The sequence below is a fragment of the Marinobacterium halophilum genome, assembly GCF_003014615.1.
Classification (GTDB): domain Bacteria; phylum Pseudomonadota; class Gammaproteobacteria; order Pseudomonadales; family Balneatricaceae; genus Marinobacterium; species Marinobacterium halophilum.
This window is the reverse complement of record NZ_PYGI01000019.1, coordinates 1-57671: the sequence shown is the minus strand read 5'-3', so window position 1 is coordinate 57671 and position 57671 is coordinate 1. Positions and strand designations below refer to the sequence as shown.

Genomic DNA, 57671 nt, shown 5'->3' with positions numbered 1-57671 from the left:
GACTCGGCGGAAATACCGGCCCCGGTGAAAATGATCAGGCGCTTGTTCATGGGTGGTCCAACAGCGGATTCAGGATACAGGGGCAGTGTAGCCTTGCAGGTTACCGGCTGTCAGCCTCGCGGCTGCTATACTGCGCCGAACCGCCAGAGGAGGAAAACAGATGTGGCAGTTGAGCCCCGGTCCCCTGACCGCAGACACGCTGCTCGAACAGTTGGAAATGCTGGGGGGCAGGGCCGTGGTACAGGGCAAGGTGTTGCAGTATTCACGGCTTGAATATCATTTCGCCTTCTGCACGGTGGATCTGCCCGCCGGGCTGCGTCAGCGTCTGGATGATGCCGGTCAGGCGGCGCAGGAGATGAGAACATTGCATATCGATGCGGGCGTACCGGTGGCCGAGCAGGCTGACTGGGCCGGATATGCACTGGCGCGGGGTCTTGAATATCAATCCGTGGCCGATGCTGACGCTGCCTTTTCCGCCCATTTGGATGCGGTCGAGGGTGGGCTGCATGACCGTATTCTGGTCAGCCTGCGTTTGGCTGACAGTGCTGCAGCGGTGGTGAGCGATTATATCGTCTGATTCATCTTGTTTGTCCCGGGGCCAGGCAGAAGCCGACCCCGGGTGACGAAAACTCACATCTGTGACTGCAGGTAGTTCGGCAGACCGAGGCGGTTGATCAGGCCCAGCTGTTTTTCCAGCCAATAGGCGTGATCCTCTTCGGTGTCTTCCAGTTGCTGGCGCAGCATGGCGCGGGTTTGATAATCCTGTTCCTGTTCGCACAGGGCAATGACCTGCTTGAGGTTATGCGCCACCTGGTACTCGGTGTTCAGGTCATTCTGCAGCATTTCCGGTACAGTCTTGCCGATATGGATCGGGTCGCGGGTGACCATATCCGGTGTGCCTTCCAGAAACAGAATGCGCTCGATCATCAGCTTGGCGTGGCCCTTTTCGTCGTCAAACTCATGGGCGATACGCTCGTACAGCTTGCTCAGGCCCCAGTCGGCATACATCTCGGAGTGAATGAAATACTGGTCCATGGCCGCCAGCTCACCGGCCAGCAGTTTGTTCAGGGCGTCGATGACTTTGGTGTTGCCTTTCATTGCTTAATCCTCTTCGATAGCCGACTGCAGATAGTTCTGAATGCCGATTTCGTTGATCAGGTGCTGTTGAGCCTCGATCCAGTCGACATGCTCCTCTTCCTGCTCCAGAATTTCGACCAGCAACTGGCGGCTGACATAGTCCTTGCCGGCTTCGCACTGGGCGATCACGTCGCGCAGCAGGGCGAGCTGGTCCAGCTCCAGACTCATGTCACCCTGCAACATCTCTTCGGTATCTTCACCGATACGCAGCCGCTCCAGGTGTTGCAGGTTGGGCAGTCCTTCCAGAAACAGAATCCGTTCGATCAGCCGGTCGGCCTGTTTCATGTCCAGGATCGATTTCTTGTAAGCCTTGTGATTGAGCTTTTCCAGCCCCCAGTTCTTGAAGATGCGGGCATGCAGGAAATACTGGTTAATGGATGTCAGCTCGATGGTCAGCACCTTGTTGAGCAGCTGTACCAATGCCTGGTCGTGTTTCATGTTGTCCCCCTGTGCAGGCCGTCAGCGGGGCGGAGGCCGTCGCCGAATATGTGTTGCGCATGCAAATGTAACCAGTGTAGCCGCTGAAACCGGGGGCCGCACGTTAAATATAAGTTAAGCCATTGAAGTTAAAAGCAAAGCAGGTGTCGGCCGTATATCTGTTCTGGCTTGGCTAAGCGGTTGAAATCGCAAGGTTTGGATTGCAGGATATTTTAGCAAAGATATAGTTGCAAATAAGAATGATTCGCTTTACAGTTGTTCGTGTTCATTGACAGGTCTTTTCTCACCACAAGCATGACAGCCGTGTGCCCATGGTGATTGGTGCCATCCTCCCGCTCCCCGGGGGGGTGGCTTTTTTTTGTTCGGTCGCATTCATCTGCACTTGAACAGTCTCCGTTTGACCTCACTCCCGTGACTGCCTATCATCCGCGACTGCTTCCGGTGTGCTGCACAGCTGTTCAGCACTTAAACGGGAAGTCGGTGCGTGTCTGTTGGTATACAACAGACCAATGCCGACGCTGCCCCCGCAACGGTAGAGGCGTGAGACGATGACAACAGGCCACTGTATCCATGGATATGGGAAGGCGTCATCTCTCCTGGCTGCAACAGCCTGACGCCTGAGCCCGGAGACCGGCCCGAAGCAGATAGTTGGTATCGCGGTGGGCGATCATGACTGGCACGGCCACATCCTGTGAGCTGGCGTCCACTCATGTCTGCCTCGGCGTTACCCTTACTCCTATAACGTGTGCGGGTTGGCACGCGCAGATATTCAGGCAGATCATGAAAACATTTTCCCTTCCGGCAGCGTTGCTGCTGGGCACGACTACGTTGGCCGTTCAGGCTCAAAGCACTCCCGATACCCTGTTGGTCACCGCGACCCGCACCGCCCAGACCGCCGACCAGGCACTGGCCTCGGTGACCGTGATTGACCGTGAAGAGATCGAACGCAAACAGGCCCAGACCGTCACCGAACTGCTGCAGCAGACGCCGGGGGTAACGGTCATTAACAATGGTGGCCGTGGCAAGGCAACATCCATTTCCTTGCGCGGTACCTCATCCAAGCAGGTACTGGTGTTGGTTGATGGCATCAAGGTGGGTTCGGCCACGTTGGGCAGTACCTCGTTTGAGCATCTGGCGATTGACCAGATTGAGCGTATCGAAGTCGTGCGGGGCCCGCGTTCTTCGCTGTATGGCTCTGAAGCGATCGGCGGTGTTGTGCAGATTTTTACCCGCAAGGGTACGCAAGGGTTCAAACCGCGCTTCAGTGTAGGAGCCGGCAGCGATGATGCCCGCGAAGTGACGCTGGGCGCCTCTGGCGGCAACGACGATGGCTGGTACAACCTGGATATCAGTGACTTCACCACTGACGGTTTCAATGCCAAGGCGCCGGGTGCCTATGGTTACAATGCCGACGATGATGGCTATGACAACCGCTCCTATGCCTTGAGTGGTGGCTACCGTTTCAGTGACCGCATCGAAGCACAGCTGAACTGGTCGCAGAATCGGGGCGATAACGAATATGACGGCGGTGCTGCATTCGACGATTACAGCACCCAGGCGCGTTTGCAGACATTGGGTGCGGCGCTGAATCTGAAACCGACTGATAACTGGCACTTGAACCTGACCGCGGGTCAAAGCCAGGACAAGGCCACCGAGTACGGCGACGGTGTATATCAGAGTCATATCGAAACCCAGCGCAATGTGGCGGGTTTGCAGAGTGAGCACTTCTTTGCCCACAGCCAGCTGACCTGGGGTGTGGATTACCAGCAAGATGAAGTCACCAGTAGCAAGGCCTATGCGCTGAACGAGCGTGACAACGTGGGTGTATTCGGCTTGTACCAGCTGTTCCTGGGCCAGCATGATCTCGCGTTCAGCCTGCGCCGTGATGACAACGAACAGTTTGGCGTGGAAACAACGGGCTCTGTGGCCTGGGGTGTTGAGCTGCCACGTGATCTGCGGTTGACGGCCAGCTATGGCACGGCTTTCAACGCACCGACCTTCAATGATTTGTACTGGCCGGGCTCGGGTAATCCGGATTTGCAACCGGAAGAATCCGATTCATGGGAGCTGGGTCTGTCGGGTGACCATGCAGGTGTACAGTGGTCTGCCAATCTGTACCAGAATGACGTGGAAAACCTGATTGCCTGGGCACCGAACAGCAGTGGCAATTGGATTCCGATGAACGTCAATGAAGCCCGCGTCCGTGGTCTGGAGCTGGTCGCGGCCACCCGCTTGGCCAACTGGGATCTGAGCACCAGCCTGGATTTGATGGACCCGAAAGACCGCGACACTGATGAATTGCTTAACCGTCGTGCGCGCAAGGTGTTCAACCTGTCGGCGGATCGTGACTTCGGTGCCTATGCCGTGGGCGGCAATGTGCAGGCCGTTGGCAAGCGCAATGACGGCAGTGAACGTCTTTCCGGCTACACCACCGTTGACCTGCGTGGCAGCTATGCGCTGGGTAACGACTGGTCGCTGCGGGCCAAGATCGAGAACCTGCTCGACGAGGACTACCAAACCGCCAAGGATTACAACCAGCCGGATCGCACTTACTGGCTTTCATTGCACTACGCGCCTTAATCGGGCGCGTTGCTGACGGAGTATGATCATGATGAAACTGGCACAACGCGACCAACTGCTGGTCGGGCTCGGTCTGATTATTTTGCTGGCGCTGACACGCGGGCAGCATTTCGCCTCGGTTGACCATCTGCCCAGCGCCTCGTGGGCGGTGTTTTTCCTGGCGGGCGTATTTCTGCGTCCGCTGTGGAGCTTCCCGCTGCTGTTTCTGGAAGCGGTGCTGCTGGATGTGAGCTACTACGGCTGGAGCGGTGCGGCCGCGCACTGCATCACCCCGGCCTATGCGTTGCTGGTGCCGGCGTATGCGTCACTGTGGTATGCCGGTCGCGTCTATGCCGGTTTGCATCGTGATCATCTGTCAACGCTGGGGCCGTTGCTGCTGACGTTGCTGGCAGGCGCGTTTGTCTGCAACCTGTTTTCCAGCGGCGGCTACTATTTCTTCTCCGGCAACTTTGAAGCTACAAGTCTGGCGGGCCTGTGGGGGCGTATCGAGCAGTTCCTGCCGAGTAAACTTGTACCCTTGTTGGGCTATACCGGTTTGGCGGCCATGCTGTATACCCTGTCTCGCCAGTTCAAAACCTATCAGGAGCTAAATCGCACATGAGTGATGACCAGAGCCGTGACGAGCGCCACAAGGCGCGGATGGAACGCAAGAAAGCCGTCGTTGATCAGGCGATCGCCCGTGCCGATCGCGACCAGGGTGTGTTGCTGGTGCTGACCGGCAACGGCAAGGGCAAGAGCAGCTCCGCCTTCGGCATGCTGGCACGCGCGCTGGGCCATGGCATGCACGTCGGCGTGGTGCAGTTCATCAAGGGCAGCTTCAGTACCGGTGAAGAGGCGTTTTTCCGTCGCTTCCCCGAGGTGAGCTACCACGTGATGGGCGAAGGCTTCACCTGGGAGACTCAGGACCGCGAGCGCGACCTGCAATCGGCTGCCGCTGCCTGGGGCAAGGCATGTGCATTGCTGTCCAATCCCGATATCTCGCTGGTGGTACTCGATGAGCTCAATATTGCGCTCAAATACCAGTACATCGAGTTGGATGACGTACTGGAAGCACTGCGTAACCGTCCTGCCATGCAGCATGTAGTGGTCACCGGTCGCGGTGCCCCCCAGGCGCTGATCGATGTCGCTGATACAGTGACCGAAATGCAGGTGGTCAAGCATGCGTTCAAGGACGGTGTCCGTGCCCAGAAGGGCGTAGAGCTGTGAGCACGGACCTATCGACTGAGGCTGAAATCAGGCAGTGCCCGGCACTGCTGATATCGGCTCCGGCATCGGGACAGGGCAAGACCACGGTCACGGCAGCACTGGCACGCCTGCACCGCAATCAGGGGCGTAAGGTCCGTGTGTTCAAGACCGGCCCGGACTTCCTCGATCCGATGATTCTGAGCCATGCCTGCGGCTGTCAGGTCGAGCAGTTGGACCTGTTCATGGGCTCGCCTGAACTGTGCAAACAGCAGCTCTGGGAAGCTGCCGGTGAAGCGGATCTGATCCTGATTGAAGGCGTGATGGGGCTGTTTGACGGCACCCCCTCCAGCGCCGATCTGGCTGAACTGTTCGGTATTCCGGTATTGGCGGTGATCGACGCCGGTGGCATGGCGCAGACCTTCGCCGCACTGGCGCACGGGCTGGCCAGTTTCCGGCCACAGCTGCCGTTCAGCGGCGTGCTGGGCAACCGGGTCGGCAGCGTCGGCCATGGAGAGATGCTGGCCGAAGCGCTGCCCGAGCCCTTGCGCTGGTATGGTGCGCTGCCGCGTGATGAAGCGATCAGTCTGCCCAGCCGCCATCTGGGGCTGGTGCAGGGCGCTGAAATCGCGGATCTGGAACAGCGCATCGAGACCGCAGCCACGGCGCTGGAGCAAAGTGCGGGCAGCGAACTGCCTGCGGCGATCGCCTTTGCACCGCAACCGGTGGCGGCGATTGAGCCGCTGTTGAACGGGGTGCGCATCGGTGTTGCCCGTGATGCGGCATTCTCCTTTATCTACTCGGCCAACCTGCGCACGCTGCGACAACTGGGTGCGCAACTGGAGTTTTTCTCCCCGTTGGTTGATACCCGCTTGCCCGAGGTGGACGCGCTCTGGCTGCCGGGCGGCTACCCGGAATTGCACCTGCAGGCGCTGGCGGCCAACACGGCCTTGATGGATGAAGTCAAAACTCACTATCAGGCTGGCAAGCCAATGCTGGCCGAATGCGGTGGCATGCTCTGGCTGGGTGATGAGCTGACTACGCTGGACGGTGAGTCTGCCAAACTCGGTGGCCTGCTGCCTGCCCGTGCGCAGATGCAAAAACGCTTTGCGGCACTGGGTCTGCAGCGGCTGATGCTGGATGGCGAGGCACTGCGCGGACACACGTTTCATCACTCGGTTAGCGCAACCGAACTGGCACCGATCGCCCGTGGTGAATGCCCCAACGGCCGCCGTGCGGCGGAACCGGTTTACCGGATCAAACGCCTGACCGCGTCTTATATTCATCTCTACTTCCCCTCCAACCCGGCCGCTGTGGCCCAGCTGTTCAGGCCCTGAGCCGCATATGCTGGCGCTGCAACTGATCGCTGCCGTTCTGATCGACCGCTGGTTCGGCGAGCCGAACCGCTGGCATCCGCTGGTCGGGTTCGGCCGCTGTGCCGGTTGGCTGGAAGCCCGCTTCAACCGAGGTGACTCACGGCGGCTGAAAGGCCTGTTGATGGTGCTGTTACTGGTGTTGCCGCCGGTGTTGCTGGTGACAGCACTGGTGCAGATACCTGTTGTGGGCGATCTGCTTGCCGTTCTGGTGCTCTGGTTTACCCTGGGGCTGGAAAGCCTGAAACGGCATATCCGCCCGATTCTGCAGGCGTTGTTAAGCGGTAATGCTGATGAGGCGCGGCGGCTGACTTCCTATATCTGCAGCCGCGATGCCGCCGAACTGGACGTGGAGCGCACGGCGGTGGAGTCTGTGCTGGAGAACGGCAGCGATGCCGTATTCGGGGCGGTTTTCTGGTTCTGCATCGCCGGGGCGCCGGGTGCTCTGGCGTTTCGCCTGATCAATACGCTGGATGCGATGTGGGGCTACCGCAGCGAACGTTTTCTCCAGTTTGGATGGGCCGCCGCCCGGCTGGATGACCTCGTCGGGCTGATTCCGGCGCGGCTGACCGCGCTCAGTTATGCGCTCTGTGGCCATACCCGTCGGGCACTGCGCTGCTGGCGCACACAGGGACCGCTGCATGACAGTCCCAATGCCGGGCCGGTGATGGCGTCGGGTGCCGGTGCGCTGGGTATACAGCTGGGCGGGCCGACCTGCTATCGCGGTGTCTGGGCCGACAAGCCGGTGCTGGGCGAGGGGCCACCGGCACAACCGCGTGACCTGTCACGGGCACTGCGGCTGGTGGATCAGGCACTCGGGCTGTGGATACTTTTCATCAGCCTGTGGGTGTGGCTATGAAGGATGTTATCCACAGCGGCCCCTTGGCCGATGCGCCTGAGCACGATTTTAATAACTCGAAGTTATCCCCAGCCCCGTTGCACGGCGGCCGTCTGAACGCAGCCGCTGTGCACTATGGTATCCCGCGTGAGCAGTGGCTCGATCTCTCCACCGGCATCAATCCGCATGGCTGGCCGGTACCGCCGTTACCGGCTTCGGTGTTCAATCGACTGCCCGAAGCAGACGATGGTCTGGCGCAGGCCGCTGCCGAGTATTACGGCAGTGCCGATCTACTCTTGGTGGCAGGCTCTCAAGTGGCGATACAGGCGCTGCCGATACTGCGTTTTGCCCAATCGGGTTCGGCGCGGGCAGGCGTGCTGCATCCGGCCTACGCCGAACATGCCTTCCGCTGGCAGCAGGCAGGCCATCGAGTACAGCCCTTGAGCGTCGAGCAGATTGACGCCCAACTGGATGCGCTGGATGTGCTGGTGCTGATCAACCCCTGCAACCCCAGCGGTGTGCGCTTCCGTCCCGAGCAACTGCGCCAATGGCATGTACGTCTGGCACGGCGTGGCGGTTGGCTGCTGGTCGATGAAGCCTTTATCGACGCTACCCCCGAGCAGAGCCTGATCACCGACCCCATGCCGCACGGGCTGATCGTGTTGCGCTCGCTGGGCAAGTTCTTCGGCCTGGCCGGACTCCGTGTGGGCGCGGTCTGCGCAGAGGCGAGCGTGGGTGACGCGCTGGCGCACTCAATCGGTCCCTGGGCGATCAGCCATCCGGCGCGCTGGGTGGCTCGGCAGGCATTGGCCGATCGACGCTGGCAGCAACAGACGCGGGTACAGCTCAAGACAGAGCAGGCAAGACTGCACCGGTTGCTGGTGCAACGTGTGGCTGAGACTGTCAGCAGCACGGCCCTGTTTGCTACCGTGATGACGGAACAGGCGCAGCGGATTGAGCAGGCGTGTGCGCAAGCCGGTATCCTGGTCAGGCGGTTTGAACAACCGGCAGCGCTCAGGTTTGGCCTGCCCGGTAACGAAGACGAATGGCAGCGCCTTGAACAGACCCTCAGCGAGATCACGACATGACCCAGAAGACACTCATGGTGCAGGGCACCACTTCCGATGCCGGCAAAAGTACGCTGGTGGCCGGTCTGTGCCGGGTGCTGCAACGTCGCGGCGTTGCGGTGGCACCGTTCAAACCGCAGAACATGGCGCTGAACAGTGCCGTCACCGCCGAGGGCGGCGAGATTGGGCGCGCGCAGGCGGTACAGGCGCAGGCCTGTGGATTAACGCCCCATGTGGATATGAATCCGGTGCTGCTCAAGCCTTGCAGCGACACCGGCGCTCAGGTAATCATTCATGGCCGCGCTGTGGATAACATGGAAGCCAAGCGTTACCACGACTACAAGACGTTTGCCTGGCAGGCGGTGGCCGAGTCTCACCAGCGTCTGTGTGACCAGTATCAGGCGGTGATAGTGGAGGGCGCGGGTTCACCGGCAGAGATCAATCTGCGTGACCGTGACATCGCCAATATGGGCTTTGCCGAGCGGGTGGACTGCCCGGTGATCCTGATCGCCGATATCGACAAGGGCGGCGTATTCGCCCACCTGGTGGGTACGCTGGCGCTGCTGAGCGAGACCGAACAGGCACGGATCAAGGGCTTCGTCATCAACCGTTTCCGTGGTGATATTGCGTTGCTGCAGTCGGGTCTGGACTGGCTGGAAGACTATACCGGCAAACCGGTGCTGGGGGTGCTGCCCTATCTGCATGGCCTGCATCTGGAGGCTGAAGACGCCATCAGTGAAGAGCCTGATATCGAGCGTGCCGACAAGGTGCTCGATATCGTAGTGCCGGTACTGCCCCATATCAGCAACCATACCGATTTCGACCCGCTGCGCCTGCACCCACAGGTGCGGCTGCACTTCGTCGGCCCCGACCAGCCCAAGCCGTCCGCCGATCTGGTGATTCTGCCCGGCTCCAAGGCGGTACGGCCGGACTTGAACTGGCTGCGTGCTCAGGGCTGGGAAGACTATCTGCAACGCCACCTGCGCTACGGCGGCAAGCTGCTGGGCATCTGCGGCGGCTATCAGATGCTGGGTGAGTGTATCGCCGATCCGCAGGGGATCGAGGGTGCGGCAGGCGACAGCGAAGGTCTTGGCTGGCTGCCGACGCGTACCGTTTTGACCGCGGAGAAGGCGCTGCGTAATGTCCGTGGCCAGCTGACCTTGCTGAATGAAACGGTGCCGGTCAGCGGCTATGAGATTCACTGCGGCGTGACCGAAGTGGCCGAGGGCCGTCCTGCACTGGCCGCGTTGGAGCAGGGGCCGGATGGCGCCTGCTCTGAGGATGGTCAGATAGTGGGTACTTACCTGCACGGCCTGTTCGAAACGCCGGAAACGACCCGGCTGATCCTGCGCTGGGCGGGGCTGGAACAGGCTGAAACGCTGGATTATCACCAGCTGCGCGAAGACGGCATCAACCGCCTGGCAGATACGCTGGAGCAGCATCTGGACATGGCGGCGGTACTGGCTTTGCTGGACCTGTCGGCAGAGCATGCGGGCGCATGAAGCGACTGTACTGCGGGGGGCAGGCCATGGGCCGTTACCTGTTACTGATCGTAAGCCTGCTGACGCCGCCGTCCATGGCCGCAAGCGCCCCGCAGCGGGTGGTTTCGCTGGATCTGTGCATGGACCGCATGCTGGCGCTGCACGCCGACCGCGCACAGGTGGCGGCCCTGTCGCCAATGCACAAACGCTTTCCGCTGCCCTGGCCGCTGGAGGGCTGGGCGAGTCATGATGGTTCGCTGGAGCAGGTGTTCAGCCTGAAGCCGGATCTGATTCTGGTCGGTCAGCACAATGCATTGCTGCTGCGTAAGCGCTTGCAAACCCTGGGGCAGCCGGTAGAACTGGTCACCCTGCCCCGGTCACTGGATGCCATTGAAGTCTATGAACGCCGTGTGCTGGGTTTGATAGGACAATCGCCCGAGAAGGCACATCCCGCCCCTGAACCGCTGGAGCCGAAAGCCGATGCGCCACGCCTGTTGCTGCTGGGCCCCAACGGCATCGGTACCGGGCCAAACACCTTTGAAGACCAGATTATCCGTCAGGCGGGCTGGCGCAACTATCTGACCGGGGTACGCTATGAGCGCCTGGACCTGGAGCGGGTGGTGACCGATCCGCCTGATGCAATTCTCTGGAACAGCCCCGAAGCTCAGGCGCTGGCCACCCGCTTCGCCGACCACCCGGCCCTGCGCCACAGCCTGAGCGCCGAACACTGGTTGCCCAAGGAAAACTGGCGCTGGCAATGTCCCGGTCCCTGGACCTGGAAGTTGATCGAACAACTGCGACACGAGAGGATGAAATGAACCCCGCACTGACCCTGTTGCTGCTGTTGACTGCGCTGGTCTCGCTGCATGTCGGCTCCACCGATATTGCCGTGCTGGACGGTCTTTGGCAGTGGTTAAATGGCACCGACAGTGCTGCCGCCATTGTCATCGGCGAGATCCGCTTGCCACGCACGCTGTTGGCACTCACCGTGGGGGCGGCGCTGGGCATGAGTGGCGCAGCCCTGCAGGGTTTGCTGCGTAATCCGCTGGCCGATCCCGGCCTGACCGGTGCCAGCCAGGGCGCGGCGCTGGGTGCCGCCAGCGTGTTCTATTTTGGCCTGTTTCCGGCGGCGGGTGCGGCAGCTCCGGCCTTGGCCGGGCTGATCGGTGCCGGGATCGCCATGTCGCTGATGTTGCTGCTGGCCGGACCGTCGCGGCAGGCGATGGTGATCATGGCGGGGCTGGCGATCTCGACCCTCACGGGTTCACTGCTGGCGGCGGTACTCAACTTCGCCCCGAACCCTTTTGCCTTGTCGGAGCTGGTGTTCTGGTTGCTCGGCTCGGTCTCTGAACGCGGGCTGGATCATCTATGGATACTCGGGCCTGCATTGCTGATCGGCGGGGGGCTGATCTGGAGCCAGCGCCGGTTGCTGCTCGGGCTGAGTCTTGGCGAGCAGGTAGCGCAGAGCATGGGCCTGTCCTACACCCGGGGCAGTCGTCTGATCATTCTGGGGGCGGCCCTGCTGGTGGGCGCGTCGGTGGCGGTGGCCGGTGCCATCGGTTTTGTCGGTCTGCTGGTCCCGCACCTGGTGCGGCCGCTGGTGAAAAACCGGCCTGACCGCATTCTGATTCCGGCGGCACTGGTGGGTGCCATTCTGGTCTGTGTCGCCGATATCGTGGTGCGCTGGATGCCACCGGGGCGAGAACTCAAGCTCGGGGTGCTGACGTCACTGATCGGCGCGCCCCTGTTTATCTGGCTGGTCTGGCAGGAGCGCAAGCGATGGCTGTAATTCGAATCGAGCAACTGCAGCTGGACAGCCGCCTGGCTGGCGTCAGCCTGAATCTTAAACCGGGCGAGCTGTTTGGTGTCATCGGCCCCAACGGGTCCGGCAAATCATCGCTGCTGGAGTGCATCGCCGGTCTGCAGCGCTATACCGGCGACATTCATCTGGATGAACACAACCTGGCCCATATGCCGGGCCAGGCACGGGCGCGCCGGATTGCACTGTTGCCACAGCGGTGCCAGAGCGCCTGGGCGTTGAAGGTTGCTGACGTGATTGCGCTGGGGCGCTTGCCCTGGGGCGATGAAGATGCCGATATCATCGCCCGAGCGGCGCGCCAGACCGGCGTTTTTGAATGGTTCGACGCGCGGGTTGATCACCTGTCCGGGGGTGAACAGGCGCGGGTGTGGCTGGCGCGGGTACTGGCGGGGAGGCCCGAGGTGATTCTCGCCGATGAGCCCCTGGCCAGTCTCGACCTGCACTACCAGCAGCGGGTACTGGAACTGTTGCGCGATTATGCGCGGGCCGAGCGCAGCGTGCTGTTGTCGATTCACGACCTGACGCTGGCGGCGCAATGGTGTGATCGTCTGGTGCTGCTCGACAGCGGTCGCGTGCATGCCATCGGTACCCCGGAAACAGTGCTGACGCCCGACAACATTCGACACGTGTATGATGTGGAGGTTGAAGTCGATTTCAGTGCATCCCGTCCTTCGGTCAGGGTACTGCGCTGAGCTGCACAGGAGCCCTCCGATGAGCGACACCCCTTGGAAATTCAGTGCCCTTGAGCGTGAGGCCGTGTACCGCGCCATTCGTGAACGGCGTGACATGCGCCACTTCAGCGGTGACCCGCTCGACCCCGAGATTCTCACGCGGCTGCTGCAGGCGGCGCATCAAGCCCCCAGTGTGGGCCTGATGCAGCCATGGCGCTTTATCCGCATCACCGATACCGGTCTGCGTGGTCGTATTCGCACGCTGGTGGAGCAGGAACGTCAGGCGACCGCCGATGCGATGAACGCCCGTGAAGCCGAGTTTCTGCGCCTCAAGGTTGAAGGCATGGACCAGTGCGCCGAAGTGCTGGTGGTGGCGCTGATGGATCAGCGCGAAAAGCATATATTCGGCCGCCGGACCCTGCCGGAGATGGATCTGGCATCGGTGTCCTGCGCCATTCAGAACCTTTGGCTGGCGGCCCGTGCCGAAGGGATCGGTGTGGGCTGGGTGTCTCTGTTCGACCCTGACGCGCTGGGCGACCTGCTGCAGATGCCAACAGGCAGCAAGGCGATCGCCATCCTCTGCATCGGTCCGGTGGACAAATTCTATGCGCGGCCCATGCTGGAACAGGAGGGCTGGGCCGACGCGCAGCCGCTGGCGGACTTGATGGCGGAGAACTGCTGGCCGAACGGGCATGAACATGAGGAGTAAGAGAGTATGAATATCACGGTATTCTGTGGTTCGAGCAACGGCACCGACCCGATCTATCAACAGACGGCTCGCGAGCTGGGCGGTGTTTTCGCTGAGCAGGGGATTGAGCTGGTGTTTGGTGGCGGCCATGTCGGCTTGATGGGCACCATCGCCGATGCGGTGCTGGCAAACGGCGGGCATGTACATGGCGTCATCCCTGAATACCTGCAGTCCCGCGAGCTGGCGCACGAGGGGCTGACAGTGCTGGAGGTGGTGCCGGACATGCATGCGCGCAAGGCACGGATGGCCGAGCTGGCGGATGCCTTTGTTGCCCTGCCGGGAGGCATCGGTACGCTGGAAGAACTGTTCGAGGTTTGGACCTGGGGCCAGCTGGGTCACCATGAAAAACCGGTGGTGCTGTACAACGTCAACGGCTTTTATGACCCGCTGCTGGCATTTGTCGAGCGCATGCGTGACGAAGGTTTTATCCGGGCGGCGCACACGAAGATGCTGCAGGTTGTGGATACGCCGGATGCATTGCTGGCGGCACTGCAGGATTATCGTGCGCCAGAGCAGAAGTGGTAATAGGACACCCCATAATGATCCGATTGATTCTCGGCGGTGCCCGCTCCGGCAAAAGCCGGCAGGCGGAGCAGCTTGCCGACGCCTCCGGGCATGATGTTTTCTACATTGCTACCGCGCAAGCGTACGATGACGAGATGCGCGTGCGCATTCAGCGTCACCGTGACGAACGTCCCGGCCACTGGCACACGCTGGAAGAGCCGCTGCAGCTGGCGGCGACCATCCTGGCTCAGCAAGCCTCTGATCGCTGCCTGCTGATCGACTGCCTGACTCTCTGGACCACCAATCAACTGCTGGCCAATGCCGATATGCAGGCCGAGCGCGATGCGCTGTGCGCGGCGCTGGCCAATGCCCGTGGCGAGATCATTCTGGTCAGCAACGAGACCGGCATGGGAGTCGTGCCCATGGGTGAACTGAGTCGTCGGTTCAGTGATGAGGCCGGTTGGCTCAACCAGTCAATGGCGGCTCTGGCGGATCAGGTGGTACTGATGGTGGCGGGGATTCCACTGGTGGTCAAAGGCCCGGCATTGGGAGTAGGGCAATGAACTGGATTGAACAGGCGGTTAAGCCGCTGGACCCGCAAGCAGTTGCAGCCGCGACTGCACGGCAGCAGCAGCTGACCAAGCCTGCGGGCGCGCTGGGTGAGCTGGAAGTGTTGGCGATCCGGCTGGCGGGCATGCAGGGGCGCACCTGCCCCCAGCTGGATCGGGTCAGCATCGCGGTGTTTGCGGCGGATCACGGTGTCGCAGCCGAAGGCGTATCGGCTTATCCACAGGCCGTTACTGCCGAGATGGTACGCAATTTTGCCCAAGGCGGTGCGGCGATCAGTGTGGCGGCACATGCTTTGGGTGCCGAATTGCGGGTGTGGAATCTGGGTACGGTCGTCGAACTGGAGCCGTTACCGGGGGTTGAAAGCCGCGTGATCGCCGCGCAGAGCGGCAACTTGCTGCGTGCAGCGGCGATGACATCGGTCCAGTTACAGCAGGCGCTGGATGTTGGGCGCGAAGCGGTGCTGCACCTGCCAGCCGAGTTGTTTATCGGTGGCGAAATGGGTATTGGCAATACCACCGCCGCGACGGCACTGGCGGCGGCACTGCTGGCTGCGCCGGTGGCTGATCTGGTTGGACCGGGTACCGGTCTTGATGCCAAGGGTGTTGCGCACAAGTGCCGCATCATCGAACAGGCCCTGGCGCGTCATGGCGATGATCGTGCGCCGTTGGCGCTGTTGGCTTCGCTGGGCGGATTCGAGATAGCCGCATTGACCGGTGCGTATCTTGCCTGTGCCCAGCAGGGCACTCCGGTGCTGGTTGATGGCTTCATTTGTACGGTCGCGGCACTGCTGGCGTGCCGGATCAATGCCGGGGTGGCCGACTGGCTGATTTTTGCCCACCACTCGGCCGAGCCCGGCTATCAAAGGCTCTGTGCCATGCTGCCATCACGCCCGCTGCTGGATCTTGGATTACGCCTGGGTGAGGGCAGCGGGGCCGCCACGGCCGTGCCGCTGTTGCGCATGGCCTGCACACTGCACGCGGGCATGGCAACCTTTGCTGAAGCCGCCGTATCGGAGCAGGACGGATGACAGCCTTTACAATTGACCTGCTGCGCCATGGCGTGACCGAGAAGGGCAGCTGTTTTCTGGGCCATACCGATGCTGCGTTGACGGCGGAAGGCTGGCAGCAGATGCAACAGGGGGTGGCCGGGGTATCGCCGCAGGATTATGCCGCTATCTACAGCTCACCATTGCAGCGCTGTGCCGCCTTTAGCCACGACTGGGTTGGTGATGCCGTGCCGTTGCAGCTGGACGCCCGGCTGCGCGAGTATGATTTCGGTGACTGGGATGGCCACACGGCGGCCGAAATTCACGCCCGCGAACCGGATAATCTGGGCCGCTTCTGGGCAGACCCCTGGCACTACACCCCGCCAGGTGCGGAGCCGCTACCTGACTTTTTTGCCCGGTTGGAAGCGTGCATTGATGAGCTGCAGCAGTGCCGGCAAGGCCGGGTTCTGCTGATCTGTCATGGCGGTGTTATCCGAGCACTGCACTGTATTCTCAACCGCTTGCCGGTCAACGACATGTTCAGTTATCCGGTTGCCCACGGCAGTCTGCATACCTTCAAGGATGCGCGTTGATGCAGGCTCATTGGCAGGCGTTTTTGTGCGCGTTGCAGTTCCTCACCCTGATCCCCGTGCGGCTGGCAGGCATGCCGGATCAGGCTACGCAGGCGCGGGCATTTCTGTATTACCCGCTGGTGGGGCTGCTGCTGGGCGGACTGCTGCTCGGGCTGGTATGGCTGACCCAGGGATTGCCGGTTGCAGTGCAGGCCACGCTGGTGCTGGTGCTCTGGTGCGGTGTGACCGGTGGGCTGCACCTTGATGGTTTGGCCGACAGTGCCGATGGCTGGATGGGTGGGCTGGGTGACCGCGAGCGTACCTTGCGGATCATGAAAGACCCACATCTTGGTGGCACTGGGGCACTGGTGCTGATGCTGCAACTGCTGTTGAAGTGGAGCCTGCTACAGGCCCTTCTGGCCGAGTCGATGTGGCTGCCGATATTACTGGCCCCGTTAGTGGGGCGCAGCGCCGTCCAGTTCCTGTTGCTGGGCACACCCTACGCCCGTCCCGGCGGGATTGCACAAGGACTGCAGCAGCTGTCCCGCCTGCCGATCCTGGTCTGTGGCGTTATGCTGGCCGTGCTGCTGCTGTGGCTGCACCCGCTGGTGCCGGTTATGGTTATGGTGACGTTCTGGGGCTTGCGCCTGTTGATGCAGCGCCGCTTGCAGGGGTATACCGGTGATACCGCCGGTGCCGTGATTGAACTGCAGGAAAGTGTGGTTCTGATAACGGCACTGGTCGTGCTCTAGAAGGATGTCGTCGCTACGGGTATTGGGTAGAATAAATTCATCCCTCCATTTTGCAGTTGGCAGGAAGCTTATGAGTCTGCATGTATTATACCGGCCAGGATCATTGTTTTTCTGGTTAGTTGGTTTGCTGGCGTTGTTGTTGACCGTGGCGATAGCCGGACTGAATGCCTATCAGCAGTTGCAGCATGAGCAACGTCTGCAACAGCAGCAGCGCAGCTATTACTTGTCCCGTTTGCATCAGGAATTAAATGCCACTCTGGATGCGGTGCAGCTGGATGTCATGCGTTTGGCGACTTCGCCATTACTGACCCGGTATCTGCAGCAGCCGCAGCCTGCTGATCTTGAGCTGTTACAGCAAAGCTACCTGTCGCTGGCCCGGTTACAACCCGACTACGACCAGATTCGTTTTATCAACCGTGCCGGTCAGGAAGTCATTCGCATCAACCGGCTGGCCAGCGGTGACCCCTACATCGTGCCAGCTGCCGCGTTGCAAAATAAGGCAGACCGTTACTACATTCGCGAAGGCATGCGCCTTGGCGTCGGTGAACGTTATCTGTCGCCACTGGATTTGAATGTTGAACAGGGCGAGATCGAAGTTCCTTATAAACCGATGCTGCGCATGGTGATGCCGGTTGATCAACCGCAACGCGAAGGTCTGGTGGTGATCAATTACCGGGGGCATGACCTGCTGCAACAGATGGGCTCCGCTCTGCCATCGCCGCTGCAGCCGCTCTTGCTGAACGATGCCGGACAGTGGTTGCTGGGAGGGGGCAGCCGTGACTGGCAGTTCATGTTTACCCCGCAGACCGGGCTGGCGGTGGAGATGCCGGCTCAGTGGCAGCAGATTCAGCAACAGCCACGGGGAGCGGTCGCTGCAGGCACCGATTGTTATGTCTATGAGTGGATCCGTTACGGTGATGGCGAAATGAACGCGCCACGCTGGCTGTTGGGACTTAATGAACCGGGCCGCTCCTGCTCGGCGCTGCAAACGCATTACTTTCAGGCCGGTGTTAAGTGGACGCTGTACGGCAGTACGATAGTCATTATCCTGTTGCTGGTTTGGTATCGCACGCGTTTGCGCCAGTTCCACCTGTATCAGCGTATCCGTTCCAATGAGCAACAACTGCGCCTGATCACCGACGAAGTCGGTAGCGGACTGATCATGGTGGATCGCCACGGCTGCACTCAATGGATGAACCCGGAAGCCGAACGTTTGCTGGGATGGACGGAAGCTGAATTGCATGATCAGGTGTTGCACCCGCTGATTCATGTAACGCTTTCCGGCGAGGATGCGCATGCCGATGACTGCCCGATGCTGAAAGCGCTGAGCAGCGGCGAGCGTCAACAGGCAGACCGGGAGTTCTTTCGTACGCGTGATGGACGCAGTCTTCCGGTTCATACGACCGTAACGCCGTTGCCGAACGGTCAATATGCGGGGGGAGCCATCATCGCGTTCAACGATGACAGCGAACATCTGGCTGAGGAAACGCGGCTGCGTCGGCAGGCGATGACGGATGAGCTGACCGGCTGTCTCAACCGCCGCGCGGTGCTGCAGGTACTCGACCGTTTGCTGCTGGCACTGGATCGGCAGCCGGGCGTGGTCCTGATCGATATCGATTTCTTCAAACAGGTCAACGACCATTATGGGCATGCGGCCGGAGACCGGGTGCTGGCTTACTATGCCCAGGAAGTCCGTGATCTGCTGCGTGCCAACGACAGTTTCGGTCGTATCGGTGGCGAAGAGTTTCTGGTGGTACTGGAGACGGCACATGCAGAACACTTGCTGCAGTTGGCAGAGCGGATCCGCAGTCATTTTGACGCCATACGCTGCCCGGTGGATGAACATCGATTGCATGTGACGGCCAGTTTTGGGGTCGCTATCCACCAGCCCGGAGAGTCGGCACATGCCTTGTTGGCTCGAGCCGATGCTGCGCTGTACTTGGCCAAGGCCAATGGTCGCAATCGGGTTGAATTGGCTGTGGCCGAGGAGGCCGTTGCCGCCGGCTGACACTCGGGTGCTGCACCTCGTTGAGAGTCTTCTATACTGGAAGCATCAACGGGGGTATGCCATGTCCGCTTTCATCCGCGTGTTACTGAGCCTGTTGTTGTGCCTGCTCCCCCCGGTCGGTGCAACAGCGCTTGAGCCTTCTACCGATGCCAGGCCAGCGTCGGCCAGCGTCTGGCTGTTGCAGTTGAACGGTGTTGTTGGTCCGGCCAGCAGTGATTATCTGGTCCGCGGGCTGGAGCAGGCTGCGGCCAGTGGGGCACAAGCGGTCGTATTGCAGATCGATACCCCGGGCGGGCTGGATCTGTCGATGCGGCGGATGATCACCGCCATTCTGGGCTCGCCGATACCGGTCATTGGTTATGTTTCTCCCAGCGGTGCCCGTGCGGCCAGCGCCGGTACCTACCTCCTGTACAGTTGTCACATTGCCGCCATGGCACCCGCGACCAATCTGGGCGCCGCGACGCCGGTATCACTGGGCGGCGTACCCGCCATTGAGCCTGAATCCGGCGACGATCAGACCTCCCCGCCGTCCTCTGGCAGTGCCATGGAACGCAAGATCACCAACGATGCCGTGGCTTACATTCGCAGTCTGGCCGAATTGCGTGGGCGCAATGCTGACTGGGCCGAGCAGGCGGTGCGTGACGGCAGCAGTCTGAGTGCAGAAGCGGCGCTGGAGCGGCAGGTCATCGACCTGATTGCAGACGATCTGGACCAGCTGCTGGTACAGCTGGATGGGCGTGTGATCGACCTCGGATCGCGCAGCCAGACACTGCAGCTGAGCACCGCTCCACGTTTCGAATACCAGCCGGATTGGCGCACTGAATTCCTTGCCGTTATCACCAACCCCAACGTGGCCTACCTGCTGATGCTGATTGGCATTTATGGCCTGATTTTCGAATTTTCCAACCCCGGTTTCGGTGTGCCTGGCGTACTGGGAGCGATCAGCCTGATGATTGCCCTGTATGCCTTGCAGGTTTTGCCGGTCAGCTATGCCGGTCTTGGGCTGATGCTCATCGGTATCGGTCTGATCGTGGCTGAGGCGTTCGCCCCCAGTTTCGGCATTCTCGGCATTGGTGGCGCGATCGCCTTCGTGGTGGGGTCGGTGATGTTGATGGATACCGAATTGCCCGCCTATCAAATCGCGGTGCCGGTGATCATCGCACTGGGACTGAGTACGGGGCTGGTGGCCTTTGGTGTGGTGGCGATGGCACTGCGGGCGCACAACCGTCCGCAGACCGTCGGTATCGACGCCGCCAACGGGCAGACGTTCCACATCGAATGCCTGCAACAGGGTCAGGCGATGGTCCGTTTCGAAGGTGAACTCTGGCCAGTGCGCTGTCCGCAGCCGCTGCATCCCGGTGACCGGGTACGGGTTCAGGGCGGTGCCGGTGTGCATCTGCTCGTGATTAAACTGGAGGTGTAATATGATGATCGGTATTCCCTACTTCATGACCACACTGATCATATTGCTGGTGATCGTGCTGCTGTCCATGTTCCGCATCCTGCGTGAGTACGAGCGTGGTGTCGTGTTTCTGCTGGGCCGTTTCTATAAGGTCAAAGGTCCTGGTCTGATCATCATCGTGCCGGTGATTCAGCAGATGGTACGGGTCGACCTGCGTACGCTGGTGATGGATGTGCCCACCCAGGATGTGATATCGCGTGACAACGTGTCGGTGAAGGTCAATGCGGTGATCTACTTCCGTGTGGTCGACCCTGAACGCGCCGTCATCCATGTGGAAAACTATCTGGAAGCCACCAGTCAGTTGTCACAGACGACCTTGCGGTCGGTGCTGGGTCAGCATGAACTGGACGAAATGCTGTCGGAGCGCGACCGGCTCAATGTGGATATCCAGACCATTCTCGACAAGCAGACCGATGCCTGGGGCATCAAGGTCGCCAATGTGGAGATCAAGCATGTGGACCTGGATGAAAGCATGATCCGCGCCATCGCGCGTCAGGCCGAGGCCGAGCGTTCACGACGGGCCAAGGTGATCCACGCCCTGGGTGAGCAGGAAGCCTCGGAACAGCTGTTGAAAGCAGCGCAAACGCTGGCGCAGCAACCGCAGGCGATCCAACTGCGCTACATGCAGACGTTGACCGAAATCGCCGGCCAGCACAGCCATACCATCGTATTCCCGCTGCCGGTGGACCTGTTTAACAGTTTGGCGACGCAAACACCCAAAAAGCCGGAGTCATCTGCCTGACGATAAGCGCCCTGGCCGCATGCAGTGTTTACAGATAATGCCAAAGTGTTGGTATGACGGTACATTTTTAAAATTTTATGATCTGTTTTCATCTTCCCGCGTAGAAGGTCTTTAACAAAACTGCACACAGCCTTGGACCGTGTGCAGTTATTTTCTGACTCCGGTGATGTCTGCGTGACCAAGTTAAATTTTTCTGCAATTGGATTAGACGAAAAAGCGGATGCGCTACTTGCCAGGCAACTTAAAATAGTGACGCCTTGGCTGACGGCAGAATGGAGCATGAACGCCGAGCCAGAGGCCTCCGATTTTATCCTCACAACCAGCAAGTCATTATTGCCGTCATCGTTCCAAGGAGTATCTGTATTACTTCTGGAGAAGTTGTCGGATGATGATCACGATATGGTTGCTGAATTGCCATTACGTGTTTTCAGCCTTATGGATATTTTGAATAAGGCCGGTGAACGCATTACGAACGACCTGTCCGCAATACCGGAAGTTTCAGCAGAAAATATCGTTACAGCCAGCGAAAAGACCACGGAAAAAATTTCGTTTTCTTGTGCCGAATGGCTTTCTCAACGCATGTTGGAAAAAGTGGCCTGCTCTTATATTGCCAAGGATAAAGGTGCATCTTTCAGTTTTGATCCCGTCAAAAAAGTCTTTCGCAGTAACATTGAAAGCCGTGATGAATTGATAAAACTTTTACTCATGCATCCGGTTGAACATTGGGACATTCGTGCTGATGATGAAACTTTAGAAGCCTATGAGTTCTCGGCAACAGGTCTGTTATGGCTATTGGCGTTGAAAGAAAGCCGTTATGCCTTGCACGTTTGGGGCAGCCCAAATCGTGTATATCGGATCAAGCATTGGCCGCAACTGGCTGCATGGGAAAATGTTCCTGCCTTGTATAAATTATCTTCTCTGTATGGCCGCAAGGCCGCCACAATCGATACAGGGGTCAAGATCAGCGGGTTGGAGGAACGTCATGTATGCGCCTTCCTGCATGCCTGTAATGTCGTGGGACTCAAGGTTGAAGTGTGTGACAGCGAAACCGCCGACAGGTTACAGCCATCGGTTCAGTCTCTTAATATCCTTCAAGCACTGAAAAAAAAGTTGGGCGTTTAACCTATGTTGTTAAAAGTCGTATTCGCAGGCCCGATGGGGTCAGGGAAAAGCACGGCTATAGGCGTGCTGAGTGATATTGAGCCGGTCGCCACTGAAGCCAAAAATAATGAGCGTTTCAAGGTGGATAAACCTACCACCACCGTCGGCCTGGATTATGGCGAAATTCTGCTTGGAGACGCAGGCAAGGTTGCGCTGTATGGAATTCCGGGGCAGGAGCGGTTTGATTTCATGTGGCCGATTGTAGCTAAAGGTGCCATGGGCGTCATTCTTCTGCTGGACTGTAGCCAGGATAACTATATTGAAAAGCTGGCGTCATTTGCCGATACCTTCAGTAAATGGGTTGATCCGGGCAGTTTTGTTGTGGCCTTGAATCGTGGTACGGAAAATGATCTGGAAGCCTGCAATCTGCTGGTTGAAAAGCGTGATGTTGTCATGCCGGTTTTCATGGCAGATCCGCGAGAAAAGGATGATCTCAATATGCTTTTGCATGTGCTGATCTCGAATGCAGAAATCCGCTTACTGCAGGAATGAATATGAATGTAATGAATCTTTCGACCCCATCCGGTCTAGCGGATGTTTTGGGCGATAAAGTGAAAGAATATGATGGGTTGCAGTTCCTGTTGGTAGCTACAGCCGACGGTTTTCTGGTGGCTGATTCAGGTCAAAAGCACTTGAATAAAGAGTGGGATGCAAACCGAATAGCAAGTATGGCCGTATCCTTTTGCGCATTAAGCCATAGCATGGCGGACGAGTGTGATTTAGGTGTAGTCCAGGGTGCGTCGGTGCAAGGTGATAATGGCATGATGTTGGCACGCTTGATTCTGTCAGGTGAAGCTGAATATGTCCTATTGGCAAGTTTTGAAAATCGTATAAATAATGGCCTTGCAAATTGGGCATTACAGAAAATATTCGAAAGTGTTTCCGACTGTCTAAAAAAATAAGCAATGACCTGCTGTAGGTTTTGCATGTGGAGGTAGTGATGAGCTCTATTGATGATGGATTGAATCAGCTGTTGGATCTGGATGGCGCCAAATGTGCCGCCCTCGTGGATTACAGCAGTGGCATGGTATTGGGCTCGGTGGGTACAGGCCTGGATCTGGAGGTCGCAGCGGGTGGTAACACGGAAGTGGTGCGGGCAAAAATGAAAACGATGCAGATGCTGGGTCTGGAATCCACCATTGAAGATATCCTGATTACCCTGTCTGATCAGATTCATTTGATCCGTCCGCTGTCCTCTGACCGCGAACTGTTTCTCTATTATGTGCTTGGCGGCAGTGCCAATCTGGCCCTCGCTCGTCGCAAGCTGAAACAGATCGAGACCGACATGATCGTATAAGACGCACTCCCGTTGCCAGTGACGGTTGTGTCTGATGACTCTGTCATCGGGCCGTTACTGGCATTCGTCAGCCCCTCAATAATTACTCTCAAACATTCTTAACTCCGTCACGATCATCCTTACAGCCAAGGATGGTATACCAGAGCTTCACGTCTGTTTGTCGGACTTATCCACACCGGTTTTGGCCTGATTCACCAGCTGGTCCAGTTCGGTCTGCTGTTTCAGGGCGCAGACGCGCAGCTGCGCCTGGCGCATCTGTTTGATCTCATCCAGCGGATTGATCGGTGTGGCATCGTTGTCCACAGGCGCAGACGGATTCAACTTTATGGTCTCTTTCACGGTCAGTTCCCCCTGAATGTCGTGGGTGTCGTAATAGCATAACTGCACCCGGTCGATGTGTAACGGCGGCAGGGTCAGCGCCCGTTCCTGCAGGGGCGCGAGCGCCTTTTCAATCGCGTCCAGTGCAAACGTATCACGGTAGAAGCCGAGCGTGATATGGGGTTGGTACTGCGGTGGCGGCGAGTCTTCGGCAGCAGCGTGGGCGAGCAGGTTACGCAGTGGCTGCAAGCGGTTATCCCCATCCTCAATTCCCAGCCATGGGGCAGTGGAAAACGTGGATAGACCAGAGGATGTGTATAACATGGTGGACAAACTGTATAACTCCAGTGACTGGATCTGTGCAGCCAGCATGGCATCAGGACAGTGATTTTTATCCACAAGGCCGCAGGCAAACAGGGTGATATGTGGCTGGCGGGCGTAGCCCTTGTGCAGCCAGGGTGACAGCCGGGTTTGGGTGTGGTCGATTAATGCCAGCCAGTCGGGGTCATCCACCGGCAGGCACCAGACGGCGTAGTGGCGAATGCCGTGGTGCCATTGTGGGCAGTCATCCAGACTGACGGCAAAGGTGTTGGAGCCAAGGGCTGTCATCTCTATCTACCCGTAACCGGCTCAGTCGATGCGCTGGAGCTTGCTGCGGTATTCGCGCCCTTTGTCCACATAGGACTGGGCATTGGCACGCAGCCCTGCGATCGCCTCTGCGCTCAGCTCCCGTACCACCTTGGCCGGGCTGCCGATAATCAGCGAGTTGTCAGGGAACTCCTTGCCTTCGGTGACCAGCGCTCCTGCGCCGACCAGACAGTTGTTGCCGATTTTTGCACCGTTCAACACCACCGCCTGAATGCCGATCAGCGAATTTTCGCCGACGGTGCAGCCGTGCAGCATCGCCTGATGGCCCACGGTAACGCCTTCACCCAACTGCAGCGGGAAGCCCGGATCGGTATGCAGCACGGCACCGTCCTGCACATTACTGCCGCTGCCGATATGGATCGGTTCGTTGTCGGCGCGCAGCACCGCCTGGGGCCAGATGCTGGCACCGGCGTCCAGTGTGACCTGCCCGATCAGGGTCGCCTGCTCATGCACATAGGTGTCCTGATCCAGGGTTGGCCGGTGCCCGTTGTATGCGTAAATTGCCATAAGGGTCTCTCCTCGTTGTCGGATTAATTGATTATGGCTTGATGCGATAACCGGTGCGGAAAATCCACCCGACCAGTACCAGACAGGTGCACAGGAACAGCAGCGTCATGCCGATGCTGATGCCGATATGGACATCGGCGACGCCGTAAAAGGCCCAGCGGAAACCGTTGATCAGATACACCACGGGGTTGAACAGAGTCAGCGTGTGCCAGGGTTCGGGCAGCATGTTGATCGAATAGAACGCACCGCCAAGGAAGGTCAGCGGCGTAATCACCATCAGCGGGATTACCTGCAGCTGCTGAAAGTCGTTGGCCCAGACGCCGATGATAAACCCGAACAGGCTGAAGGTCAGGGCGGTGAGCAGCAGGAACGCCAGCATCCAGAACGGGTGCACGATGCTGTAATCGACGAACAGCCGGGCGGTCAGCAGAATCAACGCGCCGATGATCAGCGACTTGGTGGCAGCGGCGCCGACATAGCCCGCCACGATTTCAAAGGGCGAGACCGGTGCCGACAGTACCTCATAGATGGTGCCGGAAAACTTCGGGAAAAAGATGCCGAACGAGGCGTTGGAGATGCTCTCGCTGAGCAGTGACAACATCAGCAGGCCGGGGATGATGAACGCGCCGTAGCTGATGCCGTCGATTTCGCCCATGCGCGAGCCGATGGCGGTGCCGAAGACGATGAAGTAGAGCGAAGTGGACAGCACCGGCGAGACGATGCTTTGCATCAGGGTGCGTCGGGTGCGGTTCATCTCGAACAGATAAATGGCACGGATGCCGTTCAAATTCATTGTGTGTGCTCCGGTTTGTGGACGAGGCTGACGAAAATCTCTTCCAGCGAACTCTGCTGTGATTGCAGATCCTTGAGGTCGATGCCCTGTTCGCTGAGGCTGCGCAACAGCTCGGCAATGCCGCTGGTTTCCTGATGGGCATCGAAGGTGTAGGTGAGTTGAGTGCCGTCGTCGCTCAGGCTCAGATTATGCTGGTGCAGCGCGGCAGGCAGCGTCTCCAGCGGCGTCTGCAAAATCAGGTGCAACTGCTTCTGCCCCAGTTGCTGCATCAGCGCGGCTTTCTCCTCAACCAGAATCAGCTCGCCGCCGTTGATGACGCCGATGCGGTCGGCCATCTCTTCCGCTTCTTCGATGTAGTGGGTGGTGAGAATCACGGTGACACCGTCGTCACGCAGCCCGCGCACCATCTCCCACATGTCCCGGCGCAGCTCCACATCGACACCGGCGGTCGGTTCATCGAGGAACAGGATGCGCGGCTCATGGGACAGCGCCTTGGCGATCATCACGCGGCGTTTCATGCCGCCGGACAGTGCCAGCATCTTGGAGCGGCGCTTGTCCCAGAGTGACAGCTGGCGCAGGATTTTCTCGATATGGGCGGGGTTGGCGGGCTTGCCGAACAGGCCGCGACTGAACGACACGGCATCCCAGACACTCTCAAAGGCATCAGTGGTCAGCTCTTGTGGCACCAGACCGATCAGGCTGCGGGCCTGGCGGTAGTCGTCAACCACGTCGACACCGTCGGCCAGTACACGGCCTGAACTGGCGTTGACGAGGCCGCAGATGATGCTGATCAGGGTGGTTTTGCCCGCCCCGTTAGGGCCAAGCAAGGCGAAGATCTCGCCACGGTGGATCTCCAGGTCGACCGACTTCAGCGCGGTGAAGCCTGATGCATAGGTTTTGCCAACGCCCTGGATTTGAATGATGGGTTGCACAGAGGGCTCCTTGTCATCGTATGACTACAACAGGGGAGGTAGCTTGGGAGCTAACAGGGGAATAGTGTAGCGCGATATGTAATATTTAGTATCGAAATGGAGGCGAAATTTAATTTTATAATTAAATCTTATCTTCATTATTCATGATAAATATCGTCATCAAACGATGACTATACCTGCTTAGTGATTTTATTGTTATTTTGTTTTAATATTCACTGGTTTTTTCATGGATGATAAGGATGCTTGAAATGGAAATCTCTCTACCTTATGAAATGCCCAAAAGCCTGAAAGGGCAGATAAGATTTATATCCTCGCTTATTAAACTACCGGAAAGTATTTTTTCTTCTAATTAAAGAGGGCTTGTAGTTTCTGAACAGGCGGTTGTTGAGATTTTAGGGAGGCTGCGAATAAGTCCGACCTCGGGCTCTAAAATGTCGTTATCATTGCCTCAGAGGCGGAAATTCAGCACTTTTCACCCTTTTTAACCGCTCGCACCATGCCTTTTCAGGCAGTACAGGCGGATTAACCCTGTGCTCTCAACATCTGATCCACCCGCACAACGTTGGTCAGCGCGAACAGCATGGCAAGTTTGCCATCGTTCTTCTTTAGGCCACGGTAGCGTGCTTTTACAAAACCGAACTGACACTTGATGATCCGGAACGGATGCTCAACTTTCGCACGGATACTGGCCTTCAGGTATTCTGTCTGAATCCTGACTTTGTTGATACGAGGGCGTTGTTTCAAGGCCTTTAGTCGTCCCGGCTGTTCGGCAATATACCAGTCAGCCTGATGGTGCTTCAGTTCATCTCGCTTCTTAGCACCACGATACCCAGCGTCCGCGAAGATGAATACCTCTTCACCATGCAGTAGTTGGTCAGCCTGATTGAGGTCGTGCTCATTCGCCGAAGTTGTCGTGAAACTGTGCGTGATACCAGTGCGGGCATCCACCCCGATGTGGGCTTTCATGCCAAAGTGCCACTGATTGCCTTTTTTGGTCTGATGCATCTCCGGATCACGCTCGCCCTCTGTGTTCTTGGTGGAGCTGGGTGCTTCGATAATGGTGGCATCAATAAGTGAGCCCTCTTTCAGAAGGACACCGGCTTCCGACAGCCATTGGCTCACCTCTTCAAAGGGATAGTGAGGCACGATGACGTCTTCGAGACGCGCCCACGGAATCAACTTGTCCATTCGGCCCAGGAACTTTTCCTTACGGGTCTGACGACGCTTGTTGCTGAACTCGCTGTCCGCGAATGTAAGCTGCTGATCCATCTCTGCGTCCTCAATCGTGTGCAGCGGGCATTATCCCATGCGGCGGACTTATTCGCAGATTCCTCAGGAGAAGGGCAGGTTCAGTCTGAAGGATTCAAGCTACACCGCTTCAGCCCTGCAGAGCGGCATACAGAATAAGAAGGGTGAAACTTCAAGCTTTCTTTAAAATGCTCTTAAGATAAGTCAGTGGAATATTCATTCATTGGTTTTTTAATAAAAATATCTAATTTAAGGTTTTCGTTTAATTCGTGCAGAAATTATTAAACCAAAAACAAAGCAGGCTATAATTATTTCGAGCTGATACTCTATTTTCTCAGGGTAAAGAGTGAAAAGAGCTGTCGCACTCAGTATCATTAGTACAAATCCAAAGACTCTTCTGAGGGTTTCGGGAAGAAACCTATTAACCAAGTATGAACTAACAAGGCCAGTAAAACCAATTAAAATGTAAATCATTTTAATATTCTTCAATTGTTAAATGGTTTCCGGTAAATGAGTACTGGGGCCCGATACCACCATTTACTTCTATGAAGGTCATTATGTCAACATCCCCTGCGTTAAATTTACGGATGTTGTTCACCATGTATTTTTGAATGCGTGATCCGATAGCAGCACTTACTGCAAGACTGACCGCTGTACCCGCACTATTGTTATCTTGAAGCTTTTTTGGCAGTCGCCTTTTGACCAGAAATGTTAAGGCTCCAACAATGACACCAGAAACCTTTGTAGCAAAAATATACTGCTGGTAAGCCGCTTCTTCAGCATTAGCAACTGACAATGGGTTACACAAAATAGTGTGCAATCTAATCGGGCGATTATCTCCATGCTTCATCCCCTGCACTGTGCGTCTCAACATATTAAGAGATGCGACTTGTGCAGCGGCATTGATACGTGGGTTATCGGAATAAACGGTGTTGTTAACAAAGTGTTCCCTGAATTCAGAAGCAGGGTAGACCAATACGAACACAGTCCCTTTTGTATAAGCGTTGCTGAACTCTTGCTTGAGCAATCCCATTCTTTAGGTTCCTTCCTATGATGATTGGGTAGCGAACTTTAGTAATTTTAGTAAAACTGGTCAAGATGTTTCCAAGAAGCAACAGTATGCATTTCTGGGTTAAAAACATATGATTTATAATCGTTATAATTGGACGAATTAAGAATATACTCTTTTTCTTACCGTTTCATGGCATCGAATAATCAATGCTAAGTTAGCGTTAGGGAGGATATATTATTTATATTCGACATCATTTTGATATGCTTAGAAATTACTTCGCGAAAAGTAGTGAGAGAGTGCAATCAAGAAGGGCAAGCAGGTGCTTGCCCTTCTACTCTCAAGCTTGAAACAGGAAGTTGGCGATCAGTTCCTTGCCGCCTTCGGTGGCGAAGGATTCCGGGTGGAACTGGATGCCGTGGATCGGGTGCTGACGGTGCTTCACCCCCATGATCTCGAAATTGCCGCCCTGATGGATGCGGGCATGGTCGGTAAAACCGTCCACAGGCAGATCACCCACCACCGCAGTCACATCCAGGCATTCCGGCAGGCTTTGCGGCTCGGCCATCAGCGAGTGGTAGCGCATGATCTCCAGCTGGTCCGGCGTATTGGCGAACACGCCCTCGGCGGTGTGGCGGATCGGGCTGATCTTGCCGTGCATCGGTCGTGTGGCCTTCACCACCTTGCCGCCGAACACATGCACGATCCCCTGCATGCCGAGGCAGACGCCCAGCAGCGGAATCTGCGGCCCCAGTTCGCGGATTACGTCGGCACAGACACCAAAATAGGTCGGGTCTTCGGGCGAGCCCGGCCCCGGTGAGATGATGATGCGGTCTGGTGCGGCGGCACGCAGATCGTCCAGCGTGACCTCGTTATTACGCTTGACCACAATCTCGAAGCTGTCGATGCGGCCCTGATGCTGCTCGGTGCTCAGAATTTCGCCGATGTACTGGTAGAGGTTGTAGGTGAAGGAGTCGTAGTTATCGATGATATAGACCTTCATTCGTCTGCCTCCGCACTGAACATGTCCAGAACCTTTTTGGTACCGGCGAACTTGCGCCGAATTTCTTCGTACTCGTCTTCCGGATTGGAGTCGTACACGTTGCCGCCGCAGGTCTGCACGTAGGCGTTTTCGCCGTTGGCAAACACGGTGCGAATCGGGATGGCGAAGGTGCAGTCACCGTTGAACGAGAAGTGGCCCACCGCGCCGCCGTAAGGCCCACGGCCGTCCGATTCCAGATCGTCGATGATTTTCATCGCCTCGATCTTGGGTGCGCCGGTCAGGGTGCCGGCCGGGAAGTTGCTCGCCAATGCCGAGAACATATCGTGATCTTCAGCGATAATGCCGACAATCTCGCTGGAGATGTGCTGTACGTGGCTGAACCGCTTGATATCCATCAGGCTGCGCACTTTCACCGTACCGAAGCGGGCCACGCGGCCGATGTCGTTGCGGTGCAGGTCGACAATCATGTTGTGCTCGGCGATCTCTTTCGGATCATTCAGCAGGGCGCGGGCGTACTGGGTATCTTCTGCCGCGTTGGCACCGCGCTTGGTGGTACCGGCCAGCGGGAAGGTTTCCATCTCGCCCTGGCGCAGGCGGAACAGCAGCTCGGGGCTGGCACCGATCAGCTTCTGCTCACCGAATTTGACGTAGTACATCTGCGGCGATGGGTTCACCTCACGCAGCTGCTCGTACAGATTGATGCTGTCGCCTTCGAGGCGGAAACGCTTCTTGAAGCCCACCTCGCACTGGAAAATCTTGCCGTCGACGATGTCCTGCTTCACCTTCATCACCGCCGCCGCGTGCTCATCCTGAGTCATGGTTTCGCCCATCGGCGTCACCGTGAGCGGGCCGTTTTCCACGGCGGGTTCAGCCAGAATCTGCTCGATCAGCTCCAAACGGCTGTGATCGTAGTGGAAATAGATCACTTCGCCGGTCATCTTGTCGAGAATCAAACCATCCTTAAACACCCCGAAACGGAACACATCGAACAGGTCGCTGTGCTGCAGGTTAAGGCTCGGCTCGAAGTAGTTCATGCAGTCGTAGCCGATATAGCCGGTCAGGCCACCGGCGTACTTCCGCGAGATGATGTTCTGCGGCACGATCTCGCGCAGCAGGTAGTAGGGGTTATCGCTGGCGTAGCTTTGTACCGCGCCATCACGGTCCTGCACATGCAACTCGCCCTCGGTGGCCCAGAGCACCTGCTCGGGGTCGAAACCGATGATGGAGTGGCGCGAGATGAAGCTCTCTTCACCCAATGACTCCAGCATGAAGCAGTTGTCGAAGCGTTTCTCGATCTTCTTGAACAGACCGAAGAAATCGATATCGGCTGCCAGCGTCACATAATGTGGCTTGCGGGGCAGCTCGATGCGGGCCGGTTTCTGGCTCATGATAATCCCTGTCGTTGTTTGATCTTCAGGGCGCGCGCGCCCCGAGTGACGGTGGCAATACCGACGCCGAGCTGTTTGGCGATCTCCCGCTGAGGCACACCGGCCTCCAGCATGCGCAGAATCTGCAGCCGGTTGCAGACCTCGGTCAGCTCCGCTGGCGTCAGCAGGTCGCGCAGCGCCTCCTCAAGGGAGTCGCGCCCGCGCATGCCGAGCAGGTGATCGAGCAGCTCATTCAAATGTTGTGTATTCATGTACTAGTACGGTATCAGAACGCGGGGCGGGGTCAACTGGTAATTGTGAGGTGTCCGGTTTCATCAGGCTGAATATTCCGTCCGGCCTGTGCGGAAGGCCGTTTTCATCAACGGCTTTGCAGGAAGTGGCCCATAGCAGACATTAAGTATAGTAACCGCTACAGGTGCCTTTTGATCAGGTGTATAAGGCGAACACCGTCTTGCGGATACAAGTTATGCTGTGTTTGGTGTGGTTTAGTGAAAGGCCGGCTGCCCAAAAAGATTTGGGCTGCCGGGTACGTTTGGTTAGAAGAGCAGTTCGCTGACGCCTCCCTCACCGATCAGGATAATGGGGTCGCCCGCCTCAGCCACCTCATCACGGATCAGGTTGTGCGTAGCGCCAGTGCCCGGGGCTTCCACATTGGCGGTAATGCCCTGCAACCACTGACGTACGCTGTCGAGATCACCGGCGTCAAATGTCGCCAGTACTTCGCCATCCGCATCCGGGTCTAGCAGCCAGGTGAAAGTCTGGGCCGCGTCCAGCTTGTTTGTAATGGCAGCAGCATCCTCACCCTGGGCCCCCTGCAGAATATCCAGCATCAGACTACCGGCAGTAGCCGGACGGCCATCTTCGTAAGTACCATTGACGAAAGCGTTACGATAAAACATCAGTCCACCGGACTCTGGCACGCGATCAAACAGGGCCTGATAGAGATCACCGATAAAGCCGCTCACACTGGTATTGCTGATATCGCCGTACAGATCCTGAGACTCGGCTGAAGTGGCAAAGGCATCAACAATGCCATCCAGGTCGCCGTTCTGCTGTTCCAGCTGTCCACGCCAGTAGGCCATGCCGCCACTGTCGGCCGGGCGCTGATAATAGGCAATGTAGAGCGCCTGTATCTGTTCGCTGAATGCATCGCTGCCAAAACCCAGTGCCCCCGGGTCCTGAATCACGCCATTGGCTATGCCGTCGGCATCGAACTCGCCGCCATCGGTCAGCTCGAAATCCAGGCGCAGTTTGTCCCCTTCCAGCACGATCTTACCGCCATAGTCGGCGGACGCCAGATTAACCCATTCTCCCCCGGCATTCTGCTTCCAGTAGCCATTCACGGCGACCGAGCCTTCAACATAGAGGCTGAAGGTTTCCGTTGCGCCGGCTTCCTCGATGTCGGCATCGAACGCGATCAAACCCAACGGCATATCCAGTTCAGTGTCTGCATCCTCGGGCCGGTCCTGCTGCTGCACGTTAGTCAGCTTGGTGCCGCTGCCTGTGGACTTGCCGTCTCTACTGCCACCGACAAGTGAAACAAAGATTGGCTCGGCATCCGGTTGCTGTGACGGCAGAGGCGTATCCCGGAACGGCACGGAAGCTACATCCTGCTGGTTGCGGTCGGCAATGCCATCGCCATTACCGTCCCCGTTGCTTGCACCACCGCCGATTGACGGGACAAAATCCTCGACCGACTCGGGTACACCATCGCCATCCTCGTCCGGTAGGTCATCCCAGCTATCGTTACCAGGCAACTCAGGCTCCGGTTGTGGTTCAGGCTCCGGTTCCGGGGAAGGAGTTGGTGCCGGCCGCGCTTTGACGTTGATCGTTAGTGTATTCGGCGTTGGGTCACTGGCGTTGGTGCTGTCCTCAACCGTGAAGGTAAAGCTGTCGCCTCCGGTGGCTGTGGAGGTGTATACCAGCTTGCCGATGTCGGCCAGGTCAATCCATTGTCCATCCGTGACGGTGGTGCCATCCAGCTCCAGAGTGCCGTTGTCGATGCTCTTTACGTTGACCTGCACGCGAATCAGAGTATCGCCGGTATCCGCATCAGTGAAACCGAAGTCACTGGCGCTGAAAGTATGTGAAGCGCCTCGGATTAGTGACAGCGTTTTGTCCGTTCCGGCAGGGGCATCTGGAGTATTCGTCAGATCCAAAGTGTAGGTTGCAGTGGGTGATGCCTGCCCGCCTTCATCAGTCACGGTCCAGTCGAAACCTGCTACACTTGTACCGGCCAGGTTGTCGGTCGGAGTAAATTCGAGCTTGCCGATATCAGCAATATTGATATGCACCGTGCCGCCCAGGTTACCGGCGGCAGTGGTGTAGTGGATACCGCCCACGGTTGAGGTGCCTGACGTACCGGCAGAGTCCAGCGACAAGATACCGCCCGTGACAGTGGATGTATCAATGGTGATGTATTCAAGCGCCTGGTTACCTGAGTCCCTTGCTGTTGGCAGCTCGATGGCCGACAGGTTGATGGCGGTATCTTCCGTCCCGCTATCCTTGTAGCTGCTGGCGGTTGGCTTAGTGCCATCAACCACGGTTACGGTTGACGTGATACCTCCTGTTGACCAGGTATCATCGCCATTGTTGGTCGTGCCGCCATCATCCTGTACCGAGGTAAGGGTGACCACACGGTCGCCTTCGGTAAAGGCCGTAGCCTTGTTCTCATACGTCATGGCATTCAGCATGCCTTCGATCGTTGCCTCTGCAATACCCGTATGAGTGAGGGAGATCGTTGCCGTGCCGGCCGCCACGGCAACACTGTAGGCAATACCGTTGCCTACCGTTGTGGCGCCATTAGTGCCGTCCGCCAGGGCGATGGATGTGCCATCAAGGCCGATGGTCTCATCGGCACCATCCTGCAAGCCACTTACGGTAAAGGTGACACTCTTAATCAGGTCTCCTGTATCGGGTGTATCGACATTAATCGCTGTGCTGTTGAACAGATTGGTTGCGGCACCATTGATCGAATTTCCGCCGGTTCCGGTAGCGCTGACGACAGGTTCGTCGTTTACCGGGGTAAAGTTAACCGTAATGGTCGCCGTATTGGCATCGGTGCCGCCTTCGCCATCATCTACCGAAATTACGACGGTATCGGCGGTGGTGTTATGCTCCGAACCGGTGTAAGTGATGTTACTGGGCGTGGCCAGAAAGGTGTTGATCTCGTCTGCCGTACCGGTCAGGGTAATGGAATTGCTGCCACTGTTACCAACTACAACACCATCCGCGTCAGTCGCTGCCAGCACTGCAGAGCCATCCGTTGCCGTCAATGTCGCCACCACATCTGCAGTGGTATCTACATCGGAGAATACGGGTGTGCCGGTCACCAGGCGGGTCGCGGTATCTTCCAGTGCGGTGATGGACGCGGTGACACCCGTCAGGGTGGGGGCGTCTTCCACAGGAGTTATATTCAACGTCCAGGTGGCTTGATCGGAAGTATCACCATTACTGTCGGTTACCGTCCAGTCAAAGCTGCCTGCACCGTTGCCGGACAGCTCCGCTGTTGGTGTGAATACCAGATGATCAATATCGCCAATCGCAATATTAACGGTGCCGGATAGATCGCCTTCTGCTGTATCAAAGGTGATACCGCCAACAGTGGATGTGCCACCGGTTGCCGATGCTGTCAATGAAAGTACGCCGCCGGATACTGTAGCGGTATCAATGGTGATGTATTCAACCGTATGGGCGGTACCCGTATCAGCATCTTCAGCGGTTGGTAGTTCGATACTGCTGAAGGCGGTAACCGCCGTATCTTCGTTAGTGGAATCGGTGTAATTGCTGGCGGTGGGTCTGGCGACATCCAGCACCGAAATCGTGGAGGTATCACTGACCGCACTATTCACGCCATCATCCACGGAAACGGTCAGCGTCACATCAGCGGTGGAGGCTGCGGAAGTGAAACTGAGCTCATTTGTGTCATTCAGGTAGGCATCAACTTCTGTGGGTGAACCCGTCAACGTCACAGTTTGTAAGTCGGTCTGAACTACTGCAGCGCCACCGGAGTGAATGCTTGCAGCAGATGTAGCTGTCAGTGTTCCACTGTCAACCGAGATAACGGCAGTCACCGATGCTGAGTCTACATCAGCGACCGAAGACGCCGCCAGGTTGAGCGCCTGTCCAACGGAGAGAACGACAGACTCATCCGGAACGGCGGTAATGGTGGGCGCATCATCCACCGCGCTGATATTCAACGATACTGAGCCCATCGCAACATTGGAGGTTGTACCGTCAGCGCCTGTGATGGTGATCGTTGCGGCACCTGTGCCGTTCGCATCACTGGCACCGGTATATTTTACGTTGGTGGTGGTATCCAGATAGGTATTGATATCGGAAGGTGACCCTGTCAGGGTCAGCGCGCTGCTGCTGCCACCAACGGTGACACCACCGGATGGTGAGGCCACCAGTGTACCTGCACTGGCGGTCAGGGTAATGGTTACGGAAGCACTGTCCACATCGGCTACGGTAAAGCCCGACAGATCCAGGTTGCCCTGGGTATCTTCAGTAAAACTGGCAGGCGTAGCTGCGCCGGAGCCGGTAGGGGCATCATCGACTGTATTGACCGTCACAGTGGCGCTTTCAGTCGCTGTCGAGAATGCTGTGGTATTGCCATTGGTACTGGCATCCACTTTATTACCTGCCGTACCCGAGGTCTGATCCCAGCCACGATAGGTGACCGTAGCGCTGCCGTTATAATCCGTATCTGGCACAAAGCGTAACTTATCGTCTGCAGCTAGCAGCAGTGCGCTGCTATCAGAAACTGTGCCTACAGCTGCCCAGTTGGTGCCATCCGAACTGTACTGCCAGGTGCCATTGGTGTTATCTACCGCCGTTACTGCAATGCCTTCCGACGCGCCAGTGTCCACATCTGTTAAGGCTGCCCCCAGAAGTGCAGAAACCAGGGTACCCGCATTACTGGAGGGGTCCTCATCTATTGCGGTCAAGGTGGGTGAACCAGCGTTATCCAGCACCGGGGCGTCGTTAACGGCGGTAATATCCAGGTTGACCACCGGATTACTGGCTAAACTGCCACCATTACCATCACTGGCAGTGATTGTAATGGTAGCGGCATTATCGCCGCTGGCATTTTCCGTGCTGGTGTATTGGATATTGGAAACAGTATCTAAATAAGTGTTTATATCCGCTGCCGAACCGACCAAGGTGATCACTGTATCGCTGACTTTGGTTTCAGTGATGCCCGATCCAACCGCGGCTCCATCGGCTGGTGTCGAAAAAGTACCAGCAGAGGCTGTCAAGGTCACAGTAAGCGTGTCGTTATCTACATCATCAAATGTTACTGAAGATAAATCCACATTCGATGCGGCATCTTCGGTGGTGGTAATATCAGTCGGTGTCCCACCTATAGTTGGCGTGGCATTCGATGTCCCAGTTGTGAAGTTCAGAGTCGTCTTATCACCTATGCCCATAAAGGTCATACCATCTGAATCAAAAAAAGCACGCTTGTCGATTTGGATGTAATGGCCAGTGTTATCGGCTAGGGTGGTAACGGGATTGATCGTGACGATACTGCCCGAGATAGTAACCTTTGACGTATCGTTCGCTGTGATCGTTTCGATCAGTGTGTCGCTCGAACTGTAAATCCGAATCATGCCGGTGCCGGCGCTGCTGATCGTCTCGTTGAAGGAGAGAGAAATGTTCGCAGACCCGTCAGCACCAGTTTCGTTGTCGGCCGGCAAAGAGGATATGATGCGCGGCGGAGCGACTTCCTGCCGAAAGTAGGATGTGCCGGAAATAATGTCCGTGTCTCCATCGCCATCGATATCCGCGATGATGTTGTTGGCGGGGTTGCCTGTATAGGGAACAAGGCCGGCGAAAGGATGGCCTCCATCTGTGTGCGCAAAGGCAGTCAGAGTCCCGTTATCGTTCCGGAAGTAGGTGTATTCGGTCAAGCTTGAGGCAGCCACGAAGTCATAGTCGCCGTCGCTGTCGAAGTCGCCGGCCATGTTAAGAGACGAGTCGGACGACAGCGATGCCGCGACGTTTCCTGCGCCGGTCACGTTCGTGAAGGCCCCCCCGTCATTTCGAAAATAGGATGTGCCGGAAATAATGTCCGTGTCTCCATCGCCATCGATATCCGCGATGATGTTGTTGGCGGGGTTGCCTGTATAGGGAACAAGGCCGGCGAAGGGATGGCCTCCATCTGTGTGCGCAAAGGCAGTCAGAGTCCCGTTATCGTTCCGGAAGTAGGTGTATTCGGTCGAGCTTGAGGCAACCACGAAGTCATAGTCGCCGTCGCTGTCGAAGTCGCCGGCCATGTTAAGAGACGAGTCGGACGACAGCGATGCCGCGACGTTTCCTGCGCCGGTCACGTTGGACCAAGTTGCTGCCAAGGTGTGAGCATAGCTTTCCGCTGTCTGTGCAGAAATTGAAGTACCAGTTGATACCTCTAAAACCCAATCACCACCAAGACTTTTGGAACCGGTCAGATCATCTGATGCAGCAATATCCGCGTCAGTCATTTGTGCAAGTTTGCCGATAAACTCCACACCGGTTTCATTGGCGGCAACGCTACAGCCGTAGAGCAAGATATCAGCGTCTTCGGTAAGTGCTTTACCGATCTGACTCAGTTCATTCCGATAGCTTGTCAGGGTATCGCTGGACAGGGTAGCGCTACCCAACTGCTGAGCGCCGCTTGAGCCATGCCCGAGCACATGAATAGCCGCGTAGCCGCTATGCGTTTCCGCCCACTCGGCCATTACCTGAATACCATCCTGATGAGGTGCGACTTGCACGACATCGGTTGTTTCGGACAAATCGTCAATCAGGGTCTGGTAATCCGGCAGGCCGGTGTCGATAAAAATGACGTGCCTTGTAGTGACTGGAGCAGTTACTTGATCAGGGGAAGTCGTTTTCATTGTCAGTACATCCATGACTGTTCGTTAGATGATATCTCGAAAGTGATTTTTGCGTGGGCGGCGTGTGAGCTCTGATGTGGCGTTCGGGAAAAACGGTATTACAGTCGACATATCACGAGGCCTCATTCTTGTGGGGCCAAGCTGCCTCCCCTTTACCTGCTGGCTGTTCATGGGGGTATTAAATGACGCCAACAACCAATAGCCTTCATAGGAAAATAGTCGGGTAGTATGAGTAGCGCGGCACAGATTTTTATAGTGGCCGGCCAGGCTAAATTCCATATCAGAATTGATGCCATAGCGTAGGTCGTCGCCATCCAAAAGATAGGTGTGAGTAACTCTGGAGGCAGTAAACCTTTGTTTAAGTATGAGTGCCAACGTGGTCTTGCCACTGCCACTGCCACTGCCACTGCCACTGCCACTGCCACTGCCACTGCCGTGCAGCTCGCTAAGCCAGATATCGCGGAGAATATGGGGCTGCTGCTCTTCCATGATGATACAGAAACCTGTTCCATAGGCACTTGAGGTCACTCTTGCCACGCAACTATTAGACTGTGAGAATGCAGGCTAATGAGATAAGTCCCACAATAAAACAAATGTTTTATATTTGTCTATTTTCGCTTGGTTACTGCATCGCAAGCTTCATGGCTGCTTCAATCAGCAACAGTCATATCAAATTAGCACGAGACCGCATACAACGCATGGTTATGACGAAATTTCTTCCGATAGTGCCCCCTACGGGGTCGTAGGCAGGATTTCATATGGATAGCTCAACACATTAGAATCAGTGCATGTGGCTAGAGCTTAAGTCTGCTTTGTGCGCTAAGCGGAATTTTACCGATAGCAGGTGTGGCGGCGGCTAATTGCCGATAGCTCGCATGGAGCCCGACACGTCTCATTTCAGCTAAGGGCCACTTATTTTCCCATCTCAAACCTGCCTGAAATACTGCCCCGGCGATCGTCCCAGGGCTTTTCTGAACATGGCGACGAAGGCGCTGGGGCTGCGGTAGCCCAGTTCCAGCGCGACATTCATTACGGATTCGCCCCGTCCCAATCGCTCCACGGCTTCATGCAGCAATAGCTGGCGGCGCCATTGCTGGAAGGTCATTCCCGTTTCCCGGATGAACAGCCGCCGCAGGGTGCGCTCGCTGGCACCGACTTTGGCGGCCCAGTGCGCAAGGCCGGTGTCGGCTTCGGGCTGGTTGATCATCGCCTGCATGACGCGCTGCAGGCGGCGGTCGCTGGACAGGGGCAGGTGTAGCCGCGAGGGTTCCAGAGCCTGGAGTTCATCGAGGATCACCGCGCATACGCGGCTGGCCGGGCTGTCGGGTGCGTAGTCGTCGCCAAAGTCGGCGACACGCAGGATCAGTTCGCGCAGCAGGGGAGAGACTTCCACCACACTGCACTGGTTCGGGAAACGGTGCAGGCAGGAGGGATCGACAAACAGGTGACGGATCTCCGACGTGACTTCCGGGTTGACCGAGTGGCGCATGCCGCCGGGTATCCACACGGCCTGTGATGGCGGCACGATCCAGCTGCCGCTGTCGGTGTAGACCTTGATCACACCCGAGGCGGCGTAGGCGAGCTGGCCACGCGGGTGGCTGTGAAAATCGAATTCGAGGTCGGTCAAAATCAGGTCGTGCAGGCCGAGGATCGGCAGCGTTGAATCAAGCCTCAGGCCCAGCTTTGACCGAAAGCGTTTGCGCGGGGAGGTGGCAGGTTCGATCATGAATGTCCGATATTCACTATCAATTGTCATTTTGTCGACTTAAACCTTAACCAGCCTTTGGCACAATAGCCAGTATCCAGTTATACGAGGGTTGGGTATGAGCATTCCACTGAAGCGTTCGCAATGTGTTGCGCTGATTCTGATTCCGCTGTTGTCGGCGCTGCTGTTGCTGACACCCGCAGCCGATCTGTTCACCGGCAAGCAGCAGCTGTCGGCGCTGTTGATCATGGCGGGCATGGTGCTGTTTGCCACCGGTGCGTTGCCGGAGTTTGTTACGGCATTGGTGGTGTTGGTCTTGGCGATGCTGCTGTCGCTGGCGCCGGCGGAGGTGGTGTTTTCCGGCCTGACCTCAACGGCCTGCTGGCTGATCTTTTCCGGTTTGGTGATCGGCATCGCCATTGCCGAAACCGGGCTGGCACTGCGCATCTCCAACCGTTTTACCCGCTATCTGGACAACAGCTACGCCCGGTTGATCACCGGGATTGTGTTGATGGGCGTGGTGCTGGGGTTTGTGATGCCCTCTTCAGTGGGGCGGGTGGTGCTGTTTATCCCCATCGCATTGGCGATAGCCCGTAACTGTGGCTTTGCCGAGGGCAGTAACGGCCAGCATGGGGTGGTGCTGGCGGCGGCGTTCGGTTGTCACTTGCCCACGTTTGCCATCCTGCCTGCCAATATTCCGAACATGATCATGATCGGCTCGGCCGAGAGCATTCACGGCTGGACGCCGATGTTCACCGAATATCTGCTGCTGCATTTTCCGGTGCTGGGGGCGCTGAAGTCGGTGCTGCTGATCATGATTATTCTGCGGCTTTATCCGGATACGCCACGGCGTGCGCTGCCGATGGACAGCAATGGCGGTTTCAGCCTGACCGAAAGCCGATTGCTGGTGATCATGCTGGCGACGCTGGGGTTCTGGCTTACCGACTCGCTCCACCATATCTCGGCGGCCTGGATCGGGTTGGCAGCGGCTACCCTGCTGTTGTTGCCGGGTGTGGGCATGGTGTCACCCAAGAGTTTCAATGAGAAGGTGAATATCAGTTCGATTCTGGTGGTGGCGGGGTTACTGGGCATTGCCAGTTTGATCAATTACAGCCAGATCAGTCAGGTGGTTGGCGAGCGGGTGCTGGACTGGCTGCCGCTGGAGCCGGGCCGTGATGCGCTCAATTTCTTCTCGCTGTCACTGGCGGCGATGTTGACCGGGGTGGTGGCGACGCTTGCGGGTGTGCCCGCCACGTTGACGCCGTTGGCGGGGCAGATCAGTCAGATGACCGGTTTCAGTCTGGAGGCGGTGCTGATGACGCAGGTGTTCGGCTTCTCCACCATTCTGTTTACCTACCAGTCGGTGCCGCTGATGATGGCGATGCCGCTGGCGGGTGTCCCCATCGCCCATGCGGCGCGGCTGTGTCTGATTCTGGCGTTGTTGACGGTGGTGATTCTGCTGCCGCTGGATTATCTGTGGTGGCAGCTGTTGGGGTGGATTTAGGGCGGCTCAGGACTCAGGTCGCATTCAGCAGTTCGAGGGTGTGCTCCAGACGTGCGTGCGCCGAGTCCATTTCCAGCAGCGCTTGCAGGATGGTGGGATCAAACCGCACCACACCGAACAGCGCCATGCTGAATTCACCATCGGACTTGGCCTGCCATTCGGGGGCACTGGCGACTCGGTCGGTCGCCTGACGGATAGCCGGGTCGGTGTAGGTCAGAGCCAGCAAGCGGTGGATGATCTTGCTGCGCAGCAAGGCGCTCTCGGCGGCCTCTTCCGCTGTGGACGCACGGTCGGGGAAGGGGGAGCATTCATACACCTGGTAGGGCAGCAGCTGAATCTCCCGCTCGCGCCGGTAGCGTTGTTCGATATGTACGTTGACCAGCAGGCGGCCGTCTTCGGCGGTTTCAATCAGCTCGCAGCGGCCGGCGCTGAAAACATCGTAGGGACGATAGGTGGCCTGGTTGGAGCTGAGCGCCTCTTCCAGACTGTCGGTAGGCTTGCCGGGACTGAGTTCCTTCTGCGTATGGCAGATCGCCACCGGCGTGTCGGTATCCAGGCAGTGCTGAATCATGGCGCGGTAGCGCGGCTCGAACACGTGCAGCGGGAACACCATGCCGGGGAAGGTCACACAGCCGGGAATCGGGAAGATGCAGATCTCTGCCATATCAGTACTCCTGCCTGGGGTTCATTCCGGGCTGAAAGTGTCATTTAGTTTGCAACTTTCCCGGCTACGATAACGCATCAAGAGCGGTTCATCTGCCGTTTCGCCGGCACAATGTAAATATCGTCGCTTCTTTAAAACATTTCCACATTCATTGATCCAGTTCGTGGATGTTATCGAAATAATAGTTTTGCCAATTGACATCAGTCCACGTATAAAAAGTGGAATAACTATATAACAACCCAACATACTGGCAGAGGGAATGGACGATGCCGGTTGTCAAACGGAGTCAATATCGATGGGAATTAGACGCTGGCTGATCAATGCGCTCGGTGGAAAAAATGTGAGTGAACTAGATCAACAGAACCATGATCCGGATTCAATTCCCGTTTTGAGTGAAGTTGCACACGAGCCTGAAGATCCGCTAGACGCCGAAGCTGCAGGACTTGATTTCAAAAGTGCAATTGAGGCGCATCAACGCTGGAAAGTACGTTTGAATGATGTAGTACAGGGCCATTCCAGCGAAATTCTGGACCCGGCCAATGTGGCGCGTGATGATGGCTGTGCGCTTGGCAAGTGGATTCACGGTGCGGGGGGAGACAGTTTTTCTGGTCAGCCCGAATTTGCCGAACTCAAGCGCCAGCATGCTCATTTCCATGTCTGTGCTGGCCATGTCTTGATCTTGGCACAGTCGGGGCGTAAGGAGGAGGCCAGCGCGGAGATCAATCATGGGGATTTCTCCCGTATTTCGCGTGAAGTTGTTCTACGTTTGGCACAGATGTATACCCGTCTCAAAAGCTGAATGTAACGTTTCCCTTTAGCATATGTTGGCTCGGTCATGAAATGGCAGACCGCAGGCGTAGTGTGCCTGTAACAGCATGATGATGCATTGGCTTCAGCGGGCGATGCTGTCAGGATAGCGCCTTTTATATCTGCGAGGAGCTGCGCCGTGTCGCGACTGTATATCTACGACCACTGCCCGTTTTGTGTCCGCACCATGATGGTGGCGCACTACAAGCAGGTGAGCGACCTGGAGCAGGTGACGCTGCTCAACGATGACGAGGACACGTGCCACCGTCTGATCGGTCAGAAGATGGTGCCGATCTTTGAGCATCAGGGCGTGGCGATCGCCGAGAGCATGGCCATTGCCAAGTTGCTGGATAGCCTGGGCGCTGCAGAGCGGGTGATACGACCGTTGCAGTTGAGTGAAGCGATTCTGCCACGGTTGCAGCCGGTACAGGCGCATAGCTGGGCGCTGACCTTTCCTCGGGTGACCCGTATCGGCCTGGAGGAGTTTGCCACCGAGTCGGCATGCGCGTATTTCCGTAACAAGAAGGAAGCCTTGCTGGGATGTTCATTCGAGCAGGCACTGGCCGAGACCGACACGCACAAGGCGGCGATTGAGCAGATGCTGGCCGAACTGCCGCCGCTGAGTCTGCCGTCCGCGCACGGTAATACCCTGAGCTGGAACGATGTGATGAACTTCCCGCCGCTGCGTGGCCTGACGCTGGTGCAGGGGCTGACGTTTCCGCCGGCGGTGCTGCAGTGGCTGGATGAAGTGGCTGAATTGTCGGGTGTGTCGTTGTATTTCGATCGAGCGATCTGAGGAGAGAACATGAAAGCGAACGTCATTCTGAGCGCCGTGCTGTTGAGCCTGTCGGCCTCGATGGTGCAGGCGGAGTCAGCGACCGACAAGGCGATCGAATACCGCCAGGGCGTGTACCGGGCGATGGACTGGAACCTGTCGCCACTGGCGGCGATGGTGCAGGGGCGGGTGGATTTTGACGGCGAGGTTTTTGCCCAGCGTGCCGAGCGTATCGCGCTGTTGGGCAGTATTGTGGCGGAAGGCTTTGCCGATGCGGAAAGCGTACGTGGCGATACCCGTGCCTCTTACCGCATCTGGGAAGGGCGTGAGCGGTTCGATGAGCTGATGGCGCAGATGCAGCAACGTAGCCGGGCGCTGCAGCAGGCTGCGGCTGCAGGTCAGGGCCGCGATGAGCTGCGGCCATTGCTGGGTCAGTTGGGCCAGAGCTGCAAGGCTTGCCACGACCGCTTCCGAGATTGAAAAAAAGCCCCGCAGGCATTCACCGGCGGGGCTTTTTCAGTGTGCTTTCAGCGCTGCTGGATCAGCCGGCCAGTTTGGCCTTCAGCTCCAGACGACGACGGTGCAAAACCGGCTCGGTGTAGCCGTTCGGCTGTTCGCGGCCCTTGATGACCAGATCACAGGCGGCCAGGAACGCGATGTTGTCATCGAAGTTCGGTGCCATCGGCTGGTAGGTCGGGTCATTGGCGTTCTGACGGTCCACTACAGCGGCCATGCGCTTCAGGGTTTCCATCACCTGCGCTTCCGAACAGATGCCGTGGTGCAGCCAGTTGGCGATATGCTGGCTGGAGATACGCAGCGTCGCACGGTCTTCCATCAGGCCGACATCGTTGATGTCCGGCACCTTGGAACAACCCACGCCCTGATCAACCCAGCGCACTACGTAGCCGAGGATGCCCTGGGCATTGTTGTCCAGTTCCTGCTGAATCTCTTCGGCGCTCCAGCTCGGGTTCTGAGCCACCGGAATGGTCAGGATATCGTCGAGGCTGGCGCGGGCGCGGGTCTTCAGTTCCTGCTGACGGGCGAATACATCCACCTGATGGTAGTGCAGCGCGTGCAGCGCGGCGGCTGTCGGTGACGGCACCCATGCGGTGTTGGCACCGGACAGCGGGTGGCCGATCTTCTGTTCCAGCATGTTGGCCATCAGATCCGGCATCGCCCACATGCCTTTGCCGATCTGGGCACGACCACTGAGGCCACAGGCCAGGCCGTTATCCACGTTCCAGTCCTCGTAGGCCTTGATCCAGGCAGCACCCTTCATTTCGCCCTTGCGGATCATCGGGCCCGCTTCCATGGAGGTGTGGATCTCGTCACCGGTACGGTCGAGGAAACCGGTGTTGATGAACACCACGCGCTCCTTGGCGGCACGGATACATTCTTTCAGGTTGACGGTGGTGCGGCGCTCTTCATCCATGATGCCCATTTTCATGGTGAAGCGTTCCAGCCCCAGTACGTCTTCAACACGGCCGAACAGTTCGTCGGCGAAGGCCACTTCTTCCGGGCCGTGCATCTTCGGCTTCACGATGTAGACGGAGCCGGTGGTGGCATTGCGGAACGGTGCGCTGCCCTTGATGTCGTGGATGGAGATCAGCGTGGTGACGACGGCGTCCATGATGCCTTCGGGGATCTCGAAGCCTTCGCTGTCGACGATCGCCGGGTTGGTCATCAGGTGGCCCACGTTACGCACGAACATCAGGCTGCGGCCCTTCAGGGTCAGGCTGTCACCGGCCGGGGTGGTGTATTCGCGGTCCGGGTTCATGCGGCGGGTGAAGGTCTGCTCGCCCTTGCTGATCTCTTCGGTCAGGGTGCCCTGCATCAGGCCCAGCCAGTTGCGGTACGCCAGCACCTTGTCTTCGGCGTCAACGGCGGCGACGGAGTCTTCGCAGTCCATGATGGTGGTCAGTGCCGCTTCCATCAGGATGTCTTTCACGCCGGCGGCGTCAGACTTGCCGATCTGGTTGTCACGGTCGATCTGGATCTCGAAATGCAGGCCGTTATGTGTGATCAGGATCGCTGTCGGGTTGCTGCCGCTGCCGGTGTAGCCGACCAGCTGAGCAGGAGTTGCCAGTCCGGTTTCGCCACCGTCGCGCAGGACAACGCAGAGCTGACCGTTCTGGATGCTGTAACCGGCCGAATCCTTGTGTGAGGCACCGGCCAGCGGTGCGCTCTGGTCGAGGAAGTCACGGCCAAAGGCGATAACCTTGGTGCCACGGGCGGGGTTGTAGCCCTTGCCTTTTTCGGCACCATTTTCTTCAGAGATGACGTCGGTGCCGTAGAGCGCATCGTACAGGCTGCCCCAGCGTGCGTTGGCCGCGTTCAGTGCGTAACGGGCGTTCATCACCGGTACCACCAGCTGCGGACCGGCCAGCGTAGCCATTTCCGGGTCGACGTTTTCGGTGGTGGCGGAGAAGTCTTCGCCTTCCGGCAACAGGTACTCAATTTCACGCAGGAAGGATTTGTAGGCGTCGAAGCTGAAGGCGTCACCGCGATTGTCACGGTGCCAGGCGTCGATCTGTTCCTGCAGGGCGTCACGTTTGGCCAGCAATTCGCGGTTGCGCGGTGCAAGGTCGTGTACGAGGCGGTCGAAACGGCTCCAGAATGACTCGGCCTCGACGCCGGTGCCCGGCAGTGCTTCGGTATTGATGAAATCGTAAAGCTCTTTGGCGACCTGCAGGCCACCGACCTGTACCCGTTGGCTCATCTTCTTGTCCCACTTGATTGAATCGTGTGCCGCTGCTGCAGGTGCGTCTGCGACATGAAAATCGGTTTATATAAGCATTGTGCATTGCGAAAATAGCGCAATTTTTCGCGCCTGTCCTGCGTTTGCGCCTAAAGTATGACGGGGTGGGTCGATGGTGGTGTTTTGTGGGCAGATCGAGTGTTGTTGACAGTTTTTCGTGAATTTTAGGTTATTTTTTTACAAACAAGGGCTGCGATGGGCAGCCCTTGTTTATGCAGTGAACAGATTTGTGCTGTTGTCGTAATTTTAGAACATCCAGCTGCCGGAGTCCGGCAGCGGCTGGCGCTTGTCGAGGCACTGTAACCCCTTGACGCAGCGCACGATGTACCAGACCAGCACGAACAGCAGAATCAGGTAACCGACCAGGATCAGCGTCGTCACCATGCCGATCAGGCTGTACACAATACCGATCCAGAAGGTACGGATCTGCCAGCGGAAATGATCCTTGAGCCAATCCGGCGCGTCAGCCTTGTAGATGTAGGCCATCACGACACCCACGATGCTGGTGATGCCTACAACCAGGCCAATCAAATACAGGATGTAGACAATTTTCGCGTTTCCCGAACTGCCGTCCTGCTGGCCGATCTTGGCGGGTGTATCCGTCATGCGGTGGTGCTCCTTGAATAAAATGAGTGGGTTCATGCGATCTTCGTGTTTTATCGCAAGTGCGTCAATCGTTGGGGGGGTGACACGGGCGGGAAATGCCGGGGACGCGCCCCGGCATCGGCATTACATGTAAAACGGCAGGTACAGTGCGATTTTCGGGAAGAAGAACACGGCCAGCAAACAGCCAAACATCAACAGGATGAAGGGCCAGACACCGCGCACAACGTCCATGACTGGCCCCCCCGAAACCGCTTGTATGACAAACAGGTTGAGACCCACGGGCGGGGTGATCAGCGCACACTCGATCATGATCACGAAGATGATGCCGAACCAGATCGGGTCAATGCCCAGCGGTGCCAGCGACGGATACAGCACCGGCATCATGATCAGCAGCATGGAGATGGATTCAAGGAAGAAACCCAGTACCAGCAGCACCAGGCAGACCGCCAGAATGAACATGCCGGCTTCGCCAATGTGCATGCTGACGAACATCGAGATCTCCTGCGGGATCTGGTACAGGGTGATCGCCTTGCCGAAGACTTTGGCACCGGCCATGATCAGGAAGATGGTGATCGTGGTTTTCATCGTATCCATACCGGCCGCCTTGAGGCCGTCCCAGCTGAAGGTGCGCAGCGCGATCACGATGATCAGGGAGAAGGTCACACCGATGGCCGCCGACTCGGTCGGGGTAAAGATACCGGCATAGATGCCGCCAATGATCACGGCGGCCAGTAGCATGGTCGGAAGCGCCCGCAGGGTCGAGGACTTGCGGTCTTGCCACGAGGCTTTGGGGACCGGTTGGCAGGCCTTGCCGAAAAAGGCATAGAGGAAGCTGAACAGGATAAAACTGCCTGCCATCAACAGTCCGGGGCCGACTCCGGCAAGGAACAGATCAACAATCGACTCTTCGGTGATGACGCCATAGACAATCATCGGGATCGACGGCGGAATCAGAATGCCGAGAGTGCCGCCGGCCGCGATCAGGCCGAGTACGAACGGGCGATGATAGCCCCGGTCGGTCATCTCCTTGATGGCCACACTGCCGATGGTGGCGGCGGTGGCAACGGATGACCCCGAAATGGCCGAGAAAATGGTGCAGGAGGTGATGGTGGCGATCCCGAGACCGCCGGGCCAGTGGCCGACCCAGCTCTGCACGGCGTTGAACAAGTCCTTGCCGACACCGCCCTTGAGCAGGATGTTGGACATCAGCAGGAACAGCGGCACCGACAGCAGGATGAAGCTGTCAAAGGAGGAGTAAAGGGCCATTGGCACCATCAGCGGCGAGATATCGGCCAGCAACAGCATGCCCAACCCCATGCCGCCAAGGACGAAACCGACGGGGACGCCGGACAGCAACAGCATGAGCAGAGCGAAAATGATCAGCGCAATTGTCATCAGATATTGACCTCTTCCGCCGCTTGAACATGACCCGATATCACCAGCAGTCCCTCAGTGATGCATTGAATGAACAGCAGCCCGAATCCGAACGGAACAGCACTTTTGGTGATCCACATTGGCAGCCCGAGCATGGACGCGGAGGCAGATCCCATCTGCACGGACTCGATCACCAGTTCGGCACCGTAGAAGGTGACCCAGCCCGAAAACAGGGCGATGACGGTGAGCGACCAGAGCTCGGCAACCATGCGTACGCGGGGGCCGAAGCGGTCAATCAGCATGTCGATGCGGATCAGCGCCTGGTGTTGCAGCAACCAGCTGGCACCGAGACAGGAGGCCCAGATCTGGCAGAGCAGGGACAGGTCTTCCACCCAAATCGTGGGGGACAGGAACAGGTAACGGGCGATCACTTCATAAGTGATCATGACAGCGATGCTGGCAAACAACAGGGCGGACAGGCGTCCGCAGAGCGTTACCACGGCATGATTGAAGCGGACCCAGCGTGACGGGTGATGGGCGCGCCAGGATGCCGTATCGGTCTGTGCGGCGTTGACATCTGACATGGTTTTATCCGACTACTGATAACGAAGAAAACGGACACCCCCTGCGGGATGTCCGTTACCTGGAATTACAAATGACATTTATAGAGAGCGTGCGGCATCCACCACCTGCTGGCCCAGCGGACCGGCATTTTCGATGAAGCGTTCCAACACCGGCTGGGTAGCAGCCTGCCAAACCTTGACGTCATCGGCGCTCAACTCGATCACGTTCATCTCGTCCTTGGCATTGACGATGGCATCGGCTTCCAGCTGCTGGATCTTGTTGCGCAGAGACAGCTCGACCTTGACGGCGGCGGCTTGCAGAATTTCGCGCTCGCGGTCGGTCAATCCCTGCCAGACGTTCTCGTTGATGATGGTCATGAACTCGATGTTGGCATGGTTGGTCAGGGTGAGGTTATCCATGACCTGATGCAGCTTGCGCGGGCCGACAGCAGTGACACCGGTCATACCGGCATCAACCGTACCGCGCTGGTAGGCGAGGAACTGTTCTGAACCGGCCATTACGGTTGGTGCAGCGCCGACGGCCTTGGCAAATTCGCCCAGCGTTTTGCCGAAGACACGGACCTTCATGCCTTCCATGTCAGTGGGCAGGTGGATCGGTGTTTTCTTCGACAGCAGCGCAACACCGCCGTAGGCCTGCCACCACAGCGGGCGGGCACCGGTCTTGATGATTTCGTTGTCCAGCAGGGTGCGCACGTCGCTGCCCGGAGCGGTTGCCTTCACCACCTTGTCATAGCTCGGGAACAGGAACGGGACGTAGAACACATCGACGGCCGGAATGGTGCCCGCCAGCTGAGTGACGCTCATGACGCCCATTTCGATGGCACCCGAGCTGACCGCGTTATGGACTTCCTTGTCCTTGTACAGCTGTGCAGCCGGGTAGATCTGGATTTTCAGGTCACCATTACTGGCGCTTTCCACTTCCTGCTTGAAGTCCACCAGGTTCTGGCCCAGATGGTGCTTGAGCGGCAGCTGCAGGGTGACTTTCAAGGTCGTCTCTGCCATTGCCGGCAGGGCGGTCAGGGCTGTCATGAGTATGCCGGTGCGGAGCATGTTCTTCAGTTTCATGATCACTTCCTTTTTTTATCGTTGTCGTATTGCAGAGCCCGTTCAGGCCTCAAGGGACTGACGGAGCTGTGTTACCGATTCGGGGACGGGACGGGTGTCGGTGCGTAGCCCGGCCTTGTTGATCTGTCCGGGCAGCGGGTGGCCGACGATGGCTTCAAGTTGACGCGACTGGGTCAGCAGTCCGGCCAGATCAACGCCGCAGTCGAGCTGCATTTCGGCCAGCATATGCACCAGATCTTCAGTGCAGATGTTGCCGGTAGCGCCCGGAGCGAACGGGCAGCCGCCCAGGCCGCCGAGCGAAGCGTCAAACTGATTCATGCCCGCCGCCAGGGCCGCCAGCACATTGCTCAAGCCCAGGCCTCGGGTATTGTGGAAATGCAGGGTGACTTCCAGATCGGGCCAGCGGGCGCGGACGGCGCGGCACAGCGAGTAAACCTGGTTCGGGACCGCCATGCCGGTGGTGTCGGCCAGGGTGATGCTGTGCAGCCCCTGTTCCAGGTAGGCCTCGATATAGTGCAGCACGGTGTCTTCGGTTTGCAGGCCCTCGAACGGGCAGCCGAACGCGGTGGCCAGCGAGCCGTTGAGACGCATGGCGGAGCCGGCGGTCATGGCGCTGATGCGGGCGAACTGATCCAGCGACTGCGCGCAAGTCATGCGCATGTTGGCCAGATTGTGGGTTTCGCTGACCGACATGACCAGGTTGATTTCGTCGAGGTCCAGTGCCAGTGCGCGGCCGCAGCCCCGTTCATTGGGCACCAGGGCGACATAGGTGGTGTCGGTGTTGCGGTTAAGCGCGGTAACCACCTCTTCGGCATCACGCAGGTTGGGCACTGCCCGTGGCGATACAAACGAGGTGACTTCGATCTTGTTCAGGCCCTGTGTGGACAGGGCGTTGATCAGCTCGATCTTGGTTGCGGTCGGGACGAATTCAGCTTCACTCTGGAACCCGTCTCGGGTCACGACTTCATTGACCAGAACCCGCTGGGGGAAATGCTCAAACATGGCTGGCTCCTTGTGTTACAGCACGCCCTTGGCGCGCAGGTCACGGATGGCGTCTTCGGAGTAGCCCAGCTGCCCCAGCACTTCGTCGTTATGCTCACCCAGTTTCGGCCCCAGCCAGCGGGTGCTGCCCGGCGTGGCGCTGAGCTTGGGCACGATGCCCGGCAGCGAGATCGACTCACCGTCCGGCAGCGGCTGCTCTGTGATCATGTCACGGGCACGGAAGTGCGGGTCTTCAAAGATGTCCGCAGCGGTGTTGATGCCGCTGGCCGGTACGGCGGCCTGTTCCAGCACGTCCAGTGCGGCCTTCAGGCTGCGGCCGGAGGTCCAGGCTTCGATGGCGGCATCCAGTTCGTCACTGCGGCGGGCGCGGCCATCGTTGTGCGCCAGTTCGGGGTCCTGCGCCAGATCTTCACGGCCGATGGCATTCATCAAGCGTTTGAAAATGCTGTCGCTGTTGGCGGCGATGACAATGTAGCGTCCCTCTTCACTGCGGTAGGTGCTGGAGGGTGCGATGCCGGGCATGCTCGGGCCGGTGCGTTCACGGACAAAACCGAACATGCCGTATTCCGGAATCAGGCTTTCCATGACGCCAAAGACGGCTTCATACAGGGCAACGTCGACGAACTGGCCCTTGCCGCCATTCACCTTGAGGTGGTGCATCGCCATCATCGCGCCAATCACGCCGTACAGCGAGGCCAGCGTATCGCCGATGCTGATGCCCGCACGTACGGGGGGCTGGTCGGGGTAACCGGCGAGGTGACGCATGCCGCCGATCGATTCTGCAATCGCGGCAAAGCCCGGACGCGAGGCGTAGGGGCCGTCCTGGCCGTAGCCGGACACGCGGATCATGATCAGTGCGGGGTTGATGGCGGATAGCTGTTCCCAGCCCAGGTTCCACTTTTCCAGCGTACCGGGGCGGAAGTTCTCGATCACGATATCGCAGTCTTCCACCAGCTTGTGGATGATGGCCTGAGCATCGGGATCTTTCAGATTCAGGGTCAGGGACTTCTTGTTGCGGCTCTGGGAGTACCACCACAGCGACGTATCCTTGTGCATCTTGCGCCAGCGGCGCAGGGGATCACCGGTGCCGGGGGGTTCAACCTTGATCACTTCGGCCCCGAACTGGGCCAGAATGCTGGCGGCATACGGACCGGCAATCAATGATCCCAGCTCCAATACGCGCACGCCTTCCAGCGGTAGCGGGGTCGCCTCGGTTGTCATCAGCTCATCTCCAGGTTGCAGGTGTACAACAGTTTGTTTGAGATGATGCGGGTAATTGTATGGATGACAAAGTAGTTAAATGTGAGGCTGCCATCTCCAAATGAGATGGCAGGCGGCTGTCAGGAAGACAGAATCAGGTGGTCCAGCAGGCGGCGGGTGGCCTGTGACATCGGGTGTTGATTGTTGGTGCAGAGCTTCAGATGACGCCTGGCCCAGGGGTCGGCCAGCCGGATACGGTGGATGCGTCCGGTTTTCAGGTAAGGGCGGGCGATATCCAGCGGCATGATGCCGATCCCCAGTCCTTGCTCGACCATGCGCAGCAGGGCTTCATAGCTGGTGACCTGAATGCGCATTTTGAAGGGCTTGCCCACGGCGGCAGCGGCATGCAGCAGCTTGTTGTTGATGGCGCTGCCGGTATGCAGGCCGACGTAGTCGAAGTCCAGGGTATCGGCGAAATGCAGGGTGTCGGTACCGGCCAAGGGATGTTGGGTGGCCGTGATCACCACCAGCTGGTCGGACTGGTAGGGATGGATGTCGAGGTTGTCGGTGTTGCCCAGCACTTCCGTGAAGATGCCGATATCCGCCTTGTTCTGGGCCACGGTATCGATGATGGCCGAGCTGATTTTTTCCTCCAGCTGAATCTGGATCAGCGGGTGCTGGTCGAGGAACGCCTTCAGCTGCGCGGGCAGAAACTGGGTGATCGCCGAGATGTTGGCCACAATCCGCACTTCGCCGCGGACGCCATGTGAATATTCATGCATGCGCGCATATACATCATCTAGCTGATGCAGCACGCCGCGGGAAAACTGGGCCAGTACCTGACCGGCCGGGGTGCCTTCGACACCGCGATTGGTACGCATCAACAGACGGGTATTGAGGCAGTCTTCCAGTTCGCTGATGCGTTTGCTGATGGCGGATGCTGCAATGTGCTCCTGTTGGGCGGCACCGGCAATGGTGCCGGTTTCCAGTACACGGATGAACAAGCGCAAAGAGGTGGGGTCAAGGCGCATACAACGACTCCGAAAACATACATGGAAGTCGATTCTATGCCCTTGATTGAAAAAGTGAAATGCAGCCTTTGTCTTGAATCTGTTCAGGTTCTCCGGTGCAGGTGTACATCGAGCTGTGGAAACGCAATTTCGATGCCGTGCTCATTGAACAACCGGTTGATCTCAGTGTTCAGTTCATTGGTGACCGGTACTCGGTCTGACATGCTGCTGACAAACACCCGCAGGTCGATATTCAGCGTGCTGTTGGCAAACTCGCGGAAGTAGGCATCGGGTTCCGGGTCATCCAGTACACGCGGGTTGGCGCAGGCGGCCTCCAGCAGCAGTTTCTGCGCCAGTTCGGTGTCGCTGCCATAGGCGACACCGATGGTCAGCACGACACGGGTGATGGCATCGCTCAGTGACCAGTTGATCAGCTGTTCGGTGATGAACGTCTTGTTGGGGATGATGACTTCCTTGCGATCCCAATCGGTGATGGTAGTGGCGCGGATCTGAATGCGCGAGACCGACCCGGTGACATTGCCCAGGGTGATGGTATCGCCAATCCGCACCGGCTTTTCGAACAGAATGATCAGGCCGGAAACAAAGTTGGCAACGATCTCCTGCAGGCCGAAGCCCAGGCCGACACCCAGTGCGGCCACCAGCCATTGCAGCTTGCTCCACTGCAGCCCGAACTGGCCGACGGCGATCATCACCCCGAGCAGGATCAGCGAGTACTTGAGCAGTGTGGTGATGGCGTAGCCGGTACCCGGCGACAGGCTCAGGTGGCGCAGGGCCAGCAGTTCCAGCAGGCCGGGCAGGTTCTGCGCCGCCAGCAGGCTGACCCACAGCACCAGCGCACCGACCACCAGGTCACGCAGGGTGACATAGGTGAGGATCTCCTGATCCCCGCTGGGGACCAGACTGCTCCACAGTTTCACGCTTTCCAGTACCTGCAGCGTGGGCAGGAAGTCGCCCAGTGTCAGCCACAGCATCACCCCGGTCATCAGAATGATGAAGGTCTTGAGCAGGGCACGGGACTGGTCGGAGATGGTTTGCAGGTCGAGGTAATTCTCCTTCAGCGGCGGTACCTCTTCGTTGTTCTCGCGCGCGGCCTGAATCTCGGCACGGCGGGCTTTGGCGCGGCTGAAGGACAGTCGGCGCTCTTCGATGAGCAGCCAGCGCAAGCCCAGCTTGAACAGGAGGAAGGCGGCCAGCCCCTGCAAAATGACCACCAGCAGAATCAGCATGAAGAACAGTGCGGTCAGAGCGTAGCCCCACAGGCCGAGCCCGGCCATGACCAGATTGAATAGAATCAGTGCGCTGACCCACAGGTGGGTATTGTGCCACCAGCGTCGGTGCGGGGTGAGAGTGTGGACGGAGAGGCCGACATGCCAGAAGCCACGCCAGAACAGGGCCAGAGTGAGGGTCAGCAGCAGGAACAGGAGGCGTCCGGCACCGCTCTGCATCTCGATCGCATTGTAGCTTTCGGTCAGCAGCAGCAGCGACAGCAGCGGCATGGCAACCCAGAACAGTAGATGCAGTTGGCGACGCATGACCCGCGCCAGTGCCTCGGGGATGGCAAAGTGACCACACATCAAGCCATCCGGCACTTTCAGCCATACCAGCGCCATCGCATAAAACTGCAGGCTGAACGTCCACAACAGCAGCAGTTGTTCGATCACCACCCGGTCAGGGTGTTCCGGGTTCAGGCTGTAGCTGCGCAGCATCAATAGCAGTACCGGTAGCGGCAGGGCACTGATGATACCGGCTACCATCAGCCTCAGCGTGCGCGAAAAGCGGTCATGCACCACATTGCCCAGTTCCATGCGCCAGCGTTGGCGATGCTGTTTCTGGTAGCGGTAGGTGGCCATAGCCAGGATTGACAGCAGAACAAAGACCCCCCATACCGAATTGAGGTGCGGGGTATCGGCAAGCAACGGCGTTGCCACGATGCGCAGCAGTAAGGTGCGCAGCTGTTCGACGCTGGTGGCGATCTCCCCCGGCCATTGCCAGGAGACTGGCGGGGCCACCGGCAGCCAGAGCAGTTGCTGTTGGATCAGCTGATTGGCCTGCTGCAGGCGTTCATTCAGTTGCTCCTTGACCGCCAGCAGTTGGGACAGCTCGCTGATCAGCTGTTGTCGGTTGTCCTGCAAACGATCGCGCAGCGTATCCTGACTGCGTTGCAGCTGCTCATACTGGCTGCGTTGCGCCGGTGTCAGTTGTGCCAGGACGTCTGGGTCGAGGGCTTCGGCCTGCTGCTGGCGGTTGAATTCGAGGCTGCGCAGACGCAGGGCGTTGAGTGACTGGCGGGTTATTGCGGTATCGACCGGACGCGACAGTTCCTGGGTAAAGCGTCGCAGTTCATAGCTGGCGCTGTAGGTTTCCAGCTCCAGTTGCTGCTGAATGGTCTTGAAGCTGCGGGTGATCAGGTCGAGTTCCTGTTCCAGCGCGACGCGTCGATGCTGGGCGGTCGAGGTCTGGTCGCTCATCTGGCGCAGCTGTTCGCTTAATCGTTGGTTGGTTTGCACCTGTTGCGCCAGCAGCGGGTGCTCCAGCGCCGAGTCTTGCGGCGTGAGCAGGCTGCTCAGGGTGTTTTCCAGCTCGGTGCGCTGGATCTGTTCCAGATGGCTCTGCATCGCATTGAGCGTGGTGCCGGAATGCTGCAGTTGCAGTTGCAGTTGTTGCAGTTGCAGCCGTGCCAGCTCGGTTTGGCCGGGCAGGGCCAGCAGCTCCAGCTCCAGTGCCCGAATATGGCTGCTGCGCCGTTCCAGCAGGGCATTTTTCAGCTGTAGCCGGGCGTCGTTCAGCTCGCGGCTGGACTGCTCCGTTGGCAGCGGCGGTAACTCAGGCGGTGCCTGTTTCAGCTCGGCCAGTTGCTCGCGCAGACTGAGCAGTTTCTGTTCGTTCAGTTCGATCTGCTGGGTCAGCTGCTCCCGCTGCTGTTCCAGCTGCAGCAATTCGGCTCGGCGCAGGGTAATGGCCTGTTCCAGCTCGGCACGGCTCAGTTTCAGGTAGCGGGTGTCTGCTGCGGGTGTTTTCGCCTGCGCCAGCGTCTGCTCTTCTTGGCGCAGCTGTTCCGGCTGCTGCTCGATCTGCTGCTGCAGTGTATCGGCGCGGGCCTGGTACTGCTGACGGCTGTTCAGAGCACTGAGGGTTTTCTGATACAGCTCCCGGAGCGGGTTTTGCCTGCTGTCAGCATTATCCAGCTGCTGCAACTGCTGTTCGAGGCGGGCAATGCTGTCATCAGTGGTAGCGGCTACAGTGAATACACTGGTGAGCAGCAGACAGAGTAATAACAGGCTGTAGGGAAGTAATCGTTTTGTCATCATTCTGTCAAAACCGCTATATGGAAAGGGTTCACAATCAGCTTAGGCTAATCAGAACACAGGTGTATGACCGTGACCAGAACAACAATAACATCGTCCGTGCAGCAATCTGCCCCGGCTTTCAACCCCTGCCGTCTGCGGCAGTCGCTGGATCGCTTCATGCCCGGTGAGCAGACCCTGTGCAGCAAGGAGCTGCAGGCTTACCTGGCCTTTTATGATCTCGACCGGGTTGCGGCACTGGCACGCTATAGCATCGGTACCGAACTGATTGGCGATACCCAGCTGGTGGTGCAGCATTTCAGTCGCTCGCATAGCCGTGGCACGGTGGTGGTGGTCCATGGGTATACCGACCATGCGGGCCTGTATCACCACCTGATTGCCCATCTGCTTGAACAACACTGGGATGTGCTGATCTATGACCTGCCGGGGCATGGTCTGTCCGCCGGTCAGCGTTTCGCAATTGATCATTTCAGTACCTATGCACGTCAGCTGTCCACTTTACTGCGTCGCCATGAATCAGGGCTGACCGCGCCCTGGGTCGGTATCGGCCAGAGCACCGGCAGTGCGATTCTGTTGCAGGCCGAGCTGGGACGTCACCTGCACGGTTTGCCACTGCGTGACCGGGTGTTGCTGTCGCCATTGATCCGGCCGCGCCCGTTCAACCGCATCGAAATGAGCTATCGCTGGCTGCATTGGTGTATCAAGCGGGTGCGTCGTGAACATGGTGACAGTTCCAACGATGCCGAATTCGTCCGTTTCCTGCGCCAGATTGACCCGTTGCAGGGGCATTTTGTTGATGTCGGCTGGATCGGGGCGATGCTGAGCTGGGTAGCCCAGGTTGAAGCGGCACCGGCGCTGGATATTCCGGCGCTGATCATTCAGGGCACGGCTGATCAGACGCTGGAGTGGGAACACAACCTGGCCGTGCTAGGCGAGCTGCTGCCGCACGCCGGTGTCGAGCGGCTGACAGCGGCACGTCACCATCTGGTGAACGAGGCCGAACCCTGGCGCAGTAAGGTGTTTGCCTGTATCAGTGAGCGCCTTCGGTGCCGGAGCGCACCGAAGGTCGTATCATCGGTTAAAAACGGTACTGCACACTGCCCCACACGCGGGGATGCTGCTCTTTCGTATCCGATTGAGGCGTGCCCCCCTCGGTACGCCAGGCCGAAGCGAGGTT

Annotated in this window: 54 protein-coding genes and 1 riboswitch (1 of these 55 running past the window's edge); of the genes, 29 read left to right on the top strand and 25 right to left on the bottom strand. The window is 58.0% G+C overall.

Translation table 11 applies throughout. From position 1 onward, the window contains the following. Positions 1–50, bottom strand: the 5' end (the start) of a protein-coding gene (locus tag CLV44_RS13350) for an SIR2 family NAD-dependent protein deacylase (protein ID WP_106592618.1). The gene continues 688 nt to the left of window position 1, outside the view; the window shows 50 of its 738 coding nt (coding positions 1–50); it begins with the start codon at positions 48–50; its stop codon lies off the left edge, out of view. A gap of 110 nt (positions 51–160) precedes the next feature. On the opposite strand from CLV44_RS13350, the gene CLV44_RS13345 reads away from it, so the two are divergent. After that, positions 161–577: a hypothetical protein gene (locus CLV44_RS13345; RefSeq protein ID WP_106592617.1), complete on the top strand. Its 417-nt coding sequence runs from the start codon at positions 161–163 to the stop codon at positions 575–577. A gap of 53 nt (positions 578–630) precedes the next feature. On the opposite strand, the gene bfr (CLV44_RS13340) is transcribed toward CLV44_RS13345, so the two are convergent. Both bfr (CLV44_RS13340) and bfr (CLV44_RS13335) read right to left on the bottom strand, forming a co-directional pair. Next, positions 631–1098, bottom strand: a complete 468-nt coding sequence (bfr, locus tag CLV44_RS13340; RefSeq protein WP_106592616.1) for a bacterioferritin — start codon at positions 1096–1098, stop codon at positions 631–633. Between the two features lie 3 nt (positions 1099–1101). Further along, positions 1102–1575: a bacterioferritin gene (gene bfr, locus CLV44_RS13335; RefSeq protein WP_106592615.1), complete on the bottom strand. Its 474-nt coding sequence runs from the start codon at positions 1573–1575 to the stop codon at positions 1102–1104. Positions 1576–1997: 422 nt separating this feature from the next. Further along, positions 1998–2228, top strand: a riboswitch (cobalamin riboswitch). 127 nt (positions 2229–2355) lie between these two features. Between bfr (CLV44_RS13335) and btuB the strand changes: the two genes are divergently transcribed. The 23 genes from btuB (at position 2356) to CLV44_RS13220 (ending at position 23387) form a co-directional block, all read left to right on the top strand. Next, positions 2356–4155 carry a TonB-dependent vitamin B12 receptor gene (gene btuB, locus CLV44_RS13330; protein WP_106592614.1) on the top strand — a complete coding sequence of 600 codons (1800 nt, stop codon included), beginning with the start codon at positions 2356–2358 and terminating at the stop codon, positions 4153–4155. Between the two features lie 28 nt (positions 4156–4183). Then, positions 4184–4756 (top strand): hypothetical protein, encoded by a 573-nt coding sequence (locus CLV44_RS13325; protein ID WP_106592613.1) that lies wholly within the window; start codon positions 4184–4186, stop codon positions 4754–4756. Further along, positions 4753–5361 (top strand): cob(I)yrinic acid a,c-diamide adenosyltransferase, encoded by a 609-nt coding sequence (gene cobO, locus CLV44_RS13320; protein WP_106592612.1) that lies wholly within the window; start codon positions 4753–4755, stop codon positions 5359–5361. The genes CLV44_RS13325 and cobO overlap by 4 nt, the downstream gene beginning before the upstream one ends. Further along, positions 5358–6674 (top strand): cobyrinic acid a,c-diamide synthase CobB, encoded by a 1317-nt coding sequence (locus tag CLV44_RS13315; protein ID WP_245912695.1) that lies wholly within the window; start codon positions 5358–5360, stop codon positions 6672–6674. Before cobO ends, CLV44_RS13315 begins: the two co-directional genes overlap by 4 nt. Positions 6675–6681: 7 nt before the next feature. Next, positions 6682–7569 carry an adenosylcobinamide-phosphate synthase CbiB gene (cbiB, locus tag CLV44_RS13310; RefSeq protein WP_106592611.1) on the top strand — a complete coding sequence of 296 codons (888 nt, stop codon included), beginning with the start codon at positions 6682–6684 and terminating at the stop codon, positions 7567–7569. Beyond that, a complete protein-coding gene (gene cobD / locus CLV44_RS13305) occupies positions 7566–8636 on the top strand; it encodes a threonine-phosphate decarboxylase CobD (protein WP_211298144.1) in 1071 nt (356 codons plus the stop codon). The genes cbiB and cobD overlap by 4 nt, the downstream gene beginning before the upstream one ends. After that, positions 8633–10117 (top strand): cobyric acid synthase, encoded by a 1485-nt coding sequence (locus tag CLV44_RS13300; RefSeq protein ID WP_106592610.1) that lies wholly within the window; start codon positions 8633–8635, stop codon positions 10115–10117. Before cobD ends, CLV44_RS13300 begins: the two co-directional genes overlap by 4 nt. Then, entirely contained in the window at positions 10114–10914 is an 801-nt protein-coding gene (locus CLV44_RS13295) for an ABC transporter substrate-binding protein (RefSeq protein WP_245912694.1), read from the top strand. The genes CLV44_RS13300 and CLV44_RS13295 overlap by 4 nt, the downstream gene beginning before the upstream one ends. Beyond that, complete coding sequence (locus tag CLV44_RS13290; RefSeq protein WP_245912693.1) at positions 10854–11885, top strand: FecCD family ABC transporter permease; 1032 nt, start codon at positions 10854–10856, stop codon at positions 11883–11885. Before CLV44_RS13295 ends, CLV44_RS13290 begins: the two co-directional genes overlap by 61 nt. Continuing rightward, positions 11876–12607, top strand: coding sequence for an ABC transporter ATP-binding protein (locus CLV44_RS13285; protein WP_106592608.1), 732 nt, complete (start codon positions 11876–11878; stop codon positions 12605–12607). The genes CLV44_RS13290 and CLV44_RS13285 overlap by 10 nt, the downstream gene beginning before the upstream one ends. 19 nt (positions 12608–12626) lie before the next feature. Then, positions 12627–13295: a 5,6-dimethylbenzimidazole synthase gene (bluB, locus tag CLV44_RS13280; protein WP_106592607.1), complete on the top strand. Its 669-nt coding sequence runs from the start codon at positions 12627–12629 to the stop codon at positions 13293–13295. A 6-nt stretch (positions 13296–13301) separates the two neighbouring features. Beyond that, complete coding sequence (locus CLV44_RS13275) at positions 13302–13859, top strand: LOG family protein (RefSeq protein WP_106592606.1); 558 nt, start codon at positions 13302–13304, stop codon at positions 13857–13859. Between the two features lie 14 nt (positions 13860–13873). Next, positions 13874–14401, top strand: coding sequence for a bifunctional adenosylcobinamide kinase/adenosylcobinamide-phosphate guanylyltransferase (gene cobU / locus CLV44_RS13270; protein WP_106592605.1), 528 nt, complete (start codon positions 13874–13876; stop codon positions 14399–14401). Then, positions 14398–15435, top strand: a complete 1038-nt coding sequence (cobT, locus tag CLV44_RS13265; RefSeq protein WP_106592604.1) for a nicotinate-nucleotide--dimethylbenzimidazole phosphoribosyltransferase — start codon at positions 14398–14400, stop codon at positions 15433–15435. The genes cobU and cobT overlap by 4 nt, the downstream gene beginning before the upstream one ends. Beyond that, positions 15432–15986, top strand: a complete 555-nt coding sequence (locus CLV44_RS13260; RefSeq protein WP_106592603.1) for a histidine phosphatase family protein — start codon at positions 15432–15434, stop codon at positions 15984–15986. Before cobT ends, CLV44_RS13260 begins: the two co-directional genes overlap by 4 nt. Continuing rightward, positions 15986–16717: an adenosylcobinamide-GDP ribazoletransferase gene (gene cobS / locus CLV44_RS13255; RefSeq protein ID WP_106592602.1), complete on the top strand. Its 732-nt coding sequence runs from the start codon at positions 15986–15988 to the stop codon at positions 16715–16717. Before CLV44_RS13260 ends, cobS begins: the two co-directional genes overlap by 1 nt. A 70-nt stretch (positions 16718–16787) precedes the next feature. Continuing rightward, entirely contained in the window at positions 16788–18725 is a 1938-nt protein-coding gene (locus CLV44_RS13250; protein WP_170069351.1) for a GGDEF domain-containing protein, read from the top strand. A gap of 61 nt (positions 18726–18786) precedes the next feature. Further along, entirely contained in the window at positions 18787–20148 is a 1362-nt protein-coding gene (locus CLV44_RS13245; protein WP_106592600.1) for an NfeD family protein, read from the top strand. A 4-nt stretch (positions 20149–20152) separates the two neighbouring features. Continuing rightward, positions 20153–20929: a slipin family protein gene (locus CLV44_RS13240; protein WP_106592659.1), complete on the top strand. Its 777-nt coding sequence runs from the start codon at positions 20153–20155 to the stop codon at positions 20927–20929. Positions 20930–21103: 174 nt separating this feature from the next. After that, a complete protein-coding gene (locus CLV44_RS13235; RefSeq protein ID WP_146140009.1) occupies positions 21104–22051 on the top strand; it encodes a hypothetical protein in 948 nt (315 codons plus the stop codon). A gap of 63 nt (positions 22052–22114) precedes the next feature. Continuing rightward, positions 22115–22582: a GTP-binding protein gene (locus tag CLV44_RS13230; protein WP_106592598.1), complete on the top strand. Its 468-nt coding sequence runs from the start codon at positions 22115–22117 to the stop codon at positions 22580–22582. Positions 22583–22584: 2 nt separating this feature from the next. Continuing rightward, a complete protein-coding gene (locus tag CLV44_RS13225; RefSeq protein WP_106592597.1) occupies positions 22585–22992 on the top strand; it encodes a roadblock/LC7 domain-containing protein in 408 nt (135 codons plus the stop codon). 38 nt (positions 22993–23030) lie between these two features. After that, positions 23031–23387: a hypothetical protein gene (locus CLV44_RS13220; RefSeq protein ID WP_106592596.1), complete on the top strand. Its 357-nt coding sequence runs from the start codon at positions 23031–23033 to the stop codon at positions 23385–23387. A gap of 147 nt (positions 23388–23534) precedes the next feature. Here CLV44_RS13220 and CLV44_RS13215 read toward each other — a convergent pair whose 3' ends face one another. The 12 genes from CLV44_RS13215 to CLV44_RS13155 form a co-directional block, all read right to left on the bottom strand. After that, positions 23535–24314 carry a 2'-5' RNA ligase family protein gene (locus CLV44_RS13215; protein WP_106592595.1) on the bottom strand — a complete coding sequence of 260 codons (780 nt, stop codon included), beginning with the start codon at positions 24312–24314 and terminating at the stop codon, positions 23535–23537. 21 nt (positions 24315–24335) lie between these two features. Then, a complete protein-coding gene (locus CLV44_RS13210; RefSeq protein WP_106592594.1) occupies positions 24336–24860 on the bottom strand; it encodes a gamma carbonic anhydrase family protein in 525 nt (174 codons plus the stop codon). A gap of 31 nt (positions 24861–24891) precedes the next feature. Beyond that, complete coding sequence (locus tag CLV44_RS13205) at positions 24892–25653, bottom strand: ABC transporter permease (RefSeq protein WP_106592593.1); 762 nt, start codon at positions 25651–25653, stop codon at positions 24892–24894. Then, positions 25650–26585, bottom strand: coding sequence for an ABC transporter ATP-binding protein (locus CLV44_RS13200; protein WP_106592592.1), 936 nt, complete (start codon positions 26583–26585; stop codon positions 25650–25652). The genes CLV44_RS13205 and CLV44_RS13200 overlap by 4 nt, the downstream gene beginning before the upstream one ends. 522 nt (positions 26586–27107) lie before the next feature. Next, a complete protein-coding gene (locus tag CLV44_RS13195) occupies positions 27108–27854 on the bottom strand; it encodes an IS5 family transposase (RefSeq protein ID WP_106592591.1) in 747 nt (248 codons plus the stop codon). A 454-nt stretch (positions 27855–28308) separates the two neighbouring features. After that, entirely contained in the window at positions 28309–28866 is a 558-nt protein-coding gene (locus tag CLV44_RS13185; protein ID WP_106592589.1) for a hypothetical protein, read from the bottom strand. A gap of 316 nt (positions 28867–29182) precedes the next feature. Next, positions 29183–29845 (bottom strand): anthranilate synthase component II, encoded by a 663-nt coding sequence (locus tag CLV44_RS13180; protein ID WP_106592588.1) that lies wholly within the window; start codon positions 29843–29845, stop codon positions 29183–29185. After that, positions 29842–31233, bottom strand: a complete 1392-nt coding sequence (locus CLV44_RS13175) for an anthranilate synthase component I family protein (RefSeq protein ID WP_106592587.1) — start codon at positions 31231–31233, stop codon at positions 29842–29844. The genes CLV44_RS13180 and CLV44_RS13175 overlap by 4 nt, the downstream gene beginning before the upstream one ends. Further along, complete coding sequence (locus CLV44_RS13170; protein WP_106592586.1) at positions 31230–31484, bottom strand: Trp family transcriptional regulator; 255 nt, start codon at positions 31482–31484, stop codon at positions 31230–31232. Before CLV44_RS13170 ends, CLV44_RS13175 begins: the two co-directional genes overlap by 4 nt. Before the next feature lie 285 nt (positions 31485–31769). After that, positions 31770–38114 carry a DUF4347 domain-containing protein gene (locus CLV44_RS13165; RefSeq protein WP_170069350.1) on the bottom strand — a complete coding sequence of 2115 codons (6345 nt, stop codon included), beginning with the start codon at positions 38112–38114 and terminating at the stop codon, positions 31770–31772. A gap of 24 nt (positions 38115–38138) precedes the next feature. After that, positions 38139–38603, bottom strand: coding sequence for an adenylyl-sulfate kinase (locus tag CLV44_RS13160; protein ID WP_106592584.1), 465 nt, complete (start codon positions 38601–38603; stop codon positions 38139–38141). Positions 38604–39039: 436 nt separating this feature from the next. Beyond that, positions 39040–39840: an AraC family transcriptional regulator gene (locus CLV44_RS13155; RefSeq protein WP_106592658.1), complete on the bottom strand. Its 801-nt coding sequence runs from the start codon at positions 39838–39840 to the stop codon at positions 39040–39042. Positions 39841–39937: 97 nt separating this feature from the next. Here CLV44_RS13155 and CLV44_RS13150 point away from each other — a divergent pair, with 97 nt between their 5' ends. Next, entirely contained in the window at positions 39938–41323 is a 1386-nt protein-coding gene (locus tag CLV44_RS13150; RefSeq protein WP_106592583.1) for an SLC13 family permease, read from the top strand. A gap of 13 nt (positions 41324–41336) precedes the next feature. On the opposite strand, the gene CLV44_RS13145 is transcribed toward CLV44_RS13150, so the two are convergent. After that, positions 41337–41987, bottom strand: coding sequence for an LON peptidase substrate-binding domain-containing protein (locus CLV44_RS13145; RefSeq protein WP_106592582.1), 651 nt, complete (start codon positions 41985–41987; stop codon positions 41337–41339). A 340-nt stretch (positions 41988–42327) separates the two neighbouring features. On the opposite strand from CLV44_RS13145, the gene CLV44_RS13140 reads away from it, so the two are divergent. The 3 genes from CLV44_RS13140 to CLV44_RS13130 all read left to right on the top strand — a co-directional run bounded on the left by CLV44_RS13140 (position 42328) and on the right by CLV44_RS13130 (position 44049). Continuing rightward, entirely contained in the window at positions 42328–42786 is a 459-nt protein-coding gene (locus tag CLV44_RS13140; protein ID WP_170069349.1) for a CZB domain-containing protein, read from the top strand. 147 nt (positions 42787–42933) lie between these two features. Beyond that, positions 42934–43590 (top strand): glutaredoxin 2, encoded by a 657-nt coding sequence (gene grxB, locus CLV44_RS13135; RefSeq protein WP_106592580.1) that lies wholly within the window; start codon positions 42934–42936, stop codon positions 43588–43590. Between the two features lie 9 nt (positions 43591–43599). Beyond that, entirely contained in the window at positions 43600–44049 is a 450-nt protein-coding gene (locus CLV44_RS13130) for a c-type cytochrome (protein WP_106592579.1), read from the top strand. 61 nt (positions 44050–44110) lie between these two features. Here the strand turns inward: CLV44_RS13130 and CLV44_RS13125 are convergent, their stop codons facing one another. The 9 genes from CLV44_RS13125 to CLV44_RS13085 all read right to left on the bottom strand — a co-directional run bounded on the left by CLV44_RS13125 (position 44111) and on the right by CLV44_RS13085 (position 56497). Next, positions 44111–46288: a malate synthase G gene (locus CLV44_RS13125; RefSeq protein WP_106592578.1), complete on the bottom strand. Its 2178-nt coding sequence runs from the start codon at positions 46286–46288 to the stop codon at positions 44111–44113. A 285-nt stretch (positions 46289–46573) separates the two neighbouring features. Then, the gene (locus CLV44_RS13120) at positions 46574–46933 is read right to left on the bottom strand and encodes a DUF4870 family protein (protein WP_106592577.1); all 360 of its coding nucleotides are present in this window, start codon (positions 46931–46933) and stop codon (positions 46574–46576) included. Positions 46934–47056: 123 nt separating this feature from the next. After that, on the bottom strand, positions 47057–48328 hold the full coding sequence (locus tag CLV44_RS13115; RefSeq protein ID WP_106592576.1) for a TRAP transporter large permease: 1272 nt from the start codon (positions 48326–48328) through the stop codon (positions 47057–47059). Next, complete coding sequence (locus CLV44_RS13110; RefSeq protein ID WP_106592575.1) at positions 48328–48891, bottom strand: TRAP transporter small permease; 564 nt, start codon at positions 48889–48891, stop codon at positions 48328–48330. Before CLV44_RS13110 ends, CLV44_RS13115 begins: the two co-directional genes overlap by 1 nt. A gap of 78 nt (positions 48892–48969) precedes the next feature. Beyond that, complete coding sequence (locus CLV44_RS13105) at positions 48970–49956, bottom strand: TRAP transporter substrate-binding protein (RefSeq protein ID WP_106592574.1); 987 nt, start codon at positions 49954–49956, stop codon at positions 48970–48972. A 42-nt stretch (positions 49957–49998) separates the two neighbouring features. Then, complete coding sequence (locus tag CLV44_RS13100) at positions 49999–50958, bottom strand: hydroxymethylglutaryl-CoA lyase (protein ID WP_106592573.1); 960 nt, start codon at positions 50956–50958, stop codon at positions 49999–50001. A gap of 15 nt (positions 50959–50973) precedes the next feature. Continuing rightward, positions 50974–52179: a CaiB/BaiF CoA transferase family protein gene (locus CLV44_RS13095; RefSeq protein ID WP_106592572.1), complete on the bottom strand. Its 1206-nt coding sequence runs from the start codon at positions 52177–52179 to the stop codon at positions 50974–50976. Positions 52180–52298: 119 nt separating this feature from the next. Next, the gene (locus CLV44_RS13090; RefSeq protein WP_106592571.1) at positions 52299–53189 is read right to left on the bottom strand and encodes a LysR family transcriptional regulator; all 891 of its coding nucleotides are present in this window, start codon (positions 53187–53189) and stop codon (positions 52299–52301) included. Positions 53190–53272: 83 nt separating this feature from the next. Then, positions 53273–56497 carry a mechanosensitive ion channel domain-containing protein gene (locus tag CLV44_RS13085; protein ID WP_106592570.1) on the bottom strand — a complete coding sequence of 1075 codons (3225 nt, stop codon included), beginning with the start codon at positions 56495–56497 and terminating at the stop codon, positions 53273–53275. Between the two features lie 69 nt (positions 56498–56566). On the opposite strand from CLV44_RS13085, the gene CLV44_RS13080 reads away from it, so the two are divergent. Beyond that, positions 56567–57671 (top strand): alpha/beta hydrolase (locus CLV44_RS13080; protein ID WP_170069348.1); only part of this gene is annotated, 1105 nt, incomplete at its 3' end.

Excerpts from the sequence above, each read along its gene's own strand:
- CLV44_RS13345 (WP_106592617.1), top strand. The coding sequence starts at position 161 with ATGTGGCAGTTGAGCCCCGGTCCCCTGACCGCAGACACGCTGCTCGAA.
- bfr (WP_106592616.1), bottom strand. The coding sequence starts at position 1,098 with ATGAAAGGCAACACCAAAGTCATCGACGCCCTGAACAAACTGCTGGCC.
- bfr (WP_106592615.1), bottom strand. The coding sequence starts at position 1,575 with ATGAAACACGACCAGGCATTGGTACAGCTGCTCAACAAGGTGCTGACC.
- btuB (WP_106592614.1), top strand. The coding sequence starts at position 2,356 with ATGAAAACATTTTCCCTTCCGGCAGCGTTGCTGCTGGGCACGACTACG.
- CLV44_RS13325 (WP_106592613.1), top strand. The coding sequence starts at position 4,184 with ATGATGAAACTGGCACAACGCGACCAACTGCTGGTCGGGCTCGGTCTG.
- cobO (WP_106592612.1), top strand. The coding sequence starts at position 4,753 with ATGAGTGATGACCAGAGCCGTGACGAGCGCCACAAGGCGCGGATGGAA.
- cbiB (WP_106592611.1), top strand. The coding sequence starts at position 6,682 with ATGCTGGCGCTGCAACTGATCGCTGCCGTTCTGATCGACCGCTGGTTC.
- cobD (WP_211298144.1), top strand. The coding sequence starts at position 7,566 with ATGAAGGATGTTATCCACAGCGGCCCCTTGGCCGATGCGCCTGAGCAC.
- CLV44_RS13300 (WP_106592610.1), top strand. The coding sequence starts at position 8,633 with ATGACCCAGAAGACACTCATGGTGCAGGGCACCACTTCCGATGCCGGC.
- CLV44_RS13295 (WP_245912694.1), top strand. The coding sequence starts at position 10,114 with ATGAAGCGACTGTACTGCGGGGGGCAGGCCATGGGCCGTTACCTGTTA.
- CLV44_RS13290 (WP_245912693.1), top strand. The coding sequence starts at position 10,854 with ATGTCCCGGTCCCTGGACCTGGAAGTTGATCGAACAACTGCGACACGA.
- CLV44_RS13285 (WP_106592608.1), top strand. The coding sequence starts at position 11,876 with ATGGCTGTAATTCGAATCGAGCAACTGCAGCTGGACAGCCGCCTGGCT.
- bluB (WP_106592607.1), top strand. The coding sequence starts at position 12,627 with ATGAGCGACACCCCTTGGAAATTCAGTGCCCTTGAGCGTGAGGCCGTG.
- CLV44_RS13275 (WP_106592606.1), top strand. The coding sequence starts at position 13,302 with ATGAATATCACGGTATTCTGTGGTTCGAGCAACGGCACCGACCCGATC.
- cobU (WP_106592605.1), top strand. The coding sequence starts at position 13,874 with ATGATCCGATTGATTCTCGGCGGTGCCCGCTCCGGCAAAAGCCGGCAG.
- cobT (WP_106592604.1), top strand. The coding sequence starts at position 14,398 with ATGAACTGGATTGAACAGGCGGTTAAGCCGCTGGACCCGCAAGCAGTT.
- CLV44_RS13260 (WP_106592603.1), top strand. The coding sequence starts at position 15,432 with ATGACAGCCTTTACAATTGACCTGCTGCGCCATGGCGTGACCGAGAAG.
- cobS (WP_106592602.1), top strand. The coding sequence starts at position 15,986 with ATGCAGGCTCATTGGCAGGCGTTTTTGTGCGCGTTGCAGTTCCTCACC.
- CLV44_RS13250 (WP_170069351.1), top strand. The coding sequence starts at position 16,788 with ATGAGTCTGCATGTATTATACCGGCCAGGATCATTGTTTTTCTGGTTA.
- CLV44_RS13245 (WP_106592600.1), top strand. The coding sequence starts at position 18,787 with ATGTCCGCTTTCATCCGCGTGTTACTGAGCCTGTTGTTGTGCCTGCTC.
- CLV44_RS13240 (WP_106592659.1), top strand. The coding sequence starts at position 20,153 with ATGATCGGTATTCCCTACTTCATGACCACACTGATCATATTGCTGGTG.
- CLV44_RS13225 (WP_106592597.1), top strand. The coding sequence starts at position 22,585 with ATGAATGTAATGAATCTTTCGACCCCATCCGGTCTAGCGGATGTTTTG.
- CLV44_RS13220 (WP_106592596.1), top strand. The coding sequence starts at position 23,031 with ATGAGCTCTATTGATGATGGATTGAATCAGCTGTTGGATCTGGATGGC.
- CLV44_RS13215 (WP_106592595.1), bottom strand. The coding sequence starts at position 24,314 with ATGACAGCCCTTGGCTCCAACACCTTTGCCGTCAGTCTGGATGACTGC.
- CLV44_RS13210 (WP_106592594.1), bottom strand. The coding sequence starts at position 24,860 with ATGGCAATTTACGCATACAACGGGCACCGGCCAACCCTGGATCAGGAC.
- CLV44_RS13205 (WP_106592593.1), bottom strand. The coding sequence starts at position 25,653 with ATGAATTTGAACGGCATCCGTGCCATTTATCTGTTCGAGATGAACCGC.
- CLV44_RS13195 (WP_106592591.1), bottom strand. The coding sequence starts at position 27,854 with ATGGATCAGCAGCTTACATTCGCGGACAGCGAGTTCAGCAACAAGCGT.
- CLV44_RS13185 (WP_106592589.1), bottom strand. The coding sequence starts at position 28,866 with ATGGGATTGCTCAAGCAAGAGTTCAGCAACGCTTATACAAAAGGGACT.
- CLV44_RS13180 (WP_106592588.1), bottom strand. The coding sequence starts at position 29,845 with ATGAAGGTCTATATCATCGATAACTACGACTCCTTCACCTACAACCTC.
- CLV44_RS13175 (WP_106592587.1), bottom strand. The coding sequence starts at position 31,233 with ATGAGCCAGAAACCGGCCCGCATCGAGCTGCCCCGCAAGCCACATTAT.
- CLV44_RS13170 (WP_106592586.1), bottom strand. The coding sequence starts at position 31,484 with ATGAATACACAACATTTGAATGAGCTGCTCGATCACCTGCTCGGCATG.
- CLV44_RS13165 (WP_170069350.1), bottom strand. The coding sequence starts at position 38,114 with ATGAAAACGACTTCCCCTGATCAAGTAACTGCTCCAGTCACTACAAGG.
- CLV44_RS13160 (WP_106592584.1), bottom strand. The coding sequence starts at position 38,603 with ATGGAAGAGCAGCAGCCCCATATTCTCCGCGATATCTGGCTTAGCGAG.
- CLV44_RS13155 (WP_106592658.1), bottom strand. The coding sequence starts at position 39,840 with ATGATCGAACCTGCCACCTCCCCGCGCAAACGCTTTCGGTCAAAGCTG.
- CLV44_RS13150 (WP_106592583.1), top strand. The coding sequence starts at position 39,938 with ATGAGCATTCCACTGAAGCGTTCGCAATGTGTTGCGCTGATTCTGATT.
- CLV44_RS13145 (WP_106592582.1), bottom strand. The coding sequence starts at position 41,987 with ATGGCAGAGATCTGCATCTTCCCGATTCCCGGCTGTGTGACCTTCCCC.
- CLV44_RS13130 (WP_106592579.1), top strand. The coding sequence starts at position 43,600 with ATGAAAGCGAACGTCATTCTGAGCGCCGTGCTGTTGAGCCTGTCGGCC.
- CLV44_RS13125 (WP_106592578.1), bottom strand. The coding sequence starts at position 46,288 with ATGAGCCAACGGGTACAGGTCGGTGGCCTGCAGGTCGCCAAAGAGCTT.
- CLV44_RS13120 (WP_106592577.1), bottom strand. The coding sequence starts at position 46,933 with ATGACGGATACACCCGCCAAGATCGGCCAGCAGGACGGCAGTTCGGGA.
- CLV44_RS13115 (WP_106592576.1), bottom strand. The coding sequence starts at position 48,328 with ATGACAATTGCGCTGATCATTTTCGCTCTGCTCATGCTGTTGCTGTCC.
- CLV44_RS13110 (WP_106592575.1), bottom strand. The coding sequence starts at position 48,891 with ATGTCAGATGTCAACGCCGCACAGACCGATACGGCATCCTGGCGCGCC.
- CLV44_RS13105 (WP_106592574.1), bottom strand. The coding sequence starts at position 49,956 with ATGAAACTGAAGAACATGCTCCGCACCGGCATACTCATGACAGCCCTG.
- CLV44_RS13100 (WP_106592573.1), bottom strand. The coding sequence starts at position 50,958 with ATGTTTGAGCATTTCCCCCAGCGGGTTCTGGTCAATGAAGTCGTGACC.
- CLV44_RS13095 (WP_106592572.1), bottom strand. The coding sequence starts at position 52,179 with ATGACAACCGAGGCGACCCCGCTACCGCTGGAAGGCGTGCGCGTATTG.
- CLV44_RS13090 (WP_106592571.1), bottom strand. The coding sequence starts at position 53,189 with ATGCGCCTTGACCCCACCTCTTTGCGCTTGTTCATCCGTGTACTGGAA.
- CLV44_RS13085 (WP_106592570.1), bottom strand. The coding sequence starts at position 56,497 with ATGATGACAAAACGATTACTTCCCTACAGCCTGTTATTACTCTGTCTG.